The organism is Streptomyces sp. NPDC026092, assembly GCF_040638605.1.
Lineage (GTDB): Bacteria > Actinomycetota > Actinomycetes > Streptomycetales > Streptomycetaceae > Streptomyces.
This window is the reverse complement of the sequence record NZ_JBEZYN010000002.1, coordinates 230,104-287,774: the sequence shown is the minus strand read 5'-3', so window position 1 is coordinate 287,774 and position 57,671 is coordinate 230,104. Positions and strand designations below refer to the sequence as shown.

The window sequence follows — 57,671 nt, the reverse complement described above, 5'->3', positions numbered from 1 at the left end:
GGAGCGTGTCACGGCAGGAGAGGCCGCAGGGGATCAGGCCGACCGGCGCGCCCGCCTCGGTCAGCGCCTTCCAGACGCCCTCGGCGTGCTCCGGCTTCAGGAACAGCTCGAAGCCGTCCTCGCCGGTGTAGCCGGTACGGGCGATCAGCGCGGGGACCCCGGCGACCGTGCCCGGGAGGCCCGCGTAGTACTTCAGCCCGTCCAGGTCGGCGTCGGTGAGCGACTTCAGGATGCCGGGGGACTCCGGGCCCTGGACGGCGATCAGGGCGTACGCGTCACGGTCGTCGCGGACCTCGGCGTCGAAGCCCTCGGCACGCGCCACGAGGGCGTCGAGGACGATCTGCGCGTTGGAGGCGTTCGCCACGACCATGTACTCGTGCTCCTGGAGCCGGTACACGATCAGGTCGTCGAGGATGCCGCCGTCCTCCTGGCAGATCATCGTGTACCGCGCCCGGCCCACACCCACCGTGGAGATGTTGCCGACCAGCGCGTGGTCGAGCAGCTCGACGGCCTGCGGACCGGTGACGGTGATCTCGCCCATGTGGGAGAGGTCGAAGAGGCCCGCCTTGGTGCGGACGGCGAGGTGCTCGTCCCGCTCGCTGGCGTAGCGCAGCGGCATGTCCCAGCCGGCGAAGTCGGTCATGGTCGCGCCCAGGGAGCGATGCAGGGCATCGAGGGCGGTCAGACGGGGGGCAGACGTGCTCATGAGGTGGCTCCCGGATCCCAAGGGCGGAAAACATGACGGGCGAGGACGTCCTCCCCATCTGTCATGGAACCTGAGAGGTTCACCGAGGGCATCTCGTCACCGAGACCTCGGCTTGCACCTTGGGTGGGAACGCCGGAAGGCGTCCCGCTTTTCAGATCTGCCTCATCCACGCGGTACGGGGCCTGAGAGATTCAAGGGAGGGTCTTGCTCCTTCGGCGCCCGGGGCCCACCGTGGAGGTGGTTCCGGGACTCTCCCGCGCGGATTCGAGCGGCCGGTATGCGGTTGTGTGCGCTTGGCGCGGACATCATTGCACGCGGTGTCCGATCGGCAAATCGCTTGTGACTGATTACCCCTTCTTTACACTTTGTGGGCAAGGGGTTCTCGGGACCCGACTGGGGGAGAGACGATGACGATCCAGCACTCCGGCGCCTACGCCACGGGCACCGGGACGGGGATACCCGGCCCGCGTGCCCGCGCCCGCGCCAGAACCCGCAGGCGCCGCGCCGCGCCCCTGCTGCGCGACCTGCGCGAGCGCGGCGGCCGCGGCCCCCGGACGCTCGCCTTCGCCGCGGGCGACCTCGTGGTGGTCTCCGGGCTGCCCGGAAGCGGCAAGTCCACCCTGATGCGGCGCGCCGCGGACGGCCTGGGCATCGACTCCCAGGACGCCCGCGAGCGCTGGGAGGCCCGGCTGCCCGCCTTCCTGCCGTACGCGGTCTACCGCCCGCTGGCCCGGATCGCGCACTACGCCGGGCTCTGGCGCGTCCTGCGCGCCGGGCGGAGCGTCGTCGTCCACGACTGCGGCACCCAGTCCTGGGTGCGGAACTGGCTGGCCCGCGAGGCCCGCCGCCGCGGCAGCGCCCTCCATCTGATCCTGCTCGACGTCACGCCCGACACCGCCCGCGCCGGCCAGCGCGAGCGCGGCCGGGGCGTCTCGGGGTACGCCTTCGCCCGGCACCGCCGGGCCGTCGGCCGGCTCCTCGGCTCGGTCGAGTCGGGTCGGCTGCCCCGGGGCTGCGCCTCGGCGACCCTGCTAGACCGGGACGCCGCCGGCGCCCTGCGGACCATCGCCTTCCGCTCCGTCCACTGAGCGCTTTTGGCCACGGGGGTGCCAGGGCGGCGTTAGGGTTCTGCCCCGAGGGCGTCGTGACGAGGACGCGGGAGACGCGCGATCAGGACGCGTGAGACAGCGCGATCAGGACGCGTGAGACAGGGGAAGCGGGAACCGTGGACGTTACGTGGCCGGGCAACGAGCTCGAAGAGGTCCTCGCGGCCTCGCTCGGCAACCCCTCCGCCGGAGGCCGCCTCGTCGAGGTCCTCGGCCGGAGCCCCGTCTGGGTGCCGCTGCCCAACGGCGGCAGCCCCGAGAGCCGTGACCTCGACCTGCCCACGATGGAGATCGACGGACTCCCGTACGTCCCCGTCTTCAGCTCCGAGCAGCAGTTCCTGGCCTGCGTCGGCAGCCACATGTCGTTCACCGTCGCCCCCGCCCGGGACTTCGCCCGCGGCCTGCCCCCGCAGCTCGGCATCGCCGTGAACCCCGGCGGCACCGTCGGCGCCCCGCTGCCCCCGCCCGCCGTCGCCGAGCTCTGCCGGACCGGCCGCACCCCGCTGGACGGCCCCGCGAGCGGCGGCCGGGTCCGGCTCTTCGAGCCCGACTGGCAGGACGACCCCGTCGACTTCCTCTCCGCCGCGGCCGCCGAGTTCGAGGCCACCGGAGTCGTCCTCTCTGCCCGCCGCGCCCTCGCCAGCGTCGAGGGCACCGAACCGGCCCTCTTCGTCGGCGTCGAGCTCGTCACCTGGGACGGCGTCGACCGGAACGCCCCGCTGGACGCCCTCGGCCGCGCGCTCGGCCGGGTCGAGGTGGCCTGGCCGGTCAACCTCATCCTGCTCGACGTCGCACAGGACCCGGTCGGCGAGTGGATGCTGGAGCGGGTGCGCCCCTTCTACCAGCGGGCCTCCTGATAACTAAGCTGATGGGGTCTACGGAAGAGGGGCGGAAAACAGCGTGAGCGCGTCGGGCACCGCTGCGACCGGACAGGTCGAGCACATGCTGCGCCAGGTCACACCCGGACGCTACGAGGCGTACGAGGACCTGCTGCGCGCCCTCGCCGACGGCGGTGTCTGGATGCTGCTCTGGCAGGGCACGCCCGGCTCGTCCGACGCCCAGTACGGGAACATCGAGGTCGACGGCCTCGGGTACGCCCCCTGCGTCACCTCCGCCCAGGAGCTCGCCGCCTCCGGCTGGAACCGAGCCCACGAGGTGGTCACCGGGCGCGAGATCGCCGGCGCGCTCTTCCCCGACCGGGTGGGCATCTGGCTCAATCCGCACGACCAGAACGGCGGCGTCGGCATCCCCTGGGCCGACCTGCGCCGGATCGCCACCGGCCTCGACCGGATGCCGGCCGGACCGCTCAGGCTCTCCGAACCTGCCCTGGAGATCCCGCAGTTCTACGCCCTGCTGACCCAGAACGCCCACCGCACCCCGGCCGTACGGACGCTGCGCCGGGCCTGGGTGCATCCCGCGCTCGGCACCCCGTACCTCGCCATCGGCCTCGACCTGTACGACACCTCGGCCGCCTCGGTCGAGTCGGTGCGGGCGATGATGCGCCAGTCTGTCTCCGCCGTCCCCGACGGCCTGCCCGTCTCGACGGTCGCGATGTCGGACGCGTACGACCCCGTCGCGATGTGGCTGCGCGCCAACGCGCGCCCGTTCTACGACCGCGACGCGCACGCGGCGCCCGCGCCGCCCGCCCCGGGCTACGGCTACCCGCCGGCCGTACCGCGTACGTACTGATACGTCCGTTCCGTCGCACCAATTGACCCCTGTCACACAGGGGTTGGGTCGGATGTCCGTTCTGGCCGAATAGTGGGCGAGATGGTCCGCTGGCGCGATCACAGCGTCCGGATAACGGAAGGCAACGAACCGCATCACGGTTGCGCAAACATTCCCCGTCAGGTCTGGCGGGTGATCGCGACCACATTGAAGACTCCCCGGAACACCGGGCGTTCGGCCTCCTGGCCGGTGCCCCGCAGTTGTTCCACCAAGCCGCTACCCGCGGCGGGCAAGGGCCGGCTACCGGCGGCCGAGAGGGGTCCTCACCACGATGACGGCACCACTGCACGAGACGAGTGCGGCCGAGTCGACCGCCGCCGTCGATGCCGTGCCCCCAGCGCCGCCCGGCAAGACGATCGAGGGACGTTCCCCCTGGCAGATCGCCTGGACCCGGCTCAAGCGCGACAAGCTCGCGCTGGCCGGCGGCGCGATCGTGATCTTCCTGGTCGTCGTCGCGATCCTCGCGCCCGTCATCGTGGGTCTGCTCGGCCACCCGCCGGACGAGTTCCACGAGGACCAGATCGACCCGCTCTTCGGCACCCCGATCGGTCCCTACGGCGGCATCAGCTCCGACTTCCTGCTCGGTGTCGAGCCCGTCAACGGCCGTGACGTCTTCAGCCGGATCGTCTACGGCGCCCGGATCTCGCTCCTCGTCGCCTTCCTCGCTGCGATGTTCGCGGTCGTCCTCGGCACGATCCTCGGCATCGTCGCCGGCTACTTCGGCGGCTGGGTCGACGCGGCGCTCAGCCGCGTCATGGACGTCATGCTCGCCTTCCCGCAGCTGCTCTTCACCATCGCCCTGGTCTCCGTGCTCCCCAACGAGCTGCTCGGCTTCTCCGGTTCGGGGGTCCGCATCGGCGCGCTGGTGATCGTGATCGGCTTCTTCGGCTGGCCGTACGTCGGCCGGATCGTCCGCGGCCAGACCCTCTCGCTGCGCAACCGCGAGTACGTGGAGGCCGCCCGCTCGCTCGGCGCCGGCCGGCTCTACATCCTGCGCCGGGAGCTGCTGCCCAACCTGGTCGCCCCGATCATGGTCTACGCGACGCTCATGATCCCCACCAACATCCTCACAGAAGCGGCCCTCAGCTTCCTCGGCGCGGGTGTGAAGCCGCCCACCGCTTCCTGGGGCCAGATGCTGTCGACGGCCATCTCCACCTACGAGTCGGACCCCCTGTTCATGGTGATCCCCGGCCTCGCGATCTTCATCACCGTTCTGGCGTTCAACCTCTTCGGCGACGGCGTGCGGGACGCGCTCGACCCGAAGGCCGCTCGCTGACCGCCCGCAGACCGCCCGCACGCCCGTACAGACCCGCCCCTGCCGCTGTTGACAGGAGGCAATCAACACCGGCGGACCGCCGTAACGGCCGCCACTATTCCGGAGGTTGCGAGACCATGACTCTGAACAGCTCTTCGCGGCGCAGAATCGCCGCCGGCGCGCTGCTCGCCGCGGCCACGATGGTCGTCACCACCGCGTGTGGCGGCGGCACCGGCGACGGCAAGAGCAAGACCGGCGCACCCGGCTTCAACGCCGCGGTGAACAAGGTCGCCAACCCCTCGGACAAGAAGGGCGGCGAGCTGAAGTTCATCGGCTCGCAGGAGGCCGACTCGTGGGACCCGCAGCGCGGCTACTACGGCTTCGTGTGGGACTTCGCCCGCTACTACACGCGCCAGCTGGTCACCTTCAAGGCCGAGCCGGGCGCCGCCTCCACCGAGCTGGTCCCCGACCTCGCCACCGACGCCGGCAAGGTCTCGGAGGACGGCCTGACCTACACCTTCACGCTGAAGGACGGGGTCACCTGGGAGGACGGCAAGCCGATCACCTCCAAGGACATCAAGTACGGCATCGAGCGCATCTGGGCGCAGGACGTCATCTCCGGCGGCCCGATCTACCTCCAGCAGGTCCTCGACCCCAAGGGCGAGTACAAGGGTCCCTACAAGGACACCACCCCGGACAAGCTCGGCCTGAAGGCGATCGAGACCCCGGACGACAAGACCATCATCTTCAAGCTGCCGGTCGCCAACGGTGACTTCCTGCAGATGCTGGCCATGCCCGCCGCCTCCCCGGTCCGCCAGGACAAGGACACCAAGGCCCAGTACGGCCTGAAGCCCTTCTCCTCCGGCCCGTACAAGTGGCAGTCGTACACCCCGAACAAGTCGATGCTGCTCGTCCGCAACGACAAGTGGGACGCGAAGACGGACACCGTCCGCAAGGCGCTGCCGGACAAGATCAGCGTCAAGTTCACCACCAACGCCGACGACATGGACAACCGTCTGGTCGAGGGCGAGTACGACCTCGACCTCAACGCCACCGGTGTCGGCGCGGCGGCCCGCGCCAAGGTGCTCCAGCAGCACAAGGAGAACGCGGACAACCCGCAGACCGGCTTCATCCGCTACGCGGTCTTCCCGCAGACGGTCATCGACAACGTCGAGTGCCGCAAGGCGATCATCTACGCGGCCGACTCCAAGTCCCTGCAGACCGCCCGTGGCGGCCCGCAGGCCGGTGGCGACATCGCCTCCAACATGCTGCCGCCGGCGATCAAGGGTGCCGACCCGAAGGCCGACCCGTACGGCAAGCTGGAGGGCAAGGCGGACGTGGCCAAGGCCAAGGAGGCCCTGGCCAAGTGCGGCAAGCCGAACGGCTTCAAGACCACGATCGCGGTCCGCAACAACAAGAAGATCGAGATCGCGACCGCCGAGTCCCTCCAGCAGTCGCTGAAGGCCGTCGGCATCGACGCCCAGATCGACCAGTTCGACGGCGCCCAGACCTCCGGCATCATCGGTTCGCCGAAGGTGGTCAAGGAGAAGGGCTACGGCATCATCATCATGGGCTGGGGCGCCGACTTCCCGACCGGCCAGGGCTTCCTGCAGCCGCTCGTCGACGGCCGCTTCATCCTCCAGAGCGGTAACAACAACTTCTCGGAGCTGAACGACCCGGCCGTCAACGGCCTGTTCGACCAGGCGCTGAAGGAGACCGACCCGGTCAAGGCCGGCGAGCTCTACAAGCAGATCAACACCAAGGTCTCCGAGGCCGCGGTCTACCTGCCCTTCACGCACGAGAAGAACATCATCTGGCGCTCCTCGCGACTGACCAACGTCTACACGGCCGACGCCTACAACGGCCGCTACGACTACTCGTCGCTCGGCGTCATGAAGTAAGTCCGAGTCAATCCACCCGCTCCAACGGCGCACCACCCGCCGCTAGGTCCGAAGGGCAGGTGATGGCCGCGCACGGCGGCCGGGGGACCCGATCGGGATCCCCGGCCGCCGGTCGGCCGACCGCATGCTTGCATATCTCGTCCGACGGTTGTTCGCCGTCGTAGTGATGCTGATGGTCGTCACCCTGACGACGCTCAGCATCTTCTTCCTCATCCCCAAGATGACCGGCAGCGACCCTGCCGCGATGTTCGTCGGCAAGCAGGCGGATCCGGCTTCCATCGAAGCTGTCCGGCAGAAGCTGGGCCTGGACGAGCCGATCCTGGTGCAGTTCTGGCACTTCGTCTCCGGCATCTTCGTCGGACGTGACTACACCGGCGGTGGCAGCACCATCCACTGCGAGGCACCCTGCTTCGGCTACTCGTTCCGTACCGAGCAGGACGTCTCGACGATGCTGGTCGACGCGTTCCCCGTGACCCTCTCCATGGTCGTCGGAGCCGCCGCGCTGTGGCTGCTGATGGGCGTCACCACGGGTGTGATCTCCGCGCTGAAGCGGGGCACGGTCGTCGACCGGACCGCGATGATCACCGCGCTCGCCGGCGTCTCGCTCCCCATCTTCTTCACGGGCATGCTGTCGATGTTCGTCTTCCGCACCCAACTGGGCTGGCTCAACGCCTCGTACACGCCCATCAGCGAGTCCTTCGGCAGCTGGTTCGGCGGACTGCTGCTGCCCTGGGTCACGCTCGCGTTCCTGTACGCGGCGATGTACGCGCGACTCACCCGCGCCACCATGCTGGAGGTCCTCGGCGAGGACTACATCCGTACGGCACGCGCCAAGGGCCTGCCGGAGCGGGTCGTGCTCGGAAAGCACGCCATGCGCTCCACGATGACCCCCATCCTGACCATCTTCGGCATGGACCTCGGTGCTCTCGTCGGCGGCGCGATCCTGACCGAGAGCACCTTCAACCTCCAGGGCCTCGGCTGGATGGCCATCAAGGGAGTGACCGAGCGCGACCTGCCACTGATTCTGGCGGTCACGCTCATCACAGCGACCTGTGTCGTCATCGCCAACCTCGTGGTGGACCTTCTGTACGCGGTGATCGACCCCCGAGTGAGGCTCGCATGACGGACAAGCTGACCAAGACCGGCGCGGCCCTGGGTGAACCGGTCGCGGCCTCGAACGCCCCGTCCGACGCCTTCCTCGACGTCCGCGACCTGAAGATCCACTTCCCGACCGACGACGGCCTGGTCAAGTCCGTCGACGGGCTCAGCTTCCAGCTGGAGAAGGGCAAGACCCTCGGCATCGTGGGCGAGTCCGGCTCCGGCAAGTCGGTGACCTCGCTCGGCATCATGGGCCTGCACACCGTCGGCCAGTACGGCCGGCAGAAGGCCCGGATCTCCGGCGAGATCTGGCTGAACGGCCGCGAGCTGCTCACGGCCGACCCCGAAGAGGTCCGCAAGCTGCGCGGCCGCGACATGGCGATGATCTTCCAGGACCCGCTGTCCGCGATGCACCCGTACTACACGGTCGGCGCGCAGATCTCGGAGGCGTACCGGGTCCACCACCCGGTCGACAAGAAGACCGCGAAGAAGCGGGCCGTCGAACTCCTCGACCGGGTCGGCATCCCCGAGCCGGCCAAGCGCTTCTCGAACTACCCGCACGAGTTCTCCGGCGGTATGCGCCAGCGCGCGATGATCGCGATGGCGCTGGTCAACAACCCCGAACTGCTCATCGCGGACGAGCCGACGACGGCCCTCGACGTCACGGTCCAGGCGCAGATCCTGGACCTGATCCGGGACCTGCAGAAGGAGTTCGGCTCCGCGGTCGTCATCATCACGCACGACCTCGGCGTCGTCGCCGAGGTCGCCGACGACATCCTCGTGATGTACGGCGGCCGGTGCGTGGAGCGCGGACCGGCCGAGTCGGTCTTCTACGAGCCGCAGCACCCCTACACCTGGGGCCTGCTCGGCTCGATGCCGCGGATCGACCGCGAGCAGACCGAACGCCTGATCCCGGTCAAGGGCAACCCGCCCAGCCTCATCAACGTCCCCAGCGGCTGCGCCTTCAACCCGCGCTGCCCGTACGCGGACGTGCCCAAGGGCGGCATCACGCGCACCGAGCGCCCCGAGCTGAAGGAGACGGGCAGCCGCCACTACTCCGCGTGCCACATGGAGCGCGAGGAGCGGACCCGGATCTGGACCGAAGAGATTGCGCCGAAGCTGTGAGCGACAAAGCGGTGAGCGACAACGTCGTGAGCGACAAGAAGAGCACTGAGCCCCTGCTCAAGGTCAACGGCCTGGTGAAGCACTTCCCGATCAAGAAGGGGCTGCTTCAGCGCCAGGTCGGGGCGGTCAAGGCGGTCGACGGCATCGACTTCGAGGTCTACCCGGGCGAGACGCTCGGTGTCGTCGGCGAGTCGGGCTGCGGCAAGTCGACGATGGGCCGGCTGATCACCCGGCTGCTCGAACCGACGGGCGGCACGGTCGAGTTCGAGGGCGTCGACGTCTCGCACCTCGGCGTGGCCAAGATGCGTCCGCTGCGCCGCGACATCCAGATGATCTTCCAGGACCCGTACGGTTCGCTGAACCCGCGGCACACGGTGGGCTCGATCGTCTCGGCGCCGTTCAAGCTCCAGGGCGTGGAGCCCGAGGGCGGGGTCAAGAAGGAGGTCCAGCGCCTGCTCGGCCTGGTCGGCCTGAACCCGGAGCACTACAACCGCTACCCGCACGAGTTCTCGGGCGGCCAGCGCCAGCGCATCGGCATCGCGCGGGCGCTCGCCCTCAAGCCCAAGCTGGTCGTGGCGGACGAGCCGGTCTCGGCGCTGGACGTCTCGATCCAGGCGCAGGTGGTGAACCTCCTGGACGACCTCCAGGAGGAGCTGGGCCTGACGTACGTGATCATCGCCCACGACCTGTCGGTGATCCGGCACGTCTCGGACCGGATCGCGGTCATGTACCTGGGCAAGATCGTGGAGCTGGCGGACCGCAAGTCGCTGTACGAGTCCCCGATGCACCCGTACACCCGCGCCCTGATGTCGGCGGTCCCGATCCCGGACCCCCGCCGCAAGGGCGCGAAGAGCGACCGCATCCTCCTCACCGGCGACGTCCCGTCCCCGATCGCCCCGCCGCCGGGCTGCCGCTTCCACACCCGGTGCTGGAAGGCGACGGACCTCTGCAAGACGGTCGAGCCCCCGCTCCTGGAACTCCGCCCGGGCCAGCGTGTCGCCTGCCACCACCCGGAGAACGCGGAGGGCGTGACGGTCCCCGCGGCGCGGGAGTCGGTGGAGGTCACGATCACCAAGCCGGAGCCGGAGCCGAAGCCCGCGGCTCCGGAGCCGACCGCGGAGCCCGCCGAGGGCGACGAGGCCTGACACCCGACGAGGCCCCCGCCGCCACCCGGCAGCGGGGGCCTCGCGCATGCCGGCGGCCAATGCGGGCGGCCTGGCCCTGCGGCCGGCCCCCGCCCCACCCGTCACAATGGTCGCCGTGGTTCACGATCTGTTCAGTCCCGACGTACAGCACGCCCTCGATCTCGTCGGCATCTTCGTCTTCGCCATCTCCGGCGCCCTCCTCGCCGTCCGCAAGAACTTCGACGTCTTCGGCATCGCCGTCCTCGCCGAGGTCACCGCCCTCGGCGGCGGTCTCCTCCGCGACCTGATCATCGGCGCCGTACCCCCGGCCGCCTTCACCGATCTCGGCTACTTCCTCATGCCGCTCGTCGCCACCGTGCTCGTCTTCTTCCTCCACCCCGAGGTCGAGCGCACCCAGACCGCCGTCAACGTCTTCGACGCCGCGGGCCTCGGCCTCTTCGCCGTCACCGGCACCATCAAGGCGTACGAGTACGGCCTCGGCCTCACCTCCTCCGCCGCCCTGGGTCTCGCGACCGCCGTCGGCGGCGGTGTCCTGCGCGACGTGCTCGCCAACGAGGTGCCGTCCCTCCTCCGCTGGGACCGCGACCTCTACGCCGTGCCCGCCATCGTCGGCGCCACGACGGTCGTGCTCTGCATCCGCTTCGAGGCCCTCAACGCGTACACCAGCGGCGCCGCCGTCCTCATGGCCTTCGTGCTCCGTCTCCTCGCCATGCGCTACCACTGGCGCGCGCCCCGCGCCTGGAACCGCCGGTCCTCCGCCCGCGAGGAGCCAGAAAAAGCTACCGCTCAGTAGCCTCCTGCGGTACCGTCGGAACCATGAGCACGAGCATCGAGACGATGGCGGAGACGACGACGGTCAGCGAGTTCGACCGCGACACCGCCGTCACCCTCCGCGCCCCCGGCGTGTACGACGCCGACCTCTCCGCCGGCTGGACGATCATCAGCGCCGTCAACGGCGGCTACCTCCTCGCCCTGCTCGGCCGCGCCCTCGGCGACCACCTCCCGCATCCGGACCCGTTCACGATCTCGGCGCACTACCTCACGCCGTCCGTGCCCGGCCCGGCGGTGATCCGCACCGAGACCGTCCGCACCGGCCGCACCCTCTCCACCGGCCAGGCCTCCCTCTTCCAGTACGCCGAGGACGGCACCGAGGTCGAGCGCATCCGGGTCCTCGCCTCCTACGGCGACCTCGACGCGCTCACCGACGACGTCCGCACCACCGCCACGCCGCCCGCCTTCGCCCCCATCGAGCAGTGCTTCGGCACCGGCGACGGCCCCCGGCCGCCGATCCCCGGCTCCAGCGCCATCACCGACCGCCTCGCCCTCAAGCTCGACCCGGCCACCGTCGGCTGGGCGATCGGCGCGCCCTCCGGCAAGGGCGAGATGCGCGCCTGGTTCGCCCTCGCCGACGGCCGCGAGCCCGACGCGCTCTCCCTGCTCCTCACCGTCGACGCGCTCCCGCCGACCTCCTTCGAGCTGGGCCTCAAGGGCTGGACCCCGACCGTCGAGCTGACGACCCACGTCCGCTGCCGCCCGGCCCCCGGCCCGCTGCGGGTCTCCATCACCACCCGTAACCTCGCCGGCGGCTTCCTGGAGGAGGACGCCGAGGTCTGGGACAGCGCGGACCGCCTGGTCGCCCAGTCCCGCCAACTCGCCCGCGCCCCGCGCGGCTAGGGCCCCTGGGGGGTGTCCGCGCCTGCGGCTACCGTGAGCCGGTGAAGTCCGACCGGCTCCTCTCCCTCCTTCTGCTGCTCCAGACCCGGGGACTGGTCCCCGCAACCGAGCTCGCCGAGCGCCTTGAGGTCTCCGTACGCACCATCTACCGGGACGTCGAGGCGCTCTCCGCGTCCGGCGTCCCCGTCTACGCCGAACGCGGCCGGCACGGCGGCATCACCCTGCTCCCCGGCTTCCGCACGGACGTCACGGGGCTCACCGCCGACGAGTCCCGCGCCCTGTTCGTCCTCGCCGCGCAGGGCGCGCACGCCGCGCTCGGCCTGGACCGGGCCCTCGGCTCGGCCCTCCGCAAGGTCATGGCCGCTCTCCCGGAACCCCATCGGCCCGCCGCCGAACTGACGAGCCGCCGGATCCTCGTCGACCCCGACCGCTGGATGCGCACCCCTCAGGCGGCCGTGGACCTCGACGTCCTCAACCGGGCCGTCTTCGCCGACCGGCGTGTACGGCTCCAGTACCGCAGCGGCGGGGCGCCCGCCCCGAAGGCGTACACGGTCGACCCGTACGGACTCGTCGTGAAGGCGGGCGTCTGGTACCTGGTCGCCGACCGGGACGGCGAGCCCCGGCTCTTCCGCGCCGACCGCGTCCACCTCGCCGAACTCCTCGACGACCCGGTCCGGCGCCGGGACGGGGTCGAGCTCGCCGACGTGTGGGAGGTGCTCCGCCTCCGCGTCGAGGCCCGACCCGCCGAGATCCGGGTCCGCGCCCAGGTCCACCGCGACCGCCTCGACCGCTTCCTGCGGCTGCACGGCGACCGCCTGACGGCCGCACCGGGGCGGCCGGCCCCGGATGCGGACCCGAATTCGGACTCGGAGCCGGCCCTGGACGAGGAGTGGACCGAGGTCGAACTCGCCTTCCATCAACCGGGCGACACCCGCCCCCTCCTGGCGATGGGCGGCAGCCTGGAGGTCCTGGACCCGCCGGAGATCCGTACGCTCCTCGCGCGGGCGGCGGCGGAGATCGTCGCGCTCTACCCGGACGCGTGAGGACCCGGGAGGACCCGCGAGGCTCCGGGAAGCGGTGGCGTGGACAGGCCAGGCGGCAGACGTGCGCGAGCGCCCTCGTAGAATCGAGAAATCATGGCTTACCTCGACCACGCCGCGACCACGCCGATGCTCCCCGAGGCGATCGAGGCGATGACCGCCCACCTCGCCGTCACGGGCAACGCCTCCTCCCTGCACGCGGCCGGGCGGCGCGCCCGGCGGACCGTCGAGGAGGCCCGCGAGACCCTCGCCGCCGCCCTGGGCGCACGACCCAGCGAGGTCGTCTTCACCTCCGGCGGCACCGAGGCCGACAACCTCGCCGTCAAGGGCCTGTACTGGGCCCGCCGCGACGCCGACCCGGCCCGCACCCGCGTCCTCGCCAGTCCCGTCGAGCACCACGCCGTCCTCGACGCCGTCGACTGGCTCGCCACGCACGAGGGCGCCACCGTCGAGTACCTCCCGGTCGACCGGTACGGCCGGGTCCACCCGGACGCGCTGCGCGAGGCGATCGCGCGCGAGCCGGAGACCGTCGCGCTTGCCACCGTCATGTGGGCGAACAACGAGATCGGCACGATCATGCCGGTACGCGAACTCGCCGACGTCGCCCGCGAGTTCGGCGTCCCCCTGCACTCCGACGCGGTCCAGGCCTTCGGCCAGGTCCCGGTCGACTTCGCCGACTCCGGGCTCGCCGCCCTGACCGTCTCCGGTCACAAGATCGGCGGCCCCTACGGCATCGGCGCGCTGCTCCTCGGCCGTGAGTACAGCCCGGTCCCCGTGCTGCACGGCGGCGGCCAGGAGCGCCACGTCCGGTCCGGCACCCTGGACGCGCCCGCCATCGCCGCGTTCGCCGTCGCCGGCCGGCTCGCCGCCGAGCGCCGCGAGGAGTACGCGCGCGAGGTCGGCGCCCTCCGCGACAAGCTGGTGGCGGCCGTCCGCGCCGCGGTCCCGGACGCGATCCTCGGCGGCGACCCGGACGACCGGCTCCCCGCCAACGCGCACTTCACCTTCCCCGGCTGCGAGGGCGACTCCCTGCTCCTGCTCCTCGACGCCCAGGACATCGAGTGCTCGACCGGCTCCGCCTGCACCGCCGGCGTCGCCCAGCCCAGCCACGTCCTGCTCGCCACCGGCACCGACCCGGACCTCGCCCGCGGAACCCTCCGCTTCACCCTCGGCCACACCTCCACCGAAGCGGACGTGGCAGCCGTAGCCGAGGCCATCGGGCCGGCGGTGGAACGGGCGAGGACCGCGGGCCTGGTCTAGCTCGCCCTCCGGTCACGCCGGCTTCTTCGAAGCCTCCCGGACCAGCTTCATGTAGCGGTCCCAGTCCCAGTGCGGGCCGGGGTCCGTGTGGTCGGTGCCCGGGACCTCGACGTGGCCGATGATGTGCTTCCGGTCGACGGGTATGTCGTAGCGCGCGCAGATGCCCGCCGTCAGCCGGGCCGAGGACGCGTACATGGCCGCCGTGAAGTCCTGCGGGCGGTCGACGAAGCCCTCGTGCTCGATGCCGACGCTCCGCTCGTTCATGTCCCGGCTCCCGGCGTGGAAGGCCACGTCGAGCTCGCGGATCATCTGCGCCACATGGCCGTCCTTGCGGACGACGTAGTGCGTGGCGGCGCCGTGCCCCGGGTTCTTGAAGACCTTCAGAGCGGTCGCGTAACTGCCCTGGACGACGTGGATCACGACCCGGTCGATCGTGAAGTCGGCCGGGCGGTCGGCCCGCCGCCAGTTCGCCCGGGACGCCGCCGTCCAGTCCGCGCCCTTGTGGTCGAGCTCGCCCTCGACCCGGGCCTGCTCCGTGCCGGGCAGCCGCCACCAGGCGCGCGCCAGCTCGTCGCGGGCCAGCGCCGCCGTACCGAGGACGGCCGCGCCGCCGCCGAGCAGGACGGCTCGCCGCCCCACCCCCCGCTTCTTGTTCTCGCTCCCCATGTCCAGAACAACGCTTACTCACGCGACCCTGGTTCCCGGGCCCCGTACCCTGGTAGGGCTATGACTGAGACTTCCCAGCGGACCGAGACCCCCCAGCGCCGCCTCCGTGTCCTTGCCGCCATGTCGGGAGGCGTCGACTCCGCCGTCGCCGCCGCCAGGGCCGCCGAAGCCGGGCACGACGTCACCGGCGTCCACCTCGCGCTCTCCGCGAACCCGCAGTCCTTCCGTACGGGTGCGCGCGGCTGCTGCACCATCGAGGACTCCCGGGACGCCCGCAGGGCCGCCGACGTCATCGGCATCCCCTTCTACGTCTGGGACCTCGCCGAGCGCTTCCGCGAGGACGTCGTGGACGACTTCGTCGCGGAGTACGAAGCGGGCCGCACGCCCAACCCCTGCCTGCGCTGCAACGAGAAGATCAAGTTCGCGGCGCTGCTCGACAAGGCGCTCGCCCTCGGCTTCGACGCGGTCTGCACCGGCCACTACGCCACGGTCGTCCTGAACGAGGACGGCACGCGCGAGCTGCACCGGGCCTCCGACATGGCCAAGGACCAGTCGTACGTCCTCGGTGTCCTGGACGAGAAGCAGCTCGCCCACGCGATGTTCCCGCTCGGCGACACCCTCACCACCAAGGACGAGATCCGGGCGGAGGCGGAGCGGCGCGGGCTCGCGGTGGCGAAGAAGCCCGACAGCCACGACATCTGCTTCATCGCCGACGGCGACACCCAGGGCTTCCTGGCCTCCCGGCTCGGCAAGGCGGAGGGCGACATCGTCGACGAGTCCGGGGAGAAGGTCGGCACCCACGAGGGCGCGTACGGCTTCACCATCGGCCAGCGCAAGGGCCTGCGGATCGGCCACCCGGCGCCGGACGGCAAGCCGCGCTACGTCCTGGACATCTCGCCCGTCAGCAACACGGTCACGGTCGGCCCGGTCGAGGCGCTCGACGTCACCGGCCTGGGCGCGATCAAGCCCCGCTGGTGCGGCACGGCCCCCGAGGGCTCCGGCCGCTACACCGCCCAGCTGCGCGCCCACGGCGGCGAGACCCCGGTCACGGCCGCCCTGGCGGACGGCGAGCTGACGGTCACCTTCGACGAGCCGGTCCGGGGCGTGGCCCCGGGGCAGGCGATCGTGCTGTACGACGGCACGCGCGTGGTGGGCTCGGCGACGATCGCGACGACGGTACGGGCGACGACGCCCGCGACGGCCTAGGTCGTGTCCGGAAAGTCTGGCCTGGCTCGCGACGCCCGGCACGCACTCCCCCAAGCTCTTCGAGCAGGGGGAACCCCCACGCTGCGTTGCCGACATGCCCACGTAGCTCCGCTACGAGGGCATCCCGGCGCCTTGCGATCGCACGCACCGGACGCCGCGAGCCCCGCCCTTCGGGCGGACGACCATACTGTCCGGACACTCCCTAGGGCCTGAGACGCTGTGACGGCCTGAGGCTTGCCAGGACGGCCTCGCTACTCCTCCTCGTAGAAGCCCTCCAGGACCGGCGCCAGGACGTGCGGGGCCACCTCGTGCGTCTGGCCCGTCAGGGTGCGGTGGCGGCCCCGGGGGAGGGCCGTCGAGACCGCCACGGCCGCCCGGCGCGTCCGGGACGGGCTCGCGCCGCCGTCCACGACCAGCACGCGCGCGTGGACCCGCCCGAGCCGCGCGGCCGCCTCCGCCGAGAACGGCGGCTCGAAGACCGAGAGCCGCTCCACCGGCAGCCCGGCGGCCACCGCCGCGAGCGCGAGCGCCCCGCCGGACCCGATCCCGTGCACGAAGGCCTTGCCGCCCACCTCGTCGATCAGCGCCGCCAGGTCCTCGATCTCCTCCTGTTCCACCCCCGACTCCCGCCGGTCGTACGTGACGATCGCGTACCGGGGTGCCAGGAGATCGGCCAGGGGCTGCCCGCTCTCGGCCGTGCACGGGGCGCCGCTCACCAGGATCACCGGCGTCCCCTCCCCGCGCAGCTCGTACGCGATCGTCGTCCCGTCCGCGGAGCGCACCCGCCCCCGGACGCCGCCCCATGTGCCGCTCGTCTCGTCCATGGCAGTGCTGACCGATCCCCTGCGCCGAACTCATCGGTGGGGCACGGAAATTCCGGGAAAATCTTGAGAGCGGGGGTCCGGAGGCACCCGCCAGGCGCGCGTTACCGTGGGCGCCATGAACATCTGCGTCTTCCTCTCCGCCGCCGACCTCGACGAGCGCTACACCGCCCCCGCCCGCGACTTCGCCGAGCGCCTCGGCAAGGCGGGCCACACCCTCGTGTGGGGCGGCTCGGACTCCGGTCTGATGAAGGTCGTCGCGGACGGGGTGCAGGAGGCGGGCGGCCGGCTCGTCGGCGTCTCCGTCGACTTCCTCGCCGCCAAGGCCCGCCCGGGCGCGGACCAGATGGTCTTCGCCAAGGACCTCGCCGAGCGCAAGGCCCTGCTTCTGGCCAAGTCGGACGCGATCGTGATCATGGTCGGCGGCACCGGCACCCTCGACGAGGCCACCGAGGTCCTGGAGCTGCGGAAGCACGGCAAGCACACGAACCCCGTGGTCCTGCTGAACACGGCCGGGTTCTACGACGGCCTGAAGGCCCAGTTCCACCGCATGGAGGCCGAGGGCTTCCTCCCCCTTCCCCTCACCGACCTGGTCTTCTTCGCCGAGGACGGCGTGTCCGCTCTCGCCCACCTGGAGGAGTCCGTCCGCGCCCGGTGATGCGAGCATGGGTCCCATGGCTACTCATGTGATCACCGGGGCGGGTTCCGGCATCGGCGCGGCGGTCGCCCGCCGGCTCCACGCGCGCGGGGACGACCTCGTGCTCCACGCGCGCGACGCCGGACGGGCCAAGGAGCTCGCCGCCGAGTTCCCCGGCGCCCGGACGCTCGTCGGCGACCTCGCCGACCCCGACCGGCTCTCCTGGGCCTTCTCGCACCAGAGCCTGCCCGAACGGGTCGACACGCTCCTGCACATCGCGGGCGTGGTCGACCTCGGGCCGGTCGGCGACCTCACCCCCAAGACCTGGCGCCACCAGCTCAACGTCAACCTGATCGCCCCCGCCGAACTGACCCGGCACTTCCTGCCCCAGCTGCGGGTCTCCCAGGGCCACGTGGTCTTCGTCAACTCCGGCGCCGGGCTGAACGCGCACGCCGAGTGGAGCGCCTACGCCGCCTCCAAGCACGGCCTGAAGGCCCTCGCCGACTCCCTGCGCCACGAGGAGCACGCCAACGGGGTGCGGGTCACCTCGGTCTACCCGGGTCGCACCGCGAGCCCCATGCAGGCGAAGGTCCACTCCCAGGAGGGCAAGGAGTACGACCCCTCCCGCTGGATCGACCCCGAGTCGGTCGCGACCGCGATCCTGACGGCCGTCGATCTCCCGCGCGACGCGGAGATCAACGACCTGACGGTCCGTCCGGGACGATAGGGACGCCGGAACAGTGACCGAGACCAGCGAGACCCACGCGTTCGTCTGGGGGCCCGCCACCGGCGTCGGCTCCCTCCCCGGCGGTGACGCCCGGGAAGCCGCCAAGACCGTCACGGGCAGCTTCGAGGACTTCCCCTTCCTCGCCGAACTGCCCGCCCGCGGACCCGGCGCCGACATGATCGGCCGCACCCTCGGGCTGCTCGTCGACCTCTACGCGCACGTGGAGCCCAGCGGCTGGCGGATCAGCGACCGGCCCGGCCGGGACACCCGGCGCGCCCGCTCCTGGCTCGGCGAGGACCTCGACGCCCTGGAGGAGTTCACCCAGGGCTACGAAGGTCCGCTCAAGGTCCAGGCCGTGGGCCCCTGGACGCTCGCGGCCGCCCTCGAACTGCGCGGCGGCGAGGCCGCCCTCGGCGACCCCGGCGCCTGCCGGGACCTCGTGGGCTCCCTCGCCGAGGGCCTCGGCGTCCACCTCGCCGAGCTCCGCAAGCGGATCCCCGGCGCCAGGATCGCCCTCCAGCTCGACGAGCCCTCCCTCACCGCCGTCCTGCGCGGCCACGTCCGTACCGCCAGCGGCTACCGCACGTACCGGGCCGTCGACCGGCAGGTCGTCGAGAGCGCCCTGCGCGAGGTGATCGCGGTCCACGACGGCCCGGTCGTCGTCCACTCCTGCGCCCCCGACGTGCCGTTCGGGCTGCTGCGGCGGGCCGGCGTCGACGCCGTCTCGTTCGACTTCGGGCTGCTCACCGAACGTGACGAGGAGCCGATCGGCGAGGCCGTCGAGGCGGGCACCAAGCTCTTCGTGGGCGTGGTGCCGTCCACCGACACGGCATTGTCCGACCCGGGCGGTAGCGTCATGGGTGTCAGGACGCTGTGGCGCAGGCTGGGGCTGAATCCGGGGACTCTCGCCGAGTCCGTCGTGGTCACCCCGACGTGCGGGCTCGCGGGCGCTTCGCCCGCCTACGCCCGCGCGGCCCTCGCCCACTGTGCCCGGGCGGCGAGATCGCTCGCGGACAACCCTGAGTGACGGGGTCTGAGGCAACGGGAGGACGAGTAACGGTGGCAGTCGAACAGGGGGCCCTGCCCGCCGCGGCACGGGAGCAGCACGCGGAGCTGGCCGAGCAGGTCGAGGAGCACCGCTTCCGGTACTACGTGAAGGACCAGCCGGTCATCAGCGACGGCGAGTTCGACAAGCTTCTGCGCGCCCTGGAGGCGCTGGAGGAGGAGTACCCCGAGCTGCGCACGCCGGACTCGCCCACGCAGAAGGTCTCCGGGGACTACGAGACGGGCCTGGCGAAGGTCGACCACCGCGAGCGGATGTACTCGCTGGACAACGCCTTCGACGACGCCGAGCTCGCGGCCTGGGCCGAGCGGATCGCCAAGGACGTCGGCACGTCCGCCTACCACTTCCTGTGCGAGCTCAAGGTCGACGGCCTGGCGATCAACCTGACGTACGAGAAGGGCCGGCTCACCCGCGCGGCGACCCGGGGCACCGGCGTCACCGGCGAGGACATCACGCCCAACGCCCGTACCATCCACGGCATTCCGGAGCGGCTGTCCGGTGACCGCGTCCCCGATCTCGTGGAGATCCGGGGCGAGGTCTACTTCCCGATGGAGGCCTTCGCCGACCTCAACGCCCGCCGGGTGGCGGCCGGTGAGCAGCCGTACGCCAACCCGCGCAACTCCGCCTCCGGTTCGCTGCGGCAGAAGGACCCGCGGGTCACGGCCACGCTCCCCCTCCGCATGGTCGTCCACGGCATCGGCGCCCGTGAGGGCTTCGCCATCGACCGGCTCAGCGAGGCGTACGAGCTGCTGCGCGAGTGGGGCCTGCCGACCGCCCGGCACAACAAGGTGGTGGACTCCCTCGAGGCGGTACGGGAGTTCATCGCGTACTTCGGTGAGAACCGGCACTCCGTGGAGCACGAGATCGACGGGGTCGTCGTGAAGCTGGACGAGATTCCGCTCCAGGGCCGGCTCGGCTCCACCGCGCGCGCCCCGCGCTGGGCGATCGCCTGGAAGTACGCGCCGGAGGAGGTCAACACCAAGCTCGTCGACATCAAGGTCGGCGTCGGCCGGACCGGCCGGGTCACGCCGTACGCGCAGGTCGAGCCGGTGACGGTGGCCGGGTCCGAGGTCGAGTTCGCCACCCTCCACAACCAGGAGGTCGTGAAGGCCAAGGGCGTGCTCATCGGCGACACGGTCGTGCTGCGCAAGGCCGGTGACGTCATCCCGGAGATCCTCGGCCCGGTCGCCGACCTGCGGGACGGCACCGAGCGGGAGTTCGTGATGCCCGCCGAGTGCCCCGAGTGCGGGACGCCGCTGCGGGCCATGAAGGAGGGCGACATCGATCTGCGCTGCCCGAACGCGCGGACGTGCCCCGCCCAGCTGCGGGAGCGGCTCTTCTATCTGGCCGGCCGCGAGTGCCTGGACATCGAGAACTTCGGCTCGGTGGCCGCCGCCGCGCTCACCCGCCCGCTGGAGCCGTCCGAGCCTCCGCTTCTCGACGAGGGCGATCTCTTCGACCTCACCATCGAGCGGCTGCTGCCGATCAAGGCGTACGTCCTCGACCCGGACAGCGGGCTGCCCAAGCGGGACCCGAAGACCGGCGAGGAGAAGGTCGTCACGGTCTTCGCCAACCAGAAGGGCGAGCCGAAGAAGAACGCGCTTGCCATGCTGGCCAACATCGAGGCGGCCAAGACCCGTCCGCTGGCCCGGTTCCTCAACGGGCTCTCGATCCGGCACGTGGGCCCGGTCGCCGCCCAGGCGCTCGCCCGCGAATTCCGCTCCCTGGAGCGGATCGAGCAGGCGACCGAACAGGAGCTCGCCGACGTCGACGGGGTCGGCGGGATCATCGCCGCCGCCGTGAAGGACTGGTTCTCCGAGGAGTGGCACCGCGAGATCGTGCGCAAGTGGCGCGCCGCCGGGGTGCTCCTCGAGGACGAGGGCGCGGGCGAGGACGAGGGGCCGCGTCCGCTGGAGGGGCTCACGGTCGTCGTCACCGGCACGCTGCAGAACTTCACCAGGGATGGCGCAAAAGAGTCGCTCCAGAGCCGCGGTGCGAAGGTGACAGGTTCCGTTTCGAAGAAGACCGACTTCGTCGTCGTGGGCGAGAACCCCGGATCCAAGTACGACAAGGCGATGCAGCTGAAGGTTCCGGTTCTGGACGAGGACGGCTTTGCCGTCCTGCTCGAACAGGGGCCCGAAGCCGCTCGGGAGGCGGCCGTCCCGGCCGAGGCGTAGCCCGGGTGACGCCGACGGGAAGCCCTGTCGGCGTCACCCGTTCGGCGCATACCAGATCGTTACGGGTGGGCAGGTCGCATTCGGGCAAGAGATGGAGAGCGCTGCCCGTCGGAGCCCTCCGCGGCCTACTGTTGAGACCGTGCGTCTGTCGCGCGGCCGAGTGGGCTCTGCCGGCCGTGGCGGCATGACAACGGCCCACCGCGTTGCGACGGCACCGCCGGCTGTGAGAGGGACGGAATGAAACCGACCGAGAGTGCCGCCGCCCCGCTCTCGCGGGCGCGCGGCCGCGCGGCCTGCGTGGCGATCACCTCCGGGCTCCCCGGCGTCGTGGTCGGTCTCGCCGCCGTCGTGCTCGCCAGCGGGATCTACCGGGCCGTGAGCTCCGGCCACGGGCTCTTCCCCGGCGGCGCCGAGGGCTGGTCCCTCGCCGTCCTCACCGGACTCATCGTCGGACACCTCGTGGCCCTCGGCCGGGACCGCTGGTGGGGCGGTACCGGCTCCGGCGCCGCCCTCACCCTCGCCGTCCTGCTCCTGTACGGCTGGGTGCCCGCCGGACTCGTCTCCATGGCCGTCGTCGTCCTCGTCGGCGCCGCCCGCCGCCACCGCTGGCGCCAGGGCCTCCTGCACGGCTCCGTGGACGTCCTCGGCGTCGGCGCGGCCGCCCTGGTCCTCGCCGCCTTCGGAGACGTACCGACCGTCGAGAACCCCTGGCAGCCCCCCGCCTGGGGGATCTCCGACATCCCCGAGGTCGCCCTTGCCGCCGGCACCTACCTCGTGGTGACCCGGCTGCTCCTCTGGTACTCCCTCTCGCCCCAGGGCGGGCTGCCGACGGTCGCCCGCACCGCCCTGCTCCGCCAGGGCCTCGTCGCCGTCGCGCTGCTCGGCATCGCGCCGCTGATCTGCGTCGTCGCCGTCTCCCAGCCGCTGCTGCTTCCGCTCTTCGCCGTCCCGCTCATCGCCCTTGACTCCACGCTCTGGATCGCCCGCGCCCGCGCCGAGGAGCAGCTGAAGGACCCGCTCACCGGCCTGCCGAACCGCCAGTGGCTCCTGGAGCGGGCCTGGACCGCCCTGGAGCAGGCCGAGGGCGAGGGCGCCCGTTCCGCGCTCGTCCTGATCGACCTCGACCGCTTCCGATCGGTCAACGACACCCTCGGGCACCTCGCGGGAGACCGGCTGCTCCTCCAGATCGCCGAGCGGCTCAAGCTCGCCCTGCCGCGCGGAGCGGAGGCCGCCCGGCTAGGCGGCGACGAGTTCGCCGTCCTGCTCCCCATCGCCGACTCCACCACCAGCGCCCAGCGCGTCGCCCGCCACCTCGTCGCCGAACTCTCCTCGCCGCTCGACCTCGACGGGCTCACCCTCGTCCTGGAGGCCAGCGCGGGCGTCGCCGTCTTCCCCGACCACGCGCTCGACGCCGAGGGTCTCCTGCGCCGCGCCGACGTCGCCATGTACCAGGCGAAGCGGGACCGTACGGGCGTCGAAGTGTACGAGTCGAAGCGCGACTCCAACACCCCCGACCGGCTCGGTCTCCTCGGCGACCTGCGCCGCGCCCTGGACGCCGGCGAGGTCGAGCTGCACTACCAGCCCAAGGTCCGCTTCGACGGCCAGGTCGCCGGCCTGGAGGCCCTGGTCCGCTGGGTGCACCCGGAGCGCGGCCGGGTCCCTCCGGACGAGTTCATCGCCATCGCCGAGTCCTCCGGCCTGATGCCGCACCTCACCGAGTACGTCCTGGAGACCGCGCTCGCGCAGGTGGCCCGGTGGCGGGCCCAGGGGTTGAACGTTCCTGTGGCCGTCAACGTCTCGCCCCGCGACGTCCACACCCCCGGCTTCGCGGGCGCCGTCGCCGCCCGTCTGGCCCGCCACGGCGTCCCGGCCGGGGCGCTCCAGCTGGAGATAACCGAGCACGTGCTCCTGGAGGACCCGCAGCGCGCCGCCGACACCATGGCCGGCCTGACCGGCCACGGCGTGAAGATGTCCCTGGACGACTTCGGCACCGGCTACTCCTCCCTCGTCCACCTGCGCCGCCTCCCGGTGAGCGAGCTGAAGATCGACCGCTCCTTCGTCGCCCGGCTCGCCGTCGACGCGGAGGACGCCGAGATCGTCCGCTGCACCCTGGACCTCGCCCACTCGCTCGGCCTGCTCGTGGTCGCCGAGGGCGTCGAGGACGACGAGACCTGGGAGCGGCTGCGGGACCTGGGCTGCGACGCCGTCCAGGGCTGGCTGGTCGCCGCCGCGATGCCGCCCGCCGAGACGACCGCCTGGCTGCGCGCCCGCGGCGAGCACGGCTGGCGCCGCCCCTCCGAGGAGGCCGCCGAGCTCCGGGCCCTGGAGGCCGCCGAGACGGCCTCGCCCGTGGACCTCGACCACCCCTCGGGCCAGGTGGTGCAGTAGCCCCCGCGCGAGTGCCGCGGACGAACCGTTTCACGGGTGGCGGTGCGGGCCCCATAGGATTGGGCCAACACCATCAAACTCACCCCGTGAGGATCGCATGCCTGGCATCACGCGCGAGGAGGTCGCCCACCTCGCACGGCTGGCGCGTCTGGAGCTGAAGGGCGAAGAGCTCGATCACTTCGCCGGTCAGCTCGACGACATCATCGGCGCGGTCGCCCGCGTCTCCGAGGTCGCCGACCAAGACGTACCGCCGACCTCCCACCCGCTGCCGCTGACGAACGTCATGCGCGCGGACGAGGTCCGTCCGTCGCTCACCCCCGAGCAGGCGCTCTCCGGCGCCCCGGCCCAGGAGCAGCAGCGTTTCAAGGTGCCGCAGATCCTGGGGGAGGACTAATCACATGACGGACAGCACCATCATCAAGCTCACGGCCGCCGAGATCGCCGCGAAGATCGCCTCCGGCGAGCTCACCGCCGTCGAGGTGACCGAGGCCCACCTGGCCCGGATCGAGGCCGTCGACGAGAAGGTCCACGCCTTCCTGCACGTCGACCGCGAGGGCGCCCTCGCCCAGGCCCGCGCCGTGGACGAGAAGCGCGCCAAGGGCGAGAAGCTCGGCCCGCTCGCCGGTGTCCCGCTCGCGCTGAAGGACATCTTCACCACGTCCGGCATGCCGACGACCGTCGGTTCGAAGATCCTCGAAGGCTGGATCCCGCCGTACGACGCGACCCTGGTCAAGAACCTGAAGGCCGCCGACGTCGTCATCCTCGGCAAGACCAACATGGACGAGTTCGCCATGGGGTCCTCCACCGAGAACAGCGCCTACGGCCCCACCGGCAACCCCTGGGACCTCACCCGGATCCCCGGCGGCTCCGGCGGTGGCTCCTCCGCCGCCCTCGCCGCGTACGAGGCCCCGCTCGCCATCGGCACGGACACCGGCGGCTCGATCCGCCAGCCCGCCGCCGTCACCGGCACCGTCGGCGTCAAGCCGACCTACGGCGGCGTCTCCCGCTTCGGCATGGTGGCCTTCTCCTCCTCCCTCGACCAGGGCGGCCCCTGCGCCCGTACGGTCCTGGACGCGGCCCTGCTGCACGAGGCCATCGCCGGGCACGACCCGCTGGACTCGACCTCCATCGACGCCCCGGTCCCGCAGGTCGTCGAGGCCGCCCGCAACGGCTCCGTCGCCGGCATGCGCGTCGGTGTCGTCAAGCAGTTCCGCGGCGAGGGCTACCAGGCCGGTGTCGTGCAGCGCTTCGACGAGTCCGTCGAGCTCCTCAAGGAGCTGGGCGCCGAGATCGTCGAGCTGGACTGCCCGACCTTCGACCTCGCCCTGTCGGCGTACTACCTGATCGCGCCGTCCGAGTGCTCCTCCAACCTGGCCCGCTTCGACGCCATGCGCTACGGCCTGCGCGTCGGCGACGACGGCACCCGGTCGGCCGAGGACGTCACCGCCCTCACCCGTGAGGCCGGCTTCGGCGACGAGGTCAAGCGCCGCATCATCCTCGGTACGTACGCGCTCAGCTCCGGCTACTACGACGCGTACTACGGCTCGGCGCAGAAGGTCCGCACGCTCATCACCCGCGAGTTCGAGCAGGCCTTCGAGCAGGTGGACGTGATCGTCTCCCCGACGACCCCCACCACCGCCTTCCCGATCGGCGAGCGCGCCGACGACCCGATGGCGATGTACCTCGCGGACCTGTGCACCATCCCGACCAACCTGGCCGGCAACGCCGCCATGTCGCTGCCCTGCGGCCTCGCGCCGGAGGACGGCCTGCCGGTCGGCCTGCAGATCATCGCCCCTGCCATGAAGGACGACCGGCTGTACAAGGTCGGAGCCGCCGTCGAGGCCGCCTTCGTGGAAAAGTGGGGTCACCCGCTGCTTGAGGAGGCTCCGTCGCTGTGAGTGCCATGGCAAAGAAGGCCAAGAACTTCAAGAAGTCGAAGACCGGCGTCTACGTCTCGCTTGCGACCACCGCGTTCGGTGCCATCAGCGTCGCGAAGCAGGCCAAGATGGCCCGCAATGACAACGACATGCTGCGGCTGATCGACTCCGCCGTGTCCGCCGCCGCCATCGTCACCGGCCTCGCGATCCTTTACCGCGAGCTGAAGCGCCTCGGCGACGACGACGTCCTGCTGGGCTGAGAGGGAAGTTCCACCGTGACTGTCACTGAACTGCTGTCGTACGAAGCCGCGCTGGCCGCGTACGACCCCGTCATGGGCCTGGAGGTCCATGTCGAACTCGGTACGAAGACCAAGATGTTCTGCGGTTGTTCGACCGAGCTGGGCGCCGAGCCCAACTCGCAGACCTGCCCCACCTGTCTCGGTCTGCCCGGCTCGCTCCCGGTCGTCAACGCGATCGGCGTCGAGTCGGCCGTGAAGATCGGTCTCGCGCTGAACTGCGAGATCGCCGAGTGGTGCCGCTTCGCCCGGAAGAACTACTTCTATCCGGACATGCCGAAGAACTTCCAGACCTCGCAGTACGACGAGCCGATCGCCTTCAACGGCTATCTGGACGTCCAGCTGGAGGACGGGGAGATCTTCCGCGTGGAGATCGAGCGCGCCCACATGGAGGAGGACACCGGCAAGTCGCTGCACGTCGGCGGCGCCACCGGCCGTATCCACGGCGCGTCCCACTCCCTGCTGGACTACAACCGCGCCGGCATCCCGCTCATCGAGATCGTCACCAAGCCCATCGAGGGCGCGGGCGAGCGGGCCCCCGAGGTCGCCAAGGCGTACGTCGCCGAGCTGCGCGAGCTGATCCGCGCCCTGGGCGTCTCCGAGGCGCGCATGGACAAGGGCCAGATGCGCTGCGACGTGAACCTGTCGCTGCGCCCCAACGGCACGCAGACCTTCGGCACCCGCTCGGAGACGAAGAACGTCAACTCGCTCCGTTCGGTGGAGCGGGCGGCGCGCTTCGAGATCCAGCGCCACGCGGCCGTGCTGACCTCCGGCGGCACGATCGTGCAGGAGACCCGGCACTTCCACGAGGAAGACGGCTCCACCACCTCGGGCCGGATCAAGGACAACGCCGAGGACTACCGGTACTTCCCGGAGCCCGACCTCGTCCCCGTCGCCCCGGCCCGTGCGTGGGTCGAGGAGCTGCGCGGCGAGCTGCCCGAGCTGCCGCGCGTGCGCCGCAACCGGCTCCGCGAGGAGTGGGGCGTGTCGGAGCACGACATGCAGTCCATCCTCAACGCGGGCGCGGTCGACCTGATCGTCGCGACCACGGACGCCGGCGCCCCGTCGGACCAGGCGCGCAAGTGGTGGATGGGCGAACTGGCCCGCTCCGCCAACGAGTCGGGCACTGCCCTGGACGAGCTGCCGATCACCCCGGCGCAGGTCGCCCGGGTGACCGAGCTGGTCGCCTCCGGTGACCTCACCGACAAGCTGGCCCGCCAGGTCATCGAGGGCGTGCTGGCCGGCGAGGGCGGCCCGGACGAGGTCGTCGAGAAGCGCGGCCTGAAGGTCGTCTCCGACGAGGGCGCGCTCGGCACGGCGGTCGACGAGGCCATCGCGGCCAACGCGGGCATCGCCGACAAGATCCGCGGCGGCAAGGTCGCGGCGGTCGGCGCCCTGGTCGGCGCGGTCATGAAGGCCACCCGCGGCCAGGCGGACGCGGCGCGCGTGAAGGACCTGATCCTGGAGAAGCTGGGCGTCAGCGAGGGCTGATCGACTGGTTGTCTCGTACGCGTACGAGGGCGGCGCCCCGGGTCCACTGGACTCGGGGCGCCGCTCTTTTGCGTCTCAACCAGTCGGCTGCGCCTGGCGCAGCCCGGCGACGAGGACGGTGACGAGGCGGCGGGCGTCGTAGCGGGGGTCGCTCTCGGCGCCGATGCAGAGGTTGCCGATGCCGCGCATGAGTTGGTACGCGTCGAGGTCGAGGTCGGCGCGGATCTCGCCGGAGGCGACGGCGGCGTCGAGGAGTTGGTCGCAGACCGGCACGAGCCGCTCGAGGAAGTAGGCGTGCAGGGCCTCGAAGCCGGGGCCGTCGCCCTGCATGGCGGCGGCCAGGCCGTGCTTGGTGACCAGGAAGTCCACGAACTGGTCGACCCACTGGGTCAGGGCCGCGTGTGGCGTCGGGCTGTCGGCCAGCAGTCCGGGACCGGCTTCGGCGCAGGCGTCGACCTGGTGGCGGTAGACGGCGATGACGAGGTCGGCGCGGGTGGGGAAGTGCCGGTAGATCGTGCCCATCCCGACGCCCGCGCGGGCCGCGATGTCGCGCACCGGCGCGTCGACACCCGAGGCGACGAAGGCCGCGGCCGCCGCCTCCAGCAGGGTCTGCTGGTTGCGCTGGGCGTCCTTGCGCTTGGACCGGGCCGAACTTCCCGGGGCCGGGACGTTTTCGCTCACCGCGGCACTCCTTCCACAACCACACACGGGTCTTGTGAAACGGAACAGTGTTCCGTATCGTTAACGGAGCGATGTTCCGTTTCATTCATGATGGCAGATCGCACGCGTGAGCGTGCGCCGACGACGGAAGGCACCTCCATGTCCGACGACACCTCGATGGCCACGGTCGTATCGGCGAGGCCGATCGTCCTGCCCGCCCCAAGTGGCCGGGGCGGGGACCTCCAGGTCCGCGTCTCCGCCCCCGCGACCGGCGGCGACCTGCCCGTCGTCGTCTTCTCGCACGGCTTCGGCTGGTCGATGGACGGCTATGCCCCGCTGGCGGACCACTGGGCGGCGCACGGCTTCGTGGTCGTCCAGCCGACCCACCTCGACTCCAGGACGCTCGGCATTCCGGCCGAAGATCCGCGTACGCCGCGGATCTGGCGCCATCGGATCGAGGACATCACGCGGGTGCTGGACGGCCTCGACACGCTGGAGGCCGCCGTCCCGGGCCTGGCGGGTCGCGTCGACCGCGAGCGCGTGGCGGTGGCGGGGCACTCCTGGGGCGCGCAAACCGTCGGCACGCTGCTTGGAGCGCGTGTCCTCGACGCGGACGGGGTGCCGGGCGAGGACATGTCCGACCCCCGGGTCAAGGTGGGCGTGTTGCTCGCGGCGGCCGGCCTGGGCGACGACCTGACGCCGTGGGCGGCGGAGCATCTCCCGTTCATGAGGCCGTCGTTCGCCACCATGACCACGCCGGCCCTGGTCGTCGCCGGTGACAAGGACCAGTCCCATCTGTCGACCCGCGGACCGGACTGGTTCACCGACGCGTACACCGGCAGCCCCGGGCCCAAGACCCTGCTCACCTTGTTCGGCGCCGAGCACTCGCTCGGCGGCATACCCGGCTACGAGGTCGCCGAGACGACCGACGAGAACCCCGCGCGGGTGCGGCTGATCCAGCGGGTCACGACGGCGTTCCTCCGTGGGGCCCCGCTGGAGGAGGACCTCGGCCCGCTGGGGAACGTACGGAGCAAGTAGCCGACCAGGCGCCAGTAACGGGAAAGGAGCGCTGGTGCGAGGGGGACGGACTGCGGCTTGGGGAGGGCACGCGTCGTCAGGGAACCAGGGCTGAAGCGAGTTCCCGCCACTCTCGTTCCGGCAGTGTGGTCGGGTCCGCGCCCAGCACTTGCAGGCAGACGTGGTCGGCCCCGGCGTCGAGGTGCTGCTGAACGCGGCGGCGGATCGCCTCTGTGTCTCCGTACGCGACGATCGCGTCCACCAGGCGGCGACTCGGGTCGCCGCCGACGTCCTCGTCACCGAAACCGAGCCTTCGGACGTTCGCCTGCTGGTGCGGCGCCGCTGCGAGATAGCCGGCGACGTGTGCCGTGGCCACCTCCCGGGCCCGGGCGAGGTCGGTGTCCAGGACGACGGCCTGCTCGACCCCGAGAAACGCGTCCGGCCCCATGATCGTCCGGGCCTGCGCGGTGTGTTCGACGGGCACGAAGTAGGGGTGCGCGCCCCAGGTGCGTTCGGCGGCCAGTGCGAGCATCTTCGGCCCGAGGGCCGCGAGGACACGGCGTGGAGCCGGGTCCGGTACGGGGCCGTGGGCGGGTGTGGCGTCCATGGCTTCGAGGTAGGCGCGCATCGTGGTGAGCGCCCTGCCGCGGGCCGGGACGGGATAGCCGTCCACGTGATGAACGGTGTCGTCGACCCTGTGCCCGCCGAGGCCGAGTACGTAGCGTCCGGGGAAGGCCTCGCCGAGCGTACGTGCTGCGGCGGCGGTGGCGATCGCGTCGCGGAAGGCGATGTTGGCGATGCCGGACGCGACGGTGATCCGGCGGGTCGCCGACAGGAGTAACCACGCCTGGCCCACCGAGTCGCGGCCGAACGCCTCTCCGTACCAGATGGCACCGTAACCGAGTTCCTCCAGCTCCGCCGCCGATTCACGCACGCGTCCGGCGGGTTGCCCGTCGTAGGCGAAGGTCCATATCCCGACCCGGCCGAGCCCGGTCCGTGCGTCGTCAGTCATCAGTACTCCTTGGGAAGGCATTCCGGAGAGGTTCTCCGTTTTCGTGGCTGCCGCTACGATACGGAGAACCTCTCCGGTTGGCCATCCCGGGAGTTGACCGAAGGGCAGGACGATGACGACCACGCAGCGCACGGACGCCCGTCTCAATCGGGAACGTCTGTTGGCGACGGCGCGGGAAGTGTTCGCAGAAGCCGGCCCCGGAGCGTCCCTCAACGAGATCGCCTCCCGTGCGGGGGTGGGCCCCGGGACCCTCTACCGCCACTTCCCGAACCGAACAGCTTTGCTGGCCGCGGTGCTGAGGGACCGGATCGAGGCGTTGTGCGCGCATGCGGAAGACTTGCTCGCCTCGGAGAGCGCCGACGAAGCCCTGGCGCAGTGGCTGCGGGCCTTCCTGGCCCACGCGCGTGTGAGCCAGGGCATCGGAAGTGCCCTGATGGTGGGATCGGCCGGGGAGCTGGGCCTCGACTGCCACCGACGCATCCTCGGCGCGGCGGCCGGTCTGCTCACACGGGCTCAGCGGCAGGGAACGGCTCGCACCGACCTCACCGCCGACGACCTCCTCCAACTCGTCATCGGCATCGCGCTGTCCACCGCGCGCCCCGAAGACGCCGGGCAGCCCGACCGGTTGCTGGCCCTGGTGCTGGATGCCACGCAGGCGGTACCACGTCGTTCGGCCCCGCTCCCGGACGTGGTCAGGTCCTCGGGCGCACGGTGAACGTGGTGCCCGGGGACGCGTAGTCGACCGGGCCGTCGAAGCGGGCCGAGGCGCGGGTCACCGCCTCCTCCGGGGTGAGGAACCGTCCGACGTGCGTGACGAGCAGCCGGCCCGCGCCGGCCGCGCGGGCCGTGTCGCCGGCGTCCTCCGGGGTGTGGTGCACCTGTTCGCCCTCGGCCGGTGGCTCCGGGCTCTCCGCCTCGCACAGCAGCGCGTCGCAGCCCTCGGCCAACTCCGTCAGGCTCGGGCACGGCGCGGTGTCGCCGGAGTACACCAGCGACCCTCCCGCTCCCTCGACGCGGACGGCGAAGGCCGGGATGCCGTGCGCCACCGCACGGCTGGTCAGCCGCAGCGAGCCGACGTCGGCCCGGTGTCCGTCGTACAACTCGGTCACGGCGAAGGCGGATTCGACCGGGCTGCGGCCGGCCGTGTTGGTGAGGAACCCGGCCAGCCGGTCGGCGATGCCGGGCGGGCCGTAGAGCGGGATCGGCGCCGCCAGGCGGATGTCCGCGTACAGGAGGCCGTAGTACGCGGTGAGCAGGTCCGCGCTGTGGTCCGCGTGCAGGTGGGAGATCCAGACGGCGTCCAGGTCGTCCAGGCGGACGTGCTGTTGGAGCGGGCCGAGGGTCCCACTGCCCGCGTCCATCCAGATCCGGGTGCCACCGCTCGACACCAGGTAGCCCGAGCAGGGGTTGTCGACACGGGGGTACGGCGTCGCGGAACCCAGGACCGTAAGGCGCAGCTCCTCAGTCATCCTGGGATCGTAGAACGTGTGATCCACAGCCGAGGGCCCGTCGGCGCTCTAGGCTGTCCGGATGACCGGAGTGGACGTGAGCGGGCCGTCGCAGGACATGTCCCGTGGGCTGTATTTCGGGTTCACCCTGGCCGTGGTGGTGCTCGGCTGGATCATCGCCGGGGCCATCGCGGGGGTCTCGTACCTGGCATCGGGGCTGGAGGCGATCCCGATCATGATCGGTTTCGTCGCGTGCTGCGCCCATGCCGTCGTCCTGCGCCTCCTTCACTGCGCCTGGTGGCTGGCCTTCCTCTCCTTCCTCCCGGGGCTGTTCGTCCTCGTCGGCTCCGTCGAGTACCCGGTCGAGGCCGCGCTCGGCAGCCGGGGCGACCCGGGCGGGCAGCTCCAGGTGCTCGCCCTCGGACTGGTCGGCTGGGCGGGGATCACCCTGCTCGCCGGGTGGCGCGGATTCGTACGTCGACGGGCGGGGCGCCGACCGGCTTTTGACGAGGCGTGACCGAAATACGGGCAGGGGACGTTCACCACCGCGTCCGAATCGGGTCTTCTCTCCGTCACCCGGCCTCACTACCGTCCCCCAGGTACCACCCAATGGCTCGAAGGCGAACCATTGGCCGTCGACTGGAGGTCGGTCTTGTCCCCCGAGAAGTCCCGGATGTCCCGCCGCAAGGTGCTCGCCCTGGGCGGAGGCGCGCTCGGCGCCGCGGCTGCCGGTTCGCTGCTCCCGCCGTCGCTCCAGGAGGCGATCGCCGCGGGGCCGCCGGCCGGGGGCATGTCCGCCGTGCGGCACGTGGTGATCCTCATGCAGGAGAACCGTTCCTTCGATCACTACTTCGGCACCCTCCGCGGTGTCCGCGGCTTCGGTGACCGCAACGCGATCGAGCTGCCCTCCGGCAAGCCCGTCTTCGAGCAGCCCGCCGCCCTCGGCCGGACCGTGCTGCCGTTCCCGATCCGGGGCGCGGCCGAGACGCAGGCGAAGGACCTCCAGTACATCGGCGACCTCGACCACTCCTGGAGCGGTGGCGCCAAGGCCTGGCACGAGGGCTGGATGGACGGCTGGGTCTCCGCCAAGACCGCCGCCACCATGGCGTACTACGACCGCCAGGACATCCCGCTCCACTACGAGCTCGCGGACACCTTCACCATCTGCGACGCCTACCACTCGTCCACGCACACCTCGACGAGCCCCAACCGCAACCACCTGTGGTCCGGCTGGACCGGTTACGAGGCCGACGGCAGCCGCGCCGTCACCAACGCCGCGTACGCCGAGGGCACCCACCCCGGCTACTCCTGGCCCACCTACGCCGAGCGCCTCGAAGCGGCCGGGCGGAGCTGGAAGACGTACACGGAGTGGGAGAACTTCACCGACAACAACATCGAGTTCTTCACCTCCTTCAAGAAGATCGCCCGCAAGGCCCTCGCCCCGACCGGCGGCCACACCTTCATGGAGTCCTTCTACGCCGCCGTGCGGGATACCGAGGACGCGGGTGAGCGGGCCCGGCTGCTCGCCGCCCTGGAGGACGGGGTCGCCACGCTCAGCGCCGCCGAGCGCTCGCTCTTCGAGCGCGGCCTTCGCCGGGTCGAGACCGGGAAGCTCGCCGACGCCTTCCGCGCCGACGTCGCCGCCGGGACGCTGCCGGAGGTCTCGTACCTCGTGCCGTCCGCGATCGACTCCGAGCACCCCGGCTCCTCCTCGCCCGTCGCCTCCGCCTCCCTCGTCTACAAGGTGCTCGACGCCCTCGGCGCGCACCCGGACGTCTGGCGTCACACCGTCCTGCTGATCAACTACGACGAGAACGACGGCTTCTTCGACCACGTGCCGCCGCCCGTCCCGCCGGCCGACAACACGGACGAGCGCTGGAAGGGCCTGCCCACCGGCCTCGGCATCCGGGTCCCGATGCTCGTCGTCTCGCCCTGGTCGCTCGGCGGCTACGTCTGCTCCGAGACCTTCGACCACACCTCGGTGATCCGCTTCCTGGAGCAGCTCACCGGCATCAAGGAACCCAACATCACCCCCTGGCGGCGGGCCGCCGTCGGCGACCTGACCTCCGCCTTCGACTTCCGGCGCACCCACCGGCAGCCCGACGTCCAGGAGCCCGGCCCGATCCCGCCGTTCTCCGGCCGCTGGCGGCCGCAGCCCCCGCTGGTCCAGACGATGCCGGTCCAGGAGCCGGGCACCCGCCCGGCCAGGCCGCTGCCGTACCAGCCGGACGCCCAGGCGCGGGTCGGCGCCGAGATCACCGTCGACCTCAAGAACACCGGGAAGGGCTCCGCGCACTTCGCGCTGTACCCGTACGCGGGTGAGTTCACCGTCCCCCAGCACCGCGATGTAAGGGGCACGGCACAGTGGGCGGTACCCCTTACGCGTGATCATTACCGGTTCACGATCACCGGCCCGAACGGCTTCCGCCGCGAGTTCGAGGGTCCGGCGACGGGCGGCGCCGAGCTCGCCTCGCACATCGACCACCATGACCGTGACCTGCATCTCACCGTACGGAACACGGGCTCCGCGCCGGTCTCCTTCACCGTCCGCCCGCTCGGATACGTGGACCCCGAAGACCTCGGCGACCTGCGCGACTGGAGCCGTACGGTCAAGGTGAAGCCCGGCCGCAGCCGTACCCTCGTGCACTCGGCCGCCGACGCGCACGGCTGGTACGACGTCGAGGTGACCGCCCCGGGCGGCTTCCGCCGACGGCTCATGGGGCACATCGAGAACGGGCGGGCCAGCGTCTCCGGCTGAGACCCCTCGTACGCGGCGTTCGCGCGGGGGCCCGGGTCCAAAGGCCCGAGCCTCCGCGCGGCGCTGTGAGTATCGACACGAATGGGGCATTTGATCTTATTGGGCTGCGAGAGTGGGCTCATCCAGGTCAAGTGTTCTTTTCGGGCTGTTCCCCGGTAAAGATCCACGAACCACCACCAGGGAGCACGTCCTTTGGCAGCCATCGCACGGTGGTGCATCAAGCACCGCCTCGTCGCCGTCCTGCTCTGGCTCGTCGCCCTCGGCGGCGCTGTCGCCGGAGCGTCGGTCGCCGGCTCCGCGTACTCCAACGACTACGAGGTCCCCGGCACCGAGTCCGGCCGCGCCACCGCCCTCCTCGAAAAGGGCTTCCCCGGCAGCGGCGGTGACGGCAACACCATCGTGTGGCACACCGACAAGGGCACCGTCCGGGCCGCCGGCGTCGAGCAGCGCATGACCGACGTGCTCGACGAGGTCGCCGAGCTCCCCGGCATCGCCTCCGTGGCCTCCCCGTACGGCCCCGGGCCCGGCGCCCAGGCGCAGATCAGCGAGGACGGGCACACCGCCTTCGCGGCCGTCACCTTCCAGGAGCAGGCCGACGACATCCCGAAGTCCCAGGCCCAGGCGCTCGTCGACACCGCCCGCTCCGCCGGGGGCGAGAACCTCCAGGTCGAGCTCGGCGGCAGCGCCGTCGCCCTCACGGAGGCCTCCGGCGGCCATGTCGCCGAGGCCGTCGGCGTCGCCGTCGCGGCCGTCGTCCTCTTCCTCGCCTTCGGCTCGCTCGCCGCCTCCGCGCTCCCCATCGCCACCGCGCTGGTCAGCGTCGGCATCGCGTACTCCGGGATCGCGCTCCTCGGTCATGTGATGACCGTCGCCGACTTCGCCCCCATGCTGGGCATGCTCATCGGCCTCGGCGTCGGCATCGACTACGCGCTCTTCATCGTCACGCGCCACCGCAAGGGCCTCAAACGAGGGCTCTCGGTCCCCGAATCCGCGGAGATCGCCGTCGCGACCACCGGCCGCGCCGTCGTCTTCGCCGGGGCGACCGTCTGTATCGCGCTGCTCGGCATGCTGATCCTGCGCCTCAGCTTCCTCAACGGCGTCGCCATCGCCGCCTCCCTGACCGTCGTCCTCACGGTCGCCGCCTCCGTCACCCTGCTGCCCGCGCTGCTCTCCCTGATCGGCATGCGGGCGCTCTCGCGCCGCGAGCGCCGGCAGCTGGCCGAGCACGGGCCGCAGCCCGAGCTGCCGACCGGCTTCGCCGCCCGCTGGTCCGCCTTCGTGGAGCGCCACCCCAAGTTGCTCGGCGTGGTCGCCGCCGTCGTCATGGCCGTCCTCGCGCTGCCGACCTTCTCGCTCCACCTCGGCACCTCCGACCAGGGCAACGGCCCGGCCACCTCGACCACCCGGCAGGCCTACGACCTGCTCGCCGACGGCTTCGGGCCCGGCGTCAACGGGCCGCTCACCCTCGTCGCCCAGATCGACGGCGCCGACGACCGCGTCGCGCTCGGCGAGCTGCCGGCCGCGCTCGCGCACACCAAGGGCGTCGGGTCGGTCTCCCCGGTCACGTACAACAGCGCCGGCGACACCGCCGTCCTCACCGTCGTACCGGACTCCTCGCCGCAGTCGAAGGCCACCAGCGAGCTGGTCGACCGGCTGCGCACGGACGTCCTGCCCACGGCCGAGCGGGGCACGTCGCTCGATGTGCACGTGGGGGGCGTGACCGCCTCGTACGACGACTTCGCCGAGATCATCGTCGGCAAGCTGCCGCTCTTCGTCGGCGTCGTCATCGCGCTCGGCTGTCTGCTGCTCCTGGTCGCCTTCCGGTCGATCGGCATCCCGCTGAAGGCCGCCCTGATGAACGTGATGGCCGTCGCCTCGGCCTTCGGGATCGTCGTCGCGATCTTCCAGTGGGGCTGGGGGAGCGAACTGCTCGGGCTCGGCAGCGCGGGCCCGATCGAGCCCTTCCTGCCGGTGATCATGGTCTCCGTGCTCTTCGGGCTCTCCATGGACTACCAGGTCTTCCTGGTCAGCCGGATGTACGAGGAGTGGCTGGAGACCGGAGACAACCGGCGGGCGGTCCGGGTCGGGCTCGCCGAGACCAGCCGCGTGATCAACTCGGCGGCGGTCATCATGATCTCCGTCTTCCTCGCCTTCGTGCTCTCCGGCGACCGGGTCGTCGCGATGTTCGGCATCGCCCTCGCGGCGGCCGTCGCCCTGGACGCCTTCGTCCTGCGGACCCTGCTCGTACCGGCCCTCATGCACATGCTCGGCGGCGCCAACTGGTGGCTGCCGCGCTGGCTCGACCGCCGCATGCCCCGCATCAGCATCGAACCGCCCGAGTCCCGGGCCGCCGCCGACGCGCGGGACGCCGAGGTCGTCCTGGACGCGGAGGTCGTCTTGGACGCCGATGCCGCCGCCATCCCCGCGCAGCGCGTGGCGGTGGACGAGAAGGCGTGACGAGAAGGCGTCTTAAGACACTTCTCATCCGCGGCACCTAGCGTGCGGCGTATGACTATCAAGACGGAGAAGACGACCACCGAGAACACCGAGGCCGAGGAGAAGGCCGAGGCCGTCGAGCCGGTCGACGAGGCGGACCAGAAGCTCGAGGACGAGCGCGACGAGGACCTCGACGAGGATCTCGACGAGCTCGAAGAGGCTCCGGTCGCCCCCGCCGGTGACGGGATCGGCGCCGGGGCCGCCGCCGTCGTCTCCGCCGGGCTCGGGCTCGCCGCCCTCACCGGCACCTGGGTGGGCAAGGTCAGCAGCGAGCGCGAGACGCTCATCGGCCAGATCAAGGCCCAGGGCGGCACCGCCGCCCAGCAGATCAACGAGATCTACGCCGACGCCTGGCACGCCACCGCCCTCGTCAACGGGGTCTTCGCCTTCCTCGCCCTCATCGTCGCCGTCCTCGTCCTCACCCGCCCGCGGCGCCCCGCGTGGGTCGGTGCGGTGGCCGTCGCCGGCGCGGTCCTTGGCGGCATCGGCATGTTCCTGTCGGCGGGGATGTACTTCGACCTGTTCCTGAGTCTCCCGACCGCGCCCTAAGGCACCGCCCGGGGCCCGCCTAAGGCCCCCCGTACCCCGAACATGCGGCACTCGCCCGATGTGGCCGCACCCCCTGGGCCACGAGAGTGGAGGCATCGCAAGGAGCGATACCGACACCAGGGGAGAACGAGATGTTCGCGTACGAACTGAACCGCCTGCACCACGCCGAGCTCGTCCGTGAGGCCGCCGCCCAGCGCCTGACCCGTCAGGCCGTCACGGCGCGGCGGGCCGCGAAGGCCGCCGCCCGGTCCGGCGAGCACGAATCCGAAGGGCGGGTGGGAGAGGCGCGGGACCGTTTCGCCCGGGCCGCGTGACCCCTTGTGGGTGTCAACCCGGACGGCTGTGCGATGCTCGGCGGCGTGGAGACCAGGTCAGTCAGTCCCGTGTTCGTCGGCAGGGCCGGTGAGACAGCCGCCCTGACCGACGCCCTCGTCCGCGCCGGCGACGGCGAGCCCCAGGCGCTGCTCGTCGGCGGCGAGGCGGGCGTCGGCAAGACACGGCTCATCGAGGAGTTCGTGGCGGCGGCCTGCGACCGGGGCGCGTACGTCGCTGTCGGAGGCTGTGTCGAAGTAGGCGCGGACGGGCTGCCGTTCGCGCCCTTCTCCACGGCCCTGCGCTCGCTCAGCCGCCGACTGCCGGACGAACTGGCCGCCGCGGCCGCGGGCCAGGAGGGCGAACTCGCCCGGCTCCTGCCCGAGCTGGGTGACGTCGGCAGCCACGAGCCGTCCCACGAGGACTCCACCGCCCGCCTCTTCGAGCTGACCGTACGGCTCCTGGAGCGCCTCGCCGGCGACCGGACGATCGTCCTCGTCCTGGAGGACCTGCACTGGGCCGACGCGTCCACCCGGCACCTCCTCTCCTACCTCCTGCGCACCCTGCGCCGGGGCCGGATCGTGGTCGTCGCCACCTACCGCTCCGACGACATCCACCGCCGCCACCCGATGCGCCCCCTGCTGGCCGAACTCGACCGGCTGCGGACCATCCGCCGCATCGAACTCGCCCGCTTCACCCGCGCCGAGGTGCGCCGCCAGCTCACCGGCATCCTGGCCGCCGAACCGGACGCCGGACTCGTCGACGAGGTCTTCGACCGCTCCGACGGCAACGCCTTCTTCGTCGAGGAGTTGGTCGTCTCCCACGAGGCCGGCTGCGCCGTCGGCTCCCTCAGCGACTCCCTGCGCGACCTGCTGCTCGTCCGCGTCGAGACGCTGCCCGAGGACGCTCAGCGGGTCGCCCGGATCGTCGCCGAGGGCGGCTCCACCGTCGAGTACGCGCTGCTCGCCGCTGTCGCCCGGCTCTCGGAGGACGACCTGATCGAGGCGCTCCGGGCCGCCGTCGGCGCCAACATCCTGCTCGCCGTCCCCGACGGCGACAGCTACCGTTTCCGGCACTCCCTGGTCCGTGAGGCCGTCAGCGACGACCTGCTGCCCGGCGAACGCTCCCGGCTCAACCGGCGCTACGCCGAGGCCCTGGAGGCCGACCCCACGCTCGTCCGCTCCGACGAGCGCGTGACCAGGATCGCCACGTACTGGTACCACGCCCACGACCCGGCCAAGGCGCTGCCCGCCGTGCTCCGCGCCTCCGTGGAGACCCGCAAGCGCTACGCCCACGCCGAGCAACTGAGCCTCCTCGAACGGGCCATGGAGCTCTGGGACGAGGTCCCCGCCGCGGTCCGCGACGCGCTGCGGCCCATCGACTACGTCGAGGCCTACCCCGCGTGCGGCTGCGACCCGGTCACGACCCCGCTGCGCTACCTCGATCTGCTGGCCGAGGCCGCCATCGCCGCCCGGTTCGCCGGGGAACGCGAACGCGCCCTGAAGATCGGCAAGATGGCCCTTCGACTCCTCGACTCCTCCGAGGAGGGCGGCGAGACCGACCCGCTCCGCGCCGCCTGGTTCTGGTGCGAGCGGTCCCGCATCGTCTCCGGCCTCGGCCGCTCCGACGGCTGGGCCGAGATCGCGAAGGCCCAGGAACTCGTCAAGGGCCTCCCGCCGTCCGCCGTCCACGCCCGCGTCCTCGTCGTGGCCGCCGGCTGGGGCATGCTCCACAAGCCGGGACCCGAGAGCCTCGCCGCCGCCGAACGGGCCGTGGAGTACGCCCGCCTCGTCGACAACGAGCCCATCGAACTCGGCGCCCGTCTCACCCTCGGCACCCTCCAGGTCAGCGCCGGCGACCGCGAGGCCGGGCTCGCTGCCATGTACGCGACCCGCGACCGCACCCGCGCCCTCGGCCTGTACCACGAGTGCTCCCGCGCCCACGTCAACCTCTCCCACGTCCTGGAGAACCTCGGCCGCTCCCGGGAGGCCGTCGAGGTCGCCGAGGACGGCCTCCGCCTCGCCCGCTCCCACGGCCTTCTCGACAGCCAGGGCTGGATCCGCGCCAACCAGGCCGAGTCCCAGCTCTCCCTCGGTCTCTGGGACGAGGCCCAGCGCAACTGCGAGTGGCTGGAGCACTCCGGGACCAGCTCCAAGCCGCGCGGCTCCGCCGCCCTCCGCCTCGCCCAACTGGCCGTCGCCCGGGGCGAACTCGCCACGGCTACCACCCAACTTGCCCTGGCTCGCGAGCACTTCGGCGAAGCCGACCCCATGCCTCAGTACGTCGTGCCGAGGAAGCAGGTCGAGCTGAGCATCGCCGCCGCCGGAGGCCGGATCCAGGACGTACGGACCGTGCTCGCCGCCGCCGTCGAGACCGGCTTCCCGCCCGGCACCCACCGCGAGGCCTGGCCGCTGCTCCTCGCCGCCGCCACCGCCGAGGCGGACGCCCTCGGCCTGCCCGCCGCCGAGGAGGGCCGCGCGGAGTCCCTCGCCCTGCTCCGGCGCAGCGCCCGGCAGATGGCGACCCCGGCGCCCGTCTGGGAGGCGTACGCCCGGCACACCTCGGCCGAGTTGGACCGCGCCGACGGCCGCCACCCGGTCGAACGCTGGACCGCGACCGTCGCCGCGTACGAGGCCGTGGAGCGCCCCTACGTCCTGGCCCTCGCCCGGCACCGCCTCGCCGACGCCCTCCTGGCCGAGGGCGGCCGGCGCGAGGAGGCCGCCGCGCTGCTCCGCGAGGCGCACGCCACGGCCGTCCGCCTCGGCGCCCAGCCGCTCCGCGAGGACGTCGAACTCCTGGCCGCCCGCGCCCGCCTCCCGCTGACCGCACCGGACCGCGCCCCGGAAGCGGAGCCGGGCGACGACGGCTTCGGCCTGACCCCCCGGGAGCAGGACGTCCTGCGCCTGGTCGCCGCCGGCCGCACCAACCGGCAGATCGCCGAGGAACTCTTCATCTCACCGAAGACCGCGAGTGTCCACGTCTCCAACATCCTCGCCAAACTCGGCGTCTCCGGCCGGGGCGAGGCCGCCGCCCTGGCCCACCGCCTCCGCCTCCTGGAACCGACGGCCTAGGCGGACGCTCCCGCCCTAGGGAGTCTCGTCGTCGTCCCCGTCGCCGCCGTCGCCGTCCTCGTCGCGGACGGTCACCGGCTGCGGCAGGCGTATCAGCACGGCGCCGGAGCTGAGGTCGATGGGCCCGCGCGCGGGGTCCGCGTCGCCCGGGTCCTCCCGGGTGAGCTCCAGGCGCTGCCGCTCGTCCTCGGTGTGCTGACGGCCGGGCGCGAACAGCTCTTCCGTCATGTTGAACATCGTCTCCGCCTCCTACTTCACCTCCAACCGGAGGATCTTGTCGTCGCCGGGCCCGGGCGTGCCCCGGGTGTCCGTCTCGCTCGTCGTCAGCCAGAGCCGACCGTCACCCGCTGCCAGGACCGTGCGCAGCCGGCCGTGCTCCTCCACGAGGAACGCCTCGGGGTCCCCGGAGCGTTCCGCTCCGGACACCGGGATCCGCCAGAGGCGCTCGCCGCGCAGCCCCGCCATCCAGATCGCGCCCTCGGCGTACGCGATGCCGCTGGGCGAGGCCTCGTCCGTTCTCCACTGGGCGACCGGGTCCACGAAGTCGGACACGTTCGCCACGCCCTCAACCTTCGGCCAGCCGTAGTTCTTCCCGGCCTCGATCAGATTCAGCTCGTCCCAGGTGTTCTGCCCGAACTCGGCCGCCCACAGCCTTCCGTCCCCGTCCCAGGCCAGGCCCTGCACATTGCGGTGGCCGAGCGAATAGACCACGGAGTCCGGGAACGGATTGCCAGGCGCCGGCCTGCCCTCCGGCGTCATGCGCAGGATCTTGCCGCCCAGCGACCCCGGGCTCTGCGCGAGCCCCGTCTCCCCGCGCTCACCCGTTCCCGCGTACAGCATCCCGTCCGGGCCGAACGCGATCCGCCCGCCGTTGTGCACGTTCCCCTTCGGGATGCTCGCGAGGACCACCTCGGGCGCGCCGAGGCGGTCCCCGGCCCCGCCTCCGTACGGCATGCGGACGATGCGGTTGTCCGACTCCGCCGTGAAGTACGCGTACACCATGCCGTCCCGCACGGCGAGGCCGAGCAGTCCGCCCTCTCCGCCGGGAACCACCCCCGGCACCTCGCCGAGCGGCGTCTTTCTCCCGGTGTCCGCGTCGACCCGGGTGACCGTGCGCTCGTCGCGCGAGGCGACCAGCAGGTCACCGTCCGGCAGCGCGGCCACGCCCCACGGCGACTCCAGGTCCTCGGTCAGCGTCCCGGCGACGCGCACGGAGCCCGGGGCGCCCCGCGACCCCGATCCCGAGGCGGACGCGGACGAGGAGGCGGGCGCGGACACGGAGGGGGAGCCCGGCGAGGCCCCTTCCCCGTCCCCGCCCGACCCGCACCCGGTCAGCAGCCCCAGCAGCGCGGCGACTCCCACGGCCCCCACGGCACCCACATAAGCTCGGCCCACGGTCCCGATCCCTTCAAGCGGCGATCACTACCCTTGATACACCGCTCGGCCCGATCAGGTTCCCGGCCGCCGGATTCCCGCCCGCCGGGTTCGCTCCCGGATTCGCTCCCGCCGGAACCGCTCGCCCCGGATTCCCGCCCGCCGGGTTCGCTCCCGCCGGAACCGCTCGCCCCGGATTCCCGCCCGCGCCCTCAGTCCCACGATCCGCGCGGCCGCGGCAGCCCCGCGATCTCCGCCAGGTCCCCGGCCGTCAGGGCCAGCTCCGCCGCCCGCGCGTTCTCCACCGCCCAGCGCTCCCGCTTGGCGCCCGGGATCGGCACGACGTGCGGCCCCTGCGCCAACGCCCACGCCAGGGCGACCTGCGCCGGGGTGACGTCCTCCCCGTGCCGCGCCGCCACCCGCCGCAGCCCCGCCACCAGCGGCTGGTTCGCGGCCATCATCTCGGCCGTGAACCTGGGGTGCCTGGCCCGCGGGTCGTCCGGCTCGAAACCGCCGCCCGGCGTCAGCGTCCCGGTCAGGAACCCGTTCCCCAGCGGCATCGCGGCCAGGAACCCCACGCCCCGCGCCTCGCACCAGGGCAGCAGCCGCGCCAGCGCCTCCCGCGACCACACCGACAGCTCGGCCTCCACCGCGCTCACCGGGAACACCTGCTGGACCCGTTCCAGCTGCCGGATCGTTCCCTCGAACACATCCGCCGCCGATCCGCGCCGCGCCGCCCGCGCGCCGACCGCGCAGAATCCGAGCGCCCGCACCTTGCCCGCGGACACCAGCTCGGCCATCGCGCCCCAGGTCTCCTCGACCGGGACCTCCGGGTCCGCCCGATGCAGCTGGTAGAGATCGATCACGTCCGTCTGCAGCCGCCGCAGCGAGGCGTCGCAGGCCCGGCGCACGTACCCGGGCCGACCGTTGGCCACGATGTGCTGATCGCCCACGAGCAGGCCGCACTTGGTCGAGACGAACGCATCCGCCCGGCGCTCCTTCAACGCCCGCCCCACCAGCAACTCGTTGGTGAACGGCCCGTACATGTCGGCGGTGTCGAGCAGGCTCACCCCGGCGTCGAGCGCCGCGTGCACCGTGCGCAGCGACCGGTCCCCGCGCTGCTGCGAGCAGCTGTAGGCCCAGTTCATCGGCATACAGCCCAGGCCGACCGCGCCCACGTCGAGCGGTGCCGCCCCGATAGTCCTGCGCTCCACCTGCCGGTACCCCTCCCTGTGCCGTCCCCCAAAGTAACCAATGCCGGCCGGGATTCTTCGCATAGCCTCCCGGTCATGACACTCGATGAGACGACCCCTGACGTGTGGCTTCCGATTCCGGCCGACGAGGTCGAAGGGCTTCCCGACCCGGGCGCGTCGGGTCTGAACTACCGCTTCTGGGACGGCGGTCCCGACTTTCCCGCCGACCCGGCGCGGTGCGCGTTCTACGTGGTGCCGTACATGAAGGGCACGGAGATCGCGATCCGGCCGCTCGCCGCGATGAGCTCGGTCCGTGTCGTCCAGACCCTGTCGGCCGGAACGGACCATGTGACGCCCGGCATCGGCTCGTTGGGGCCGGGGGTCGACCTGTGCAACGCCAAGGGCGTCCACGAGGCCAGCACCGCCGAACTCACCCTCGCCCTGATCCTCGCCTCGCTGCGCGGCATCCCCGGCTTCGTGCGCGGCCAGGACAAGGAGGAGTGGCGGGCCGGTTTCTACCCGGCGCTCGCCGACAAGTCCGTGCTGATCGTGGGGTACGGATCCATCGGCGCCGCCATCGAGGACCGGCTCGCTCCGTTCAAGTGCGCGCGGGTGGTGCGCGTCGCGCGCTCCGCACGCACCACGGAGCGCGGTCCCGTACACGCCCTGGCGGAGCTTCCGGCCCTGTTGCCGCAGGCCGACGTGGTCGTGCTGTCCACTCCGCTCACGCCCGACACCCGGCATCTCGCCGACGCGGGCTTCCTCGCCCGGATGAAGGACGACGCCCTTCTGGTGAACGTCGCCCGAGGTCCCGTGGTGGACACCGCCGCGCTGCTCAAGGAGGTCGAGTCCGGCCGGATCACCGCCGCCCTGGACGTGACCGACCCCGAACCCCTGCCGCCGGGCCACCCGTTGTGGCACGCTCCCGGTGTTCTGGTGAGCCCCCATGTCGGCGGTTCCACTTCGGCGTTCATGCCGCGGGCCAAGCGGCTGATCGCCGCCCAGCTCACCCGTTTCGCGGCGGGGGAGCGGCCGGCCAACGTGGTGCTGACCACCTGAGCGGGCGCCCGGCCCCACGCGCCCCCTCGGTGCGCCTGTCGCGAGCCCCCGGGCCGTCACGGAGAGTACTGCGACCCTGCCCCTGAGTGACGGTCCTGGTGTATCGTCCCGAAGCGGGGGACTGCGTCGAGTACGAGCTGACGCCGGGGAGTGAAGTGACGGGACATCAGATTCCGAGGGGGGCGACGGGTGACGTACGGCCGATGGACCGACGATCCGACGCGGCGGGGCCGCCGTCGACGACCCTCGCCCGCGACGACGACACCGGGTCGCCCCCATGCGGCGCCCGACTCCGCGGGCCGGGCGGCACCACCGCCCTGCCCGCCCAGACCGACCGGCGCAGCGCCGACACGGTCCCGGCCGCCGATCGCGTTACCGGACCCTCGCGTGCCGACGACCATCGGAACACCGGCACCCACGACGACCACCGGCACGCCGGCCCGGACGGCGCCGCCGCCCCCGCGCGTGACCACGCGCACGGAAGGCCGGCGGGGGCGATGAACGCCCCCGGTGCGCTGATCGAGCGCGGTCGCGTCACGGGCGCGGGCGGGGCCGCCACCGGGCCGGGGCAGACACGGCCGGGCCCCGCGCGCTCCGGGGTCCCCACGCTCCTCACCCAGGTCGTCCTCGGGCTCATCTGCGCGGGGTACGCCACCGGCGCCGCCCTCGGCTGGGGCTCCGAGCGACTCGCCCTGGTCATGGGCGACTTCGGCCTGAGCGCCGCCGCCCTGGCCGCCGCCGTCTCCTGCTTCCTCTACGCGCGCGTGCACGAGAGCCGCTTCCGCCCCGCCTGGCTGCTCTTCGCCTTCTCCTCGGGGATGGCCGCCGCCGGGAACGCGGTCTGGGGGTGGTACGAAGTCGTGCTCCGCCAGGACGTGCCCAGCCCGTCCCTCGCCGACGTCTTCTTCCTGCTCTTCGCGCCGCCCGCGATCGTCGGGCTGCTCGTCCTCGCCAAGAAGCCCGTCACCCGGGCCGGCTGGGTCTGCCTCGCCCTCGACGCCTGGCTCATCGGCGGCTCGCTGCTCACACTCTCGTGGAGCCTCGCCCTCGCGCACACCGCCCACTTCGAGGGCGAGAGCGTCGCGAGAGCCGCGCTGACCCTCGCGTACCCGCTGCTTGACATCGTTCTCGTCAGCATGGTCCTGGCCCTCCACTTCCGCCGCTCGCAGCTGAACCGGTCGGCGATCAACACCGCCATCGCCGCCCTCGCCCTCACCGTGCTGTGCGACGCCCTCTTCACCTCCCCGCTGCTCCGCGAGAACTACACCTCGGGCCAGCTCCTCGACGCCGGCTGGTTCGCGGGCTCCCTGCTGCTCGCGTACGCCCCCTGGGGAGCGAGCCGTACCGCGCCCGTCACGGGCTCCGCGGCGGCGCGCGCGGCCCGCCACCACAGCCGCCCGATCGCGGGCTCGCTGGCCGCCCTCACGCCGTATCTCGCCGCCGCGGTCTGCACGCTCGGCATCCTGTACAACGTCGTCGAGGGACGCAGAGTGGACCGCGTGGTCGTCCTCACCGGCTGCACGGTCGTGCTCGCCCTGGTCGTCCGCCAGGGCATCATGCTCCTCGACAACATCGCCCTCACCCATGAACTGGCCCAGCAGGAGAACCACTTCAGGTCCCTGGTGCAGGGCTCAAGCGACGTGATCATGATCGCCGCGCCGACCGGCATACTCCGGTACGTCAGCCCCGCCGCTTCGGGCGTCTACGGACGGGAGGCCGAGGACCTGATCGGCGAGGAACTCGCCTCGCTCATCCACCCCGAGGACCTCGGCGGGGTCGTCCACGAGGTCCGGCGCTTTCTCGCCACTCCTCCTTCGGAGGAGCCGACGACCCGGATCGAGTGCCGCTTCCGCTCCGGCCGGGGCGACTGGCTCAACGTCGAGTCCACCGTCAACCGCCACCAGGGCGGCCTCATCTTCAACAGCCGGGACGTCACCGAACGGGTGCGCCTCCAGGCCCAGTTGCAGCACAACGCGGAGCACGACCCGCTCACCGACCTGCCCAACCGCGCGCTCTTCACCCGGCGCGTCCGCAAGGCGCTGGCCGGCCGCCGCGCCTCGGACCCCGGCACCGCCGTGCTCTTCATCGACCTCGACGGCTTCAAGGGCGTCAACGACCGCCTCGGCCACCAGGCCGGGGACGAACTGCTGATCCAGGCCGCCCGGCGGCTCCAGGACTCCGTACGGGCCGGGGACACCGCCGCCCGGCTCGGCGGCGACGAGTTCGCCGCGCTCATCCTCGGCGACGGCTCACGGGACCGGGTGGCCCGGGAGTGCCAGGTCCACGAGATCGCCGACCGGCTGCGCCTCACGCTCTCCCAGCCGTACCGCGTCGAGGGCGGCAACGAGGTGCGGGTCGCCGCCTCCATCGGCGTCGCCTTCGCCGAACCCGGCATCAGCGCCGGAGAGCTGCTGCGCAACGCCGACCTCGCCATGTACCGCGCCAAGGCCGCGGGCAAGGACCGGGTCGAGATGTACGCCCCGCAGATGCAGGCCGAGGTCGCCCGCAGGACCGAACTGGCCACCCGGCTGCGCACGGCGCTCGACGACGGCGAGTTCGCCCTGCTCCACCAGCCCGTCGTGGACCTCACCACCGGCCGGATCACCGCTGTCCACGCCCAGGCCCGCTGGCGCTCCGCGCAGGGCATCCTCTTCACGCCCGCCGAGTTCCTGCGGGTCGCCGACGACGGAGAGCGGATCGCCGAGCTCGGCCGCTGGCTCCTGGAGCACGCCGTCGAGCAGGCCGCCGAGCGGGCCGCGCTCGGCCACCGGACCCCGGTCTCCGTCCGGCTCCCCGCCCGCAGACTGCTCGACCGCTCCCTGCCCCTCGGCTCCGTCGAGGCGCTGCTCACCCGCCACGGGCTCCCGTCCGGCTCCCTGATGATCGAGCTGGCCGACAACGACCCCCGGGTCTCCTTCGACGACCTGGAGCAGCGCCTGGTGGCCCTGCGCCGGCTCGGCGTACGGATCGCCCTCGACGGCTTCGGCAGCGGCTACGCGGCGATCAACGCGCTCCGCCGCCTCCCCGTCGACGTACTGAAACTGGACAGAGGGCTCGTCGAGGGGGTGGTCGAATCAGCCCGGCTCCGTAAGATCACGAGCGGGCTGCTCCGCATCGCCTCGGACCTCGGGCTCCAGTCCGTGGCCGACGGGGTGGACGTCCCCGAGCAGGTCCTCGCGCTGCGCGCCATGGGCTGCACCCATGGCCAGGGCATGGCGTTCTCGGGCCCGCTCGACGAGTACCGGCTGCGCCGCGCGCTCGTCAGGGACGCGTATCCCCTCCCTGGTGGGGCGGCTGTTCCCGTGGGGGAGAGGCTCCCCGCGTCCCCCGATCCGCTCAAATAATGAGACGCCTGTCCCACCCACTTGACACTGGTAGTGGCTCGGGGGGAGGGTCAGTGCCATGCGCACCCGAATTCTCGTACTTGGAAAGCGCGTCGGCTGAAGCAGGGCCCTGAAGGCCCCGCTTGAACGCACCCGACGCGCTCCCCTCGCTTGCCTCCCGGCACGAGGGGTTTTTTGTTGCACCGGCTCACGTCAAACCCTGGCAAAACCCCCGCAAAGACCCTCTGCTTCGAGAAGAGAATGCTGATGACCGAGCAGGCCACCGGGCACCATCCGCAGCCGCGGACCCGTAACGGCGGACAGTCCGCCACCATCGTCGAGCACGTCACGGGTGCGCAGTCCCTCATCCGTTCTCTCGAGGAAGTAGGGGCCGACACCGTCTTCGGCATCCCGGGCGGCGCCATCCTGCCGGCGTACGACCCGATGATGGACTCGAAGAAGGTCCGCCACATCCTGGTCCGGCACGAGCAGGGCGCGGGCCACGCGGCCACCGGCTACGCCCAGGCCACTGGCAAGGTCGGCGTGTGCATGGCGACTTCGGGTCCGGGCGCCACCAACCTGGTCACCCCGATCGCCGATGCCCACATGGACTCCGTCCCGCTGGTCGCGATCACCGGTCAGGTCGCCTCGAAGGCCATCGGTACGGACGCCTTCCAGGAGGCGGACATCTGCGGCATCACGATGCCCATCACCAAGCACAACTTCCTGGTCACCAAGGCCGAGGACATCCCGAAGACGATCGCCGAGGCCTTCCACATCGCCTCCACCGGCCGTCCGGGACCGGTCCTGGTCGACATCGCCAAGGACGCCCTGCAGGCGAAGACGGTCTTCAGCTGGCCGCCGCAGACCGACCTGCCCGGCTACCGCCCCGTGACCAAGCCGCACGCCAAGCAGATCCGCGAGGCCGCCAAGCTCATCGCCGCCGCCAAGCGCCCCGTCCTGTACGTCGGCGGCGGTGTCCTGAAGGCCGGCGCCACCGCCGAGCTGAAGGTCCTCGCCGAGCTCACCGGCGCCCCCGTCACCACCACCCTGATGGCGCTGGGCGCGTTCCCCGACAGCCACCCGCTGCACGTGGGAATGCCGGGCATGCACGGTGCGGTCACCGCCGTCACCGCGCTGCAGAAGGCCGACCTGATCGTCGCCCTCGGAGCCCGCTTCGACGACCGCGTCACCGGCAAGCTGGACAGCTTCGCCCCGTACGCCAAGATCGTCCACGCCGACATCGACCCGGCCGAGATCGGCAAGAACCGCGCCGCCGACGTCCCGATCGTCGGTGACGCCCGCGAGGTCATCGCCGACCTGATCCAGGCCGTCCAGGCCGAGGCCGCCGAGGGCAGCAAGGGCGACTACACCGCCTGGTGGAGCGACCTGAACCGCTGGCGCGAGACCTACCCGCTCGGCTACGACCTGCCGGAGGACGGCAGCCTCTCGCCGCAGCAGGTCATCCAGCGCATCGGCCAGCTCGCCCCCGCCGACACCATCTACGCGGCCGGCGTCGGCCAGCACCAGATGTGGGCCGCCCACTTCATCGACTACGAGAAGCCGGCCACCTGGCTGAACTCCGGCGGCGCCGGAACGATGGGCTACGCGGTCCCCGCCGCCATGGGCGCCAAGGCCGGCATGCCGGACCGCCCGGTCTGGGCGATCGACGGCGACGGCTGCTTCCAGATGACCAACCAGGAACTGGTCACCTGCGCGCTCAACAACATCCCGATCAAGGTCGCCATCATCAACAACGGCGCCCTCGGGATGGTCCGCCAGTGGCAGACCCTCTTCTACAACCAGCGCTACTCCAGCACGGTCCTGCACGCCGACGAGACGGGCCACGAGGCGACCGGTTCCCAGGTCGGCGCCAGCTCGGCGCCGCGCAAGGGCACCCGCGTCCCCGACTTCGTCAAGCTGTCGGAGGCCATGGGCTGTGTCGCGCTGCGCTGCGAGGACCCGGCCGACCTGGACAAGGTCATCGAAGAGGCCAACGCCATCAACGACCGCCCCGTCGTGATCGACTTCATCGTCCACGAGGACGCCCAGGTCTGGCCGATGGTCGCCGCCGGCACCTCCAACGACGAGGTCATGGCCGCCCGGGGCGTCCGCCCCGACTTCGGCGACAACGAAGACGACTGAGACCGAGAGCCGTAGGAAGAGGAACGACGCAATGACAAGGCACACGCTCTCCGTCCTCGTGGAGAACACCCCCGGCATCCTCGCCCGGATCGCCGCGCTGTTCTCCCGGCGCGGGTTCAACATCGACTCCCTCGCCGTCGGTGTCACCGAGCACCCCGACATCTCCCGCATCACCATCGTGGTGAATGTCGAGGACCTGCCCCTCGAGCAGGTGACCAAGCAGCTCAACAAGCTGGTCAACGTCCTGAAGATCGTCGAACTCGAGCCCAGCGCCGCGATCCAGCGCGAGCTCGTCCTGGTGAAGGTCCGCGCCGACAACGAGACCCGCTCCCAGATCGTCGAGATCGTCCAGCTGTTCCGCGCCAAGACCGTGGACGTCTCGCCCGAGGCCGTCACCATCGAGGCCACCGGTTCGAGTGACAAGCTCGACGCCATGCTGAAGATGCTGGAGCAGTTCGGCATCAAGGAGCTCGTGCAGTCCGGCACGATCGCCATAGGGCGTGGTGCGCGGTCCATCACCGACCGCTCCCTGCGGGCCCTCGACCGCAGCGCCTGACCGTCGACCCCGGCCGACCGCCGTCCACCGCGGCGGTCCGCCAGGCGAGACCCGAAAACCTTCCTTCCGCTCCCCGCCGTACGGTGGGACGTAACACCAGCACCTCAAGGAGATTCCCAGTGGCCGAGCTGTTCTACGACGCCGACGCCGACCTGTCCATCATCCAGGGCCGCAAGGTCGCGGTGATCGGTTACGGCAGCCAGGGGCACGCCCACGCGCTGTCGCTCCGTGACTCGGGTGTCGACGTCCGCGTCGGCCTGCACGAGGGCTCCAAGTCCAAGGCGAAGGCCGAGGAGCAGGGCCTGCGCGTGGTCACGCCCGCCGAGGCCGCGGCCGAGGCCGACGTCATCATGATCCTGATCCCGGACCCGATCCAGGCCAAGGTCTACGAGGAGTCCATCGCGCCGAACCTGAAGGACGGCAAGGCCCTCTTCTTCGCGCACGGCTTCAACGTCCGCTTCGGCTTCATCAAGCCCCCGGCCGGCGTCGACGTCGCGCTCGTCGCCCCCAAGGGCCCGGGCCACCTGGTCCGCCGTCAGTACGAGGAGGGTCGCGGCGTCCCCGCGATCGCCGCGGTCGAGCAGGACGCCACGGGCGGCGCGTTCGCCCTGGCGCTCTCGTACGCCAAGGCCATCGGCGGCACGCGTGCGGGCGTCATCAAGACGACCTTCACCGAGGAGACCGAGACCGACCTGTTCGGCGAGCAGGCCGTCCTGTGCGGTGGCGCCAGCGCGCTGGTCAAGGCGGGCTTCGAGACCCTGGTCGAGGCCGGCTACCAGCCGGAGATCGCCTACTTCGAGTGCCTGCACGAGCTGAAGCTCATCGTCGACCTCATGTACGAGGGCGGCCTGGAGAAGATGCGCTGGTCCGTCTCCGAGACCGCCGAGTGGGGCGACTACATCACCGGCCCGCGCATCATCACGGACGTCACCAAGGCCGAGATGAAGAAGGTCCTCACCGAGATCCAGGACGGCACCTTCGCCAAGAACTGGATGGACGAGTACCACGGCGGTCTGAAGAAGTACAACGAGTACAAGACCCAGGACGAGAAGCACCTCCTGGAGACCACCGGCAAGGAGCTGCGCAAGCTCATGAGCTGGGTGAACGACGAGGAGGCGTAAGCCTTCCGAGGTGGGGCCGGACACAGTGTCCGGCCCCACCTCCATCGTTGGACAGGCCGTCCAACCACGGACGGGTGATCCTGCCAACGAGGCGCATGAATCGCGCCAACGCACCACTACACTGCTCAACAACATTCGCGTTCAGGCCCACAGCGTCGTGCGCTTTCACGCGGCAAGCCCCCTCCACCGCCTGCGGCCGTCGGGACGGCCGTCCGCACTGGATCTGTGAGGACTCACGTGAGCTCGAAACCCGTCGTACTCATCGCTGAAGAGCTGTCGCCCGCCACCGTCGACGCCCTGGGCCCGGACTTCGAGATCCGGCACTGCAACGGCGCGGACCGCGCCGAGCTGATCCCCGCCATCGCCGACGTGGACGCGATCCTGGTCCGCTCCGCGACCAAGGTCGACGCCGAGGCCATCGCCGCCGCCAAGAAGCTGCGCGTCGTCGCCCGCGCCGGTGTCGGTCTGGACAACGTCGACGTCTCCTCCGCCACCAAGGCGGGCGTGATGGTCGTGAACGCCCCGACCTCCAACATCGTCACCGCCGCCGAGCTCGCCTGCGGCCTCCTCGTCGCCACCGCGCGCAACATCCCGCAGGCCAACACCGCGCTGAAGAACGGCGAATGGCAGCGGTCGAAGTACACGGGCGTCGAGCTCAGCGAGAAGACCCTCGGCGTCGTCGGCCTCGGCCGCATCGGTGTCCTGGTCGCCCAGCGGATGTCCGCGTTCGGCATGAAGATCGTCGCGTACGACCCCTACGTGCAGCCGGCCCGCGCCGCCCAGATGGGGGTGAAGCTGCTGACCCTGGACGAGCTCCTGGAGGTCGCCGACTTCATCACCGTCCACCTGCCGAAGACCCCGGAGACCCTCGGTCTCATCGGCGACGAGGCGCTGCACAAGGTCAAGCCGTCCGTCCGGATCGTCAACGCCGCGCGCGGCGGGATCGTCGACGAGGCGGCGCTGTACACCGCCCTCAAGGAGGGCCGGGTCGCCGGCGCCGGCCTCGACGTGTACGCGAAGGAGCCCTGCACGGACTCCCCGCTCTTCGAGCTCGACCAGGTCGTCTGCACCCCGCACCTGGGCGCGTCCACGGACGAGGCGCAGGAGAAGGCCGGTATCGCGGTCGCCCGCTCGGTGCGCCTCGCGCTCGCCGGTGAGCTGGTCCCGGACGCGGTCAACGTCCAGGGCGGTGTCATCGCCGAGGACGTCAAGCCGGGTCTGCCGCTCGCCGAGAAGCTCGGCCGGATCTTCACCGCGCTCGCGGGCGAGGTCGCGGCGCGGCTCGACGTCGAGGTCTACGGCGAGATCACCCAGCACGACGTGAAGGTGCTCGAACTCTCCGCGCTCAAGGGCGTGTTCGAGGACGTGGTCGACGAGACCGTGTCGTACGTCAACGCCCCGCTGTTCGCGCAGGAGCGCGGTGTCGAGGTCCGGCTGACGACCTCCAGCGAGTCCCCGGACCACCGCAACGTGGTGACCGTGCGCGGCACGCTCTCCAGCGGCGAGGAGGTCGCGGTCTCCGGCACGCTGGCCGGCCCCAAGCACCTCCAGAAGATCGTCGCCGTCGGCGACTACGACGTGGACGTGGCGCTCGCCGACCACATGGTGGTGCTGCGCTACGAGGACCGCCCGGGTGTCGTCGGCACCGTCGGCCGCATCCTCGGCGAGGCCGGTCTGAACATCGCGGGCATGCAGGTGGCGCGCGCGGAGGAGGGCGGCGAGGCGCTCGTCGTGCTCACCGTGGACGACACGGTTCCGGCCGCGGTGCTCTCCGAGATCGCGGCCGAGATCGGCGCGGCCTCGGCCCGCTCGGTCAACCTGGTCTGACCCGGTCCGACCGGCCCTCCTGCCGCTGACGTACTCGTACCCGGCCACTAGACAACCGTCTTACACGATTGTCTAGTGGCCGGGTACAGTGCTGTCATGGGACACAAGGAAGACCTGCTCGAAGGCGCCAAGCGCTGCCTCCTGGAGAAGGGGTACGCCCGCACCACGGCCCGCGACATCGTCGCCGCCTCGGGCACCAATCTCGCCTCGATCGGCTACCACTACGGCTCCAAGGACGCGCTGCTCCAGCAGGCGTTCCTGGCGCTGACGGAGGAGTGGGGCAATCAGGTCGGCCCGGCGGGCAGCGGCGAGAACAGGAAGACGCTGCCCGCCGACCCGTACGCGCGCTTCCACGCGGTCTGGGAGCAGGTGATCGCCGCTGCCGAGGCCAGCCGCCCGGTCTGGAAGCTCCAGACCGAGGTCGTCACCCGTCTCGACGACGACGAGAAGCTCCGCGAGGCCATCAAGGAGCCGCAGCGCGAGGGCCGGTTGGGCATGGCGGAGGTCTTCCTCGGCCTCGACCCGGAGGCGGACCCGGAGAACGCCCGGGTGGCGGGCCTCCTCTGCCAGGCGCTCGCCACCGGCGTGATGATCCAGTGGATGGTGGACCCCGAGACGGCGCCGACGGCGGACGATCTGACGGCCGGGCTCAAGGTGCTGATGGGCGAGCAATAGCGCCGGATTCACCCGTAGTTGGGCGGCTCAGCGCCAGGGGATGTTCCGCCAGGGGCTGCCCTCGTGCTCCGTCAGGACGCGGTGGGCGGCCACGTTGTCCTCGTGGTACGGGCCGTACTCCTCCCCGTCGAAGCGCAGCACCCGCCCCAGCGCGTACCCGACCGAGTACTCCTCCCACGACCCGTAGGCCGAGCGGGCGAGGGCGCCCGCGTGGACGATCGCCTGCTCCGCCTCCGGAGGCGTGCAGAAGCGGGCCGTCAGGCCCCAGCGGGCCACGTTGACCGCACGCCCGTAGTCGTACGCGACCGTCTTCCGCACCCGCCCGTCCGGGGGCAGCAGCCCGTCGGCCCGGAACCGGGCCTCGTAGCGCAGGATGCGGCGCACCAGCGCCTCGATATGACGCACCGTCACTGGCTTCGCGCCCAGGTCCTGGGCGTGCCCGGCGGCCGTCTCGCGCCACTCGTCAGGCGAAGGGACCGCGCCGCGGGCGGCCCGCAGCTGCTCGCGGACCCGGAGGGTGAAGTCCGGCTCGGGCGGGCTGTTGCGCCCGTCGAGCAGCGCGTCCAGCTCCTTGCGCCAGCCCTCGCGGTCGGTGACGTCCCAGCCGTCGCGGAGCGTGTCGAGGATGGTGGTGTACCCCATGTAGGCCGAGCCCACGTCGTTCCACGGGACGCCGTTGCCGAACGCCAGATGGGCGCCGCAGCCGAGACCGAAGGCGAGCGGGCCGTGCAGCGGGCCGTGCCGCAGAGCGACGAACCGGTCGCCCGAACCCCGCTCCTTCTCGGCGTACACCCGCAGCCACCCCGCGCGGTGCTCGGGCGTGGTCGGCAGCAGCAACTGGCCGGGGGTGCCGCCGTTGACCGAGAGGAGCACCCGGGGGTCGCGCCACTCGAACTCGGCGACCCAGCGCAGGGTGACCTGGTGGAACACCCACTCCGGATGCCAGGGCGGCAGCATCCCGCGCGTCAGGACCGGCCGGACGACGAGCCCCTTGGCCGCCTGCTGGGGGCGCCACCAGACGGTGTCCGGGTCGGCGTCCACCTCGGCCCTGGGGGCGGCGATGAAGAGCTCGGCCCCGGCCAGGACACGGAGCTGTTCCGCGAAGTCGCCGCGCTGCGCCGCCTCGTACAGCGACTGCTCGGTCTCGGACGGCGGGATCCAGGGGGCTGCCTGGGGAGCGGGCGGGCGGCGAGGGCTCATGACCACGGGATGTTCCGGTAGGGGCTCGACGCGTCCTGCGTGAGCGTGCGGTGGAGGGTGAGGGATTCCTGGTACATCGGCTCGGGGTCGCCCTCGTCGAAGTGGATCAGCCGGGCCAGCACGTAGCCGAGCGAGAACTCCTCCCAGGAGCCGTACGCCCGGCGGGCGGCTTCGAGGACGCTCAGGACGGACTGCTCCGCCTCCTGCGGATCGCAGTAGCGGGCGCCGAGCGCGAGCCGTACGACGTTCACGGCGCGGCCGTGGTCGAAGGCGGCGAGGGTGTCGACCCGGCCGCCCGGCGGGAGGAGGCCGTCGGCACGGAACCGTCCCTCGTAGTGGGTGATCCGGCGCAGGAACTCGACGGCCTCGGCCCGGTCCTCCCCGTAGGGGTCCTCCCGTTCGAAGGTCTCGGTGACCGCCGCCGCCCACTGCTCGTCGGTGGGCGGGCCGCCGAGGCGCGCGGTGAGACGGCGCCGGACCCCGAGGACGGCCTCGGGGACCCGGCCGACGAGCCGGGTGGCGATCAGGGTCCGCAGCTTGTCCCGGAAGTCCGCGCGGTGGTGGACGACCCAGGGGCGCCGCAGCCGGGAGACGTCCGTGGGGTAGTCCTCGTACTGGGCGCCGAGCCGGTTCCACACCAGGCCGTTGAGGACGGCGAGGTGCGCGCCGAGGGCGAGGGCGTGGGCGACCGGCCCGTGCAGGTGCTCGCCCGCGTGGGTGAGCAGCCGGAGCCGCGCGGGTCCGCCGCCGCGCGCGCCCGCCTCCTGCCAGGCCCGCCGGTCGGCGGAGCGGGCCGGCAGGGCGGCCTCGAACGGGGTGTCCGGGTTGACCGCGAGCCACCACCGGTCGTTCGGCCAGGCGGCGGCGAGCTTGTCGATCGTCGTCTGCTTGAACACCCACTCCGGGTGCCACGGCGGCAGCATGCCCTCGGTGAGCACCGGTACGACGGTGCGCCGGGCGGCCTTGTCGCGCCGGCTGGGGAGCGGCGGGGTGTGGCCGGGCACGTCGGCGTGCAGCCTGGGGAGGAGCACGTACAGGCGGGTCCGCCCGAGGGCGTCCAGGACGGCCGCCCGGTCCCCGCGCTCACCCGCCTCGTACAACAGCTGCTCGGTGTACGTCGGCGGTGCCCAACTCCCCGTGGTCATGGGGAGATCCTATAAACCGGCCCGAGGGGGCCCGCGTTCAGAGCCTGGCCGCCTTGAGGGCCATGTGCAGCAGCAGGCGGTCCTCGCCCGCGTCCAGGTCGAGGCCCGTGAGCTGTTCGACGCGGGAGAGGCGGTAGTAGAGGGTCTGGCGGTGGATGCCGAGGGCGGTCGCGGTGCGGCTCGCCTGGCCCGCGTTGTCGAGGAACACCTCGGCGGTGCGGGCCAGTTCGTGGTGCGCGGGGGTGAGCAGGACGCGCACCGCGGGGTCGGGCTCGGCAGGCGGGAGGGCGGTCAGGAGACGGTACGGGCCGATGGCGGCCCACTCCGCGAGCGGCCCCAGGTGCGGCTGGGCGCTCGCCGTGCGGGCGGCCGCGGTGGCCTCGCGCCAGGAGACGTCCAGGTCCGCGAGGCCGCGGCGGGGCTCGGCGATCCCGGTGACGGCGCCCTCGCCCGGCGTGCCCCGGAGCCGCTCGGCGGCGGCCACGGCGGGCGCGAGGTTGTCGGCGGCCCGGAGGCGCACGAGAACGGCGAGGGCGCGTCCGGCGGAAGCCCCGGGTCCGGGTCCGGGGCCCGCGCCGGCGTCGGCGCCCCCCGGAGCGCGCCACGGCACCGTGCACAGGACCGCGGCCCCCGGGACCGTACGGGCGGAGGGGCTGTCCTCGTCCGGCCACGGCGCGAGGCACACCAGGGCGTGCAGGCCCTCCGCGTCCGCGCCCAGGGCCGTCCGCAGGGCGGTGAGGGCCATGTCGTACTGCCAGCCGCGCTCCGCCGTCAGGGCGGCCCGCAGCTCGCGCGAGAGGTCGGCGCCCGCGCGCTCCTCGTCGGCGAGCAGGCCGCCGATCCGGGTGGCGACCTCCATGGCGGCGGTGAGCTGGGCGTGCGTCGGCCCGGGCTCGGCGTCGAGGAGCCAGACGTAGCCGAGGACGACGCCCCGGTGGCGTACCGGAAGGCAGATGCGGTCCCGGAACACGCCCGCGTCCGGGGCCGCCGGGATACGGACCGGGCCGGTGGCCCGGGTGATGCCGAAGCCCTCGAACCAGGAGCGGACCGCCGGGGTCGACTTCCGGGTCAGGATCGAGCGCGTCCGGACGGGGTCCATCGCCGTGTCGTCGTCGCTGTCGTGGGCGCCGAAGGCGATCAGCCCGAAGTCACGGTTCTCCAGCGTCGCGGGAGCACCGAGCAGCGCGGAGATCTCGTCCACCAGTTCTTGGTAATCGCCCTTCACGGCGCCATTCTCGCACCCCTTCAGACATATGTATGAGATGCCGCCCACGGATGCGTGACAGCTGTCGATGGCAGAGGATCGGAGCGATCCTTAGGTTTCACGGTGGTTCTCCGTGCTT

General features: G+C 71.8%; 49 protein-coding genes and 1 riboswitch (1 of these 50 running past the window's edge). Of the genes, 37 read left to right on the top strand and 12 right to left on the bottom strand.

Going from position 1 to position 57,671, the window contains the following annotated elements; genetic code table 11:
- Positions 1-706, bottom strand: the 5' portion of a protein-coding gene (gene gcvT, locus AB0F56_RS03940) for a glycine cleavage system aminomethyltransferase GcvT (RefSeq protein ID WP_362003617.1). 422 nt of this gene lie to the left of the window's left edge; 706 of the gene's 1,128 nt are visible here — the first part of the coding sequence; its start codon is at positions 704-706; the stop codon falls past the left edge of the window.
- A 161-nt stretch (positions 707-867) separates the two neighbouring features.
- A riboswitch (glycine riboswitch) is annotated at positions 868-973 on the bottom strand.
- Positions 974-1,113: 140 nt separating this feature from the next.
- Here gcvT and AB0F56_RS03935 point away from each other — a divergent pair.
- From AB0F56_RS03935 to AB0F56_RS03880, 12 genes are all read left to right on the top strand, one after another.
- Positions 1,114-1,794 carry an AAA family ATPase gene (locus tag AB0F56_RS03935; protein WP_362003615.1) on the top strand — a complete coding sequence of 227 codons (681 nt, stop codon included), beginning with the start codon at positions 1,114-1,116 and terminating at the stop codon, positions 1,792-1,794.
- 137 nt (positions 1,795-1,931) lie between these two features.
- Positions 1,932-2,669, top strand: coding sequence for an enhanced serine sensitivity protein SseB (locus AB0F56_RS03930; RefSeq protein WP_362003613.1), 738 nt, complete (start codon positions 1,932-1,934; stop codon positions 2,667-2,669).
- A gap of 43 nt (positions 2,670-2,712) precedes the next feature.
- Entirely contained in the window at positions 2,713-3,501 is a 789-nt protein-coding gene (locus AB0F56_RS03925; protein ID WP_362003612.1) for an enhanced serine sensitivity protein SseB C-terminal domain-containing protein, read from the top strand.
- Positions 3,502-3,811: 310 nt separating this feature from the next.
- Complete coding sequence (locus AB0F56_RS03920) at positions 3,812-4,816, top strand: ABC transporter permease (RefSeq protein ID WP_362003610.1); 1,005 nt, start codon at positions 3,812-3,814, stop codon at positions 4,814-4,816.
- Between the two features lie 116 nt (positions 4,817-4,932).
- On the top strand, positions 4,933-6,696 hold the full coding sequence (locus tag AB0F56_RS03915) for an ABC transporter substrate-binding protein (protein WP_362003608.1): 1,764 nt from the start codon (positions 4,933-4,935) through the stop codon (positions 6,694-6,696).
- 124 nt (positions 6,697-6,820) lie between these two features.
- Positions 6,821-7,819: an ABC transporter permease gene (locus AB0F56_RS03910; protein ID WP_362003606.1), complete on the top strand. Its 999-nt coding sequence runs from the start codon at positions 6,821-6,823 to the stop codon at positions 7,817-7,819.
- On the top strand, positions 7,816-8,919 hold the full coding sequence (locus tag AB0F56_RS03905) for an ABC transporter ATP-binding protein (protein ID WP_362003604.1): 1,104 nt from the start codon (positions 7,816-7,818) through the stop codon (positions 8,917-8,919). The genes AB0F56_RS03910 and AB0F56_RS03905 overlap by 4 nt, the downstream gene beginning before the upstream one ends.
- 11 nt (positions 8,920-8,930) lie before the next feature.
- A complete protein-coding gene (locus AB0F56_RS03900) occupies positions 8,931-10,064 on the top strand; it encodes a dipeptide ABC transporter ATP-binding protein (protein WP_362003603.1) in 1,134 nt (377 codons plus the stop codon).
- A 115-nt stretch (positions 10,065-10,179) separates the two neighbouring features.
- On the top strand, positions 10,180-10,857 hold the full coding sequence (locus tag AB0F56_RS03895) for a trimeric intracellular cation channel family protein (protein WP_362003601.1): 678 nt from the start codon (positions 10,180-10,182) through the stop codon (positions 10,855-10,857).
- Positions 10,858-10,901: 44 nt separating this feature from the next.
- The gene (locus tag AB0F56_RS03890; protein ID WP_362004033.1) at positions 10,902-11,738 is read left to right on the top strand and encodes a thioesterase family protein; all 837 of its coding nucleotides are present in this window, start codon (positions 10,902-10,904) and stop codon (positions 11,736-11,738) included.
- A gap of 41 nt (positions 11,739-11,779) precedes the next feature.
- Positions 11,780-12,781: a WYL domain-containing protein gene (locus tag AB0F56_RS03885; protein ID WP_362003600.1), complete on the top strand. Its 1,002-nt coding sequence runs from the start codon at positions 11,780-11,782 to the stop codon at positions 12,779-12,781.
- Between the two features lie 93 nt (positions 12,782-12,874).
- Positions 12,875-14,038, top strand: coding sequence for a cysteine desulfurase family protein (locus tag AB0F56_RS03880; protein ID WP_362003599.1), 1,164 nt, complete (start codon positions 12,875-12,877; stop codon positions 14,036-14,038).
- A gap of 12 nt (positions 14,039-14,050) precedes the next feature.
- Here the strand turns inward: AB0F56_RS03880 and AB0F56_RS03875 are convergent, their stop codons facing one another.
- Entirely contained in the window at positions 14,051-14,704 is a 654-nt protein-coding gene (locus AB0F56_RS03875) for an N-acetylmuramoyl-L-alanine amidase (RefSeq protein WP_362003597.1), read from the bottom strand.
- A 60-nt stretch (positions 14,705-14,764) separates the two neighbouring features.
- Between AB0F56_RS03875 and mnmA the strand changes: the two genes are divergently transcribed.
- Positions 14,765-15,910, top strand: a complete 1,146-nt coding sequence (mnmA, locus tag AB0F56_RS03870) for a tRNA 2-thiouridine(34) synthase MnmA (RefSeq protein ID WP_362003595.1) — start codon at positions 14,765-14,767, stop codon at positions 15,908-15,910.
- Between the two features lie 251 nt (positions 15,911-16,161).
- On the opposite strand, the gene AB0F56_RS03865 is transcribed toward mnmA, so the two are convergent.
- Positions 16,162-16,734: an alpha/beta fold hydrolase gene (locus AB0F56_RS03865; RefSeq protein ID WP_362003593.1), complete on the bottom strand. Its 573-nt coding sequence runs from the start codon at positions 16,732-16,734 to the stop codon at positions 16,162-16,164.
- Positions 16,735-16,849: 115 nt separating this feature from the next.
- Here AB0F56_RS03865 and AB0F56_RS03860 point away from each other — a divergent pair, with 115 nt between their 5' ends.
- The 9 genes from AB0F56_RS03860 to gatB all read left to right on the top strand — a co-directional run bounded on the left by AB0F56_RS03860 (position 16,850) and on the right by gatB (position 27,387).
- The gene (locus AB0F56_RS03860) at positions 16,850-17,389 is read left to right on the top strand and encodes a TIGR00730 family Rossman fold protein (protein WP_362003591.1); all 540 of its coding nucleotides are present in this window, start codon (positions 16,850-16,852) and stop codon (positions 17,387-17,389) included.
- A gap of 7 nt (positions 17,390-17,396) precedes the next feature.
- Entirely contained in the window at positions 17,397-18,095 is a 699-nt protein-coding gene (locus AB0F56_RS03855) for an SDR family oxidoreductase (RefSeq protein ID WP_362003589.1), read from the top strand.
- Positions 18,096-18,108: 13 nt separating this feature from the next.
- On the top strand, positions 18,109-19,122 hold the full coding sequence (locus tag AB0F56_RS03850) for a methionine synthase (protein ID WP_362003587.1): 1,014 nt from the start codon (positions 18,109-18,111) through the stop codon (positions 19,120-19,122).
- A 32-nt stretch (positions 19,123-19,154) separates the two neighbouring features.
- Positions 19,155-21,335, top strand: coding sequence for an NAD-dependent DNA ligase LigA (gene ligA, locus AB0F56_RS03845; RefSeq protein ID WP_362003586.1), 2,181 nt, complete (start codon positions 19,155-19,157; stop codon positions 21,333-21,335).
- Positions 21,336-21,572: 237 nt separating this feature from the next.
- Positions 21,573-23,723, top strand: a complete 2,151-nt coding sequence (locus AB0F56_RS03840) for a bifunctional diguanylate cyclase/phosphodiesterase (protein ID WP_362003584.1) — start codon at positions 21,573-21,575, stop codon at positions 23,721-23,723.
- Between the two features lie 97 nt (positions 23,724-23,820).
- A complete protein-coding gene (gene gatC, locus AB0F56_RS03835; protein WP_015036350.1) occupies positions 23,821-24,117 on the top strand; it encodes an Asp-tRNA(Asn)/Glu-tRNA(Gln) amidotransferase subunit GatC in 297 nt (98 codons plus the stop codon).
- Positions 24,118-24,121: 4 nt separating this feature from the next.
- Positions 24,122-25,621 (top strand): Asp-tRNA(Asn)/Glu-tRNA(Gln) amidotransferase subunit GatA, encoded by a 1,500-nt coding sequence (gatA, locus tag AB0F56_RS03830; RefSeq protein ID WP_362003582.1) that lies wholly within the window; start codon positions 24,122-24,124, stop codon positions 25,619-25,621.
- 5 nt (positions 25,622-25,626) lie between these two features.
- Complete coding sequence (locus AB0F56_RS03825; RefSeq protein ID WP_189513203.1) at positions 25,627-25,860, top strand: hypothetical protein; 234 nt, start codon at positions 25,627-25,629, stop codon at positions 25,858-25,860.
- A gap of 15 nt (positions 25,861-25,875) precedes the next feature.
- The gene (gatB, locus tag AB0F56_RS03820; protein ID WP_362003580.1) at positions 25,876-27,387 is read left to right on the top strand and encodes an Asp-tRNA(Asn)/Glu-tRNA(Gln) amidotransferase subunit GatB; all 1,512 of its coding nucleotides are present in this window, start codon (positions 25,876-25,878) and stop codon (positions 27,385-27,387) included.
- Positions 27,388-27,462: 75 nt separating this feature from the next.
- On the opposite strand, the gene AB0F56_RS03815 is transcribed toward gatB, so the two are convergent.
- Complete coding sequence (locus AB0F56_RS03815) at positions 27,463-28,068, bottom strand: TetR/AcrR family transcriptional regulator (RefSeq protein ID WP_362003579.1); 606 nt, start codon at positions 28,066-28,068, stop codon at positions 27,463-27,465.
- Positions 28,069-28,206: 138 nt separating this feature from the next.
- Between AB0F56_RS03815 and AB0F56_RS03810 the strand changes: the two genes are divergently transcribed.
- Complete coding sequence (locus AB0F56_RS03810; protein ID WP_362003577.1) at positions 28,207-29,085, top strand: chlorophyllase; 879 nt, start codon at positions 28,207-28,209, stop codon at positions 29,083-29,085.
- A gap of 76 nt (positions 29,086-29,161) precedes the next feature.
- Here AB0F56_RS03810 and AB0F56_RS03805 read toward each other — a convergent pair whose 3' ends face one another.
- The gene (locus AB0F56_RS03805; protein WP_362003575.1) at positions 29,162-30,076 is read right to left on the bottom strand and encodes a TIGR03620 family F420-dependent LLM class oxidoreductase; all 915 of its coding nucleotides are present in this window, start codon (positions 30,074-30,076) and stop codon (positions 29,162-29,164) included.
- Positions 30,077-30,188: 112 nt separating this feature from the next.
- On the opposite strand from AB0F56_RS03805, the gene AB0F56_RS03800 reads away from it, so the two are divergent.
- Positions 30,189-30,791, top strand: a complete 603-nt coding sequence (locus AB0F56_RS03800; RefSeq protein WP_362003573.1) for a helix-turn-helix domain-containing protein — start codon at positions 30,189-30,191, stop codon at positions 30,789-30,791.
- Here AB0F56_RS03800 and AB0F56_RS03795 read toward each other — a convergent pair.
- Positions 30,769-31,545, bottom strand: coding sequence for an MBL fold metallo-hydrolase (locus AB0F56_RS03795; protein ID WP_362003571.1), 777 nt, complete (start codon positions 31,543-31,545; stop codon positions 30,769-30,771). The genes AB0F56_RS03800 and AB0F56_RS03795 overlap by 23 nt on opposite strands.
- A 61-nt stretch (positions 31,546-31,606) precedes the next feature.
- Here AB0F56_RS03795 and AB0F56_RS03790 point away from each other — a divergent pair, with 61 nt between their 5' ends.
- The 6 genes from AB0F56_RS03790 to AB0F56_RS03765 all read left to right on the top strand — a co-directional run bounded on the left by AB0F56_RS03790 (position 31,607) and on the right by AB0F56_RS03765 (position 40,710).
- The gene (locus AB0F56_RS03790; protein WP_362003569.1) at positions 31,607-32,041 is read left to right on the top strand and encodes a hypothetical protein; all 435 of its coding nucleotides are present in this window, start codon (positions 31,607-31,609) and stop codon (positions 32,039-32,041) included.
- 156 nt (positions 32,042-32,197) lie between these two features.
- A complete protein-coding gene (locus tag AB0F56_RS03785) occupies positions 32,198-34,282 on the top strand; it encodes a phosphocholine-specific phospholipase C (protein WP_362003567.1) in 2,085 nt (694 codons plus the stop codon).
- 192 nt (positions 34,283-34,474) lie between these two features.
- A complete protein-coding gene (locus AB0F56_RS03780; protein WP_362003565.1) occupies positions 34,475-36,739 on the top strand; it encodes an MMPL family transporter in 2,265 nt (754 codons plus the stop codon).
- 51 nt (positions 36,740-36,790) lie between these two features.
- Complete coding sequence (locus AB0F56_RS03775) at positions 36,791-37,327, top strand: hypothetical protein (RefSeq protein ID WP_362003563.1); 537 nt, start codon at positions 36,791-36,793, stop codon at positions 37,325-37,327.
- 131 nt (positions 37,328-37,458) lie between these two features.
- Positions 37,459-37,641, top strand: a complete 183-nt coding sequence (locus AB0F56_RS03770) for a hypothetical protein (RefSeq protein WP_362003561.1) — start codon at positions 37,459-37,461, stop codon at positions 37,639-37,641.
- 33 nt (positions 37,642-37,674) lie between these two features.
- A complete protein-coding gene (locus AB0F56_RS03765; protein WP_362004030.1) occupies positions 37,675-40,710 on the top strand; it encodes an AAA family ATPase in 3,036 nt (1,011 codons plus the stop codon).
- A gap of 15 nt (positions 40,711-40,725) precedes the next feature.
- Here AB0F56_RS03765 and AB0F56_RS03760 read toward each other — a convergent pair whose 3' ends face one another.
- The 3 genes from AB0F56_RS03760 to AB0F56_RS03750 all read right to left on the bottom strand — a co-directional run bounded on the left by AB0F56_RS03760 (position 40,726) and on the right by AB0F56_RS03750 (position 43,298).
- Positions 40,726-40,938 carry a DUF6191 domain-containing protein gene (locus tag AB0F56_RS03760; protein ID WP_362003559.1) on the bottom strand — a complete coding sequence of 71 codons (213 nt, stop codon included), beginning with the start codon at positions 40,936-40,938 and terminating at the stop codon, positions 40,726-40,728.
- 21 nt (positions 40,939-40,959) lie between these two features.
- A complete protein-coding gene (locus AB0F56_RS03755) occupies positions 40,960-42,081 on the bottom strand; it encodes a PQQ-dependent sugar dehydrogenase (RefSeq protein ID WP_362004029.1) in 1,122 nt (373 codons plus the stop codon).
- A 215-nt stretch (positions 42,082-42,296) separates the two neighbouring features.
- Positions 42,297-43,298, bottom strand: a complete 1,002-nt coding sequence (locus AB0F56_RS03750) for an aldo/keto reductase (RefSeq protein WP_362003557.1) — start codon at positions 43,296-43,298, stop codon at positions 42,297-42,299.
- A gap of 75 nt (positions 43,299-43,373) precedes the next feature.
- Here AB0F56_RS03750 and AB0F56_RS03745 point away from each other — a divergent pair, with 75 nt between their 5' ends.
- The 7 genes from AB0F56_RS03745 to AB0F56_RS03715 all read left to right on the top strand — a co-directional run bounded on the left by AB0F56_RS03745 (position 43,374) and on the right by AB0F56_RS03715 (position 53,983).
- Complete coding sequence (locus AB0F56_RS03745) at positions 43,374-44,336, top strand: 2-hydroxyacid dehydrogenase (protein WP_362003555.1); 963 nt, start codon at positions 43,374-43,376, stop codon at positions 44,334-44,336.
- A 497-nt stretch (positions 44,337-44,833) separates the two neighbouring features.
- Positions 44,834-47,680 (top strand): EAL domain-containing protein, encoded by a 2,847-nt coding sequence (locus tag AB0F56_RS03740; protein WP_362004026.1) that lies wholly within the window; start codon positions 44,834-44,836, stop codon positions 47,678-47,680.
- A 246-nt stretch (positions 47,681-47,926) separates the two neighbouring features.
- Entirely contained in the window at positions 47,927-49,804 is a 1,878-nt protein-coding gene (locus AB0F56_RS03735; RefSeq protein WP_362003553.1) for an acetolactate synthase large subunit, read from the top strand.
- Between the two features lie 31 nt (positions 49,805-49,835).
- A complete protein-coding gene (gene ilvN / locus AB0F56_RS03730; RefSeq protein ID WP_215065241.1) occupies positions 49,836-50,360 on the top strand; it encodes an acetolactate synthase small subunit in 525 nt (174 codons plus the stop codon).
- Between the two features lie 119 nt (positions 50,361-50,479).
- Positions 50,480-51,481 (top strand): ketol-acid reductoisomerase, encoded by a 1,002-nt coding sequence (gene ilvC / locus AB0F56_RS03725; protein WP_362003551.1) that lies wholly within the window; start codon positions 50,480-50,482, stop codon positions 51,479-51,481.
- Positions 51,482-51,718: 237 nt separating this feature from the next.
- On the top strand, positions 51,719-53,308 hold the full coding sequence (gene serA, locus AB0F56_RS03720) for a phosphoglycerate dehydrogenase (RefSeq protein ID WP_362003549.1): 1,590 nt from the start codon (positions 51,719-51,721) through the stop codon (positions 53,306-53,308).
- Between the two features lie 96 nt (positions 53,309-53,404).
- The gene (locus tag AB0F56_RS03715) at positions 53,405-53,983 is read left to right on the top strand and encodes a TetR/AcrR family transcriptional regulator (RefSeq protein WP_362003547.1); all 579 of its coding nucleotides are present in this window, start codon (positions 53,405-53,407) and stop codon (positions 53,981-53,983) included.
- A 27-nt stretch (positions 53,984-54,010) separates the two neighbouring features.
- Here AB0F56_RS03715 and AB0F56_RS03710 read toward each other — a convergent pair whose 3' ends face one another.
- The 3 genes from AB0F56_RS03710 to AB0F56_RS03700 are packed head-to-tail and all read right to left on the bottom strand — an operon-like array spanning position 54,011 to position 57,553.
- The gene (locus AB0F56_RS03710; RefSeq protein WP_362003545.1) at positions 54,011-55,183 is read right to left on the bottom strand and encodes a DUF1266 domain-containing protein; all 1,173 of its coding nucleotides are present in this window, start codon (positions 55,181-55,183) and stop codon (positions 54,011-54,013) included.
- Positions 55,180-56,328 (bottom strand): DUF1266 domain-containing protein, encoded by a 1,149-nt coding sequence (locus AB0F56_RS03705; RefSeq protein ID WP_362003543.1) that lies wholly within the window; start codon positions 56,326-56,328, stop codon positions 55,180-55,182. The genes AB0F56_RS03710 and AB0F56_RS03705 overlap by 4 nt, the downstream gene beginning before the upstream one ends.
- 37 nt (positions 56,329-56,365) lie before the next feature.
- Positions 56,366-57,553: a helix-turn-helix domain-containing protein gene (locus tag AB0F56_RS03700; RefSeq protein ID WP_362003541.1), complete on the bottom strand. Its 1,188-nt coding sequence runs from the start codon at positions 57,551-57,553 to the stop codon at positions 56,366-56,368.
- Between the last annotated feature and the right edge of the window lie 118 nt (positions 57,554-57,671).

Excerpts from the sequence above, each read along its gene's own strand:
- AB0F56_RS03740 (WP_362004026.1), top strand. The coding sequence starts at position 44,834 with ATGAACGCCCCCGGTGCGCTGATCGAGCGCGGTCGCGTCACGGGCGCG.
- AB0F56_RS03770 (WP_362003561.1), top strand. The coding sequence starts at position 37,459 with ATGTTCGCGTACGAACTGAACCGCCTGCACCACGCCGAGCTCGTCCGT.
- AB0F56_RS03840 (WP_362003584.1), top strand. The coding sequence starts at position 21,573 with ATGAAACCGACCGAGAGTGCCGCCGCCCCGCTCTCGCGGGCGCGCGGC.
- AB0F56_RS03765 (WP_362004030.1), top strand. The coding sequence starts at position 37,675 with ATGCTCGGCGGCGTGGAGACCAGGTCAGTCAGTCCCGTGTTCGTCGGC.
- AB0F56_RS03805 (WP_362003575.1), bottom strand. The coding sequence starts at position 30,076 with ATGACTGACGACGCACGGACCGGGCTCGGCCGGGTCGGGATATGGACC.
- AB0F56_RS03810 (WP_362003577.1), top strand. The coding sequence starts at position 28,207 with ATGTCCGACGACACCTCGATGGCCACGGTCGTATCGGCGAGGCCGATC.
- AB0F56_RS03760 (WP_362003559.1), bottom strand. The coding sequence starts at position 40,938 with ATGACGGAAGAGCTGTTCGCGCCCGGCCGTCAGCACACCGAGGACGAG.
- AB0F56_RS03710 (WP_362003545.1), bottom strand. The coding sequence starts at position 55,183 with ATGAGCCCTCGCCGCCCGCCCGCTCCCCAGGCAGCCCCCTGGATCCCG.
- AB0F56_RS03825 (WP_189513203.1), top strand. The coding sequence starts at position 25,627 with ATGGCAAAGAAGGCCAAGAACTTCAAGAAGTCGAAGACCGGCGTCTAC.
- AB0F56_RS03915 (WP_362003608.1), top strand. The coding sequence starts at position 4,933 with ATGACTCTGAACAGCTCTTCGCGGCGCAGAATCGCCGCCGGCGCGCTG.
- AB0F56_RS03735 (WP_362003553.1), top strand. The coding sequence starts at position 47,927 with ATGACCGAGCAGGCCACCGGGCACCATCCGCAGCCGCGGACCCGTAAC.
- gatA (WP_362003582.1), top strand. The coding sequence starts at position 24,122 with ATGACGGACAGCACCATCATCAAGCTCACGGCCGCCGAGATCGCCGCG.
- AB0F56_RS03875 (WP_362003597.1), bottom strand. The coding sequence starts at position 14,704 with ATGGGGAGCGAGAACAAGAAGCGGGGGGTGGGGCGGCGAGCCGTCCTG.
- gatC (WP_015036350.1), top strand. The coding sequence starts at position 23,821 with ATGCCTGGCATCACGCGCGAGGAGGTCGCCCACCTCGCACGGCTGGCG.
- AB0F56_RS03795 (WP_362003571.1), bottom strand. The coding sequence starts at position 31,545 with ATGACTGAGGAGCTGCGCCTTACGGTCCTGGGTTCCGCGACGCCGTAC.
- AB0F56_RS03935 (WP_362003615.1), top strand. The coding sequence starts at position 1,114 with ATGACGATCCAGCACTCCGGCGCCTACGCCACGGGCACCGGGACGGGG.
- AB0F56_RS03785 (WP_362003567.1), top strand. The coding sequence starts at position 32,198 with ATGTCCCGCCGCAAGGTGCTCGCCCTGGGCGGAGGCGCGCTCGGCGCC.
- AB0F56_RS03905 (WP_362003604.1), top strand. The coding sequence starts at position 7,816 with ATGACGGACAAGCTGACCAAGACCGGCGCGGCCCTGGGTGAACCGGTC.
- ilvN (WP_215065241.1), top strand. The coding sequence starts at position 49,836 with ATGACAAGGCACACGCTCTCCGTCCTCGTGGAGAACACCCCCGGCATC.
- AB0F56_RS03920 (WP_362003610.1), top strand. The coding sequence starts at position 3,812 with ATGACGGCACCACTGCACGAGACGAGTGCGGCCGAGTCGACCGCCGCC.
- AB0F56_RS03775 (WP_362003563.1), top strand. The coding sequence starts at position 36,791 with ATGACTATCAAGACGGAGAAGACGACCACCGAGAACACCGAGGCCGAG.
- AB0F56_RS03860 (WP_362003591.1), top strand. The coding sequence starts at position 16,850 with ATGAACATCTGCGTCTTCCTCTCCGCCGCCGACCTCGACGAGCGCTAC.
- AB0F56_RS03865 (WP_362003593.1), bottom strand. The coding sequence starts at position 16,734 with ATGGACGAGACGAGCGGCACATGGGGCGGCGTCCGGGGGCGGGTGCGC.
- AB0F56_RS03790 (WP_362003569.1), top strand. The coding sequence starts at position 31,607 with ATGACCGGAGTGGACGTGAGCGGGCCGTCGCAGGACATGTCCCGTGGG.
- AB0F56_RS03800 (WP_362003573.1), top strand. The coding sequence starts at position 30,189 with ATGACGACCACGCAGCGCACGGACGCCCGTCTCAATCGGGAACGTCTG.
- AB0F56_RS03910 (WP_362003606.1), top strand. The coding sequence starts at position 6,821 with ATGCTTGCATATCTCGTCCGACGGTTGTTCGCCGTCGTAGTGATGCTG.
- AB0F56_RS03715 (WP_362003547.1), top strand. The coding sequence starts at position 53,405 with ATGGGACACAAGGAAGACCTGCTCGAAGGCGCCAAGCGCTGCCTCCTG.
- AB0F56_RS03880 (WP_362003599.1), top strand. The coding sequence starts at position 12,875 with ATGGCTTACCTCGACCACGCCGCGACCACGCCGATGCTCCCCGAGGCG.
- AB0F56_RS03705 (WP_362003543.1), bottom strand. The coding sequence starts at position 56,328 with ATGACCACGGGGAGTTGGGCACCGCCGACGTACACCGAGCAGCTGTTG.
- mnmA (WP_362003595.1), top strand. The coding sequence starts at position 14,765 with ATGACTGAGACTTCCCAGCGGACCGAGACCCCCCAGCGCCGCCTCCGT.
- AB0F56_RS03855 (WP_362003589.1), top strand. The coding sequence starts at position 17,397 with ATGGGTCCCATGGCTACTCATGTGATCACCGGGGCGGGTTCCGGCATC.
- AB0F56_RS03890 (WP_362004033.1), top strand. The coding sequence starts at position 10,902 with ATGGCGGAGACGACGACGGTCAGCGAGTTCGACCGCGACACCGCCGTC.
- AB0F56_RS03745 (WP_362003555.1), top strand. The coding sequence starts at position 43,374 with ATGACACTCGATGAGACGACCCCTGACGTGTGGCTTCCGATTCCGGCC.